This is a genomic window from Kitasatospora sp. NPDC004531 (assembly GCF_053602195.1).
Map to the genome: position 1 here is coordinate 112,935 of NZ_JBSGDD010000005.1, position 45,484 is coordinate 158,418.

Below are 45,484 nucleotides of genomic sequence, written 5' to 3' on the forward strand. Positions count from 1 at the left end.
GATCTCCTGGAGCCGGTGCGGGATCTTCGCCAGCGGGTAGGCGACGGGGGTGGCGAACACGCCCATCTGGGTGATGATCGGCAGCAGGTGGCGGACGTCGCGCAGGTACACCACGGCCACCGACAGGATCAGCGCGATGCCGTAGGTGAAGGCGAACTGGATCAGCAGCAGCGGCAGCGCCCACAGGAAGGTGGCGGCGGGGGCGGTCCAGAACACCAGGAACATCAGGCCGAGCACGCCGACGCCGATCGCCATGTCCACGGTGGCGACCAGCATGGTGGCCAGCGGGAACACCTCGCGCGGGCAGTACACCTTGTTCAGCAGGCTGAGGTTGTTGGCCAGGCTGAGCGCGCCCTGGTTCATGGTGTTGCTGAAGAACTGCCAGACGATCAGGCCGACGTAGGCGAACAGCGTGTACGGGGCCGCGCCGGTCTCGATCTTGACGGCGCGGTGGAACACCAGGGTGAAGATGGCGCACAGCGCGAGCGGGGTGAGCACCGCCCAGGCGAAGCCGAGCACCGCCTGCTTGTACCGGGCGCGCAGGTCGCGTTCGGCCAGGGCGCGCACCAACTCCCGTGCCGCCCACAGCTCGTGGGCGACCTTGACGGGGCGCAGCCGGCGTTTGAAGACCAGTTCGGGCGGTGGCCCGGCCGGGATCGTGACGCCGCCGGGGGCCGGTCGGCCCTCGCGGTCGTCGATGACCTGTGCGCGCTGTCCCCCCACGGACTCCCGCCCTCTCCGGGCGCGGCGCAGCCGCGTCCGGTGTCTGTGTCGACTGTGAGCCGGGCGTCCGGTGCTGTCCGGCCCGCCCGGCGACCACCATGACACAGAGTGTGGGGGCGGCGGGCGGGTTCCGTGAAGATTGCGCCAGCTCAGCCCGGCAGTCGACGGTTTCGGGCCGAACTGGCGTGTTCGCCGCGGGAGTTCGCGGCGTGCGGGCCGGTGCTACTTCGCTTCGGCGACCAGTCGGTCCAGCGCGGCGGGCATGTTGTCGACGCCGTCGGCCCGGGTGGGCGAGGTGCGGCCGCCGCCGTCCACGATCACCGTGGGCAGCTCGTTGACCTGGTTGTCGGTGAACAGCTCGGGCGCCTGCTCGACGGCCCGGTCCACCTCCGGGGAGCGGTAGGCGGCGCGGAACTTGGCGGCGTCGATGCCGTTCGCGGCGGCCCAGTCGGTGGCGCCCTGCTCGGTGGTCAGGTCGGCGTGCTGGTCGCGGACGGCGTGGAACACGGCGGCCTGCCGGCGGTCCACCTCGCCGAGCCGGTCGAGGGTGTAGAACAGCCGCGCGTGGGCGCGCTGCGCGGCCTCGTCCGGGCTGCCGACCCAGATCGCCGGGATGCGGCGCAGTTTGACGTCCGCCGTGTGCCTGGCCGCCCAGTCGGTGAGCGGGGTCTCCAGGGCGGCGGAGTGCGAGCAGTCGTACCAGAAGAACTCGACGGCCTCGTGCGTCCGCGTCGCCTTCGGACCGCCGGCGGCGGGCTGCGGCGCGGCGGCCGCGGCCTGCGGGGGCGGGGCCTGGGGGGCCTGCTGGGCGGGCGTGTTGTGCCTGGCGGGCGCGGACTGCTGGGCGGCGGCCAGGTATTGGCTCGGCGTCAGCGGGTGCCGGCCGGTCGGGCCGTGCGACGCGGTCGGAAACGCGGACACGGCGTGGGCGGCGGCGGCCGGGGCGGCGATCAGGCCTCCGGCGACGGCGATCAGGACGGTGGTTCTCAACAGCGGCTTCACCAGGGCAGCGTGGCAGGCTGCCCGGTCGCGGGCCAGGCGATCCGGTCCCGGTCGGCGGAATTCGCCGGAACGGAGCAGTGCCGCTCGAACTGACGTCGGACGGTGGGGCGTTGGCCGTTTGCGCGGGCCCCCGACGGGCGGGCGGCGCCCCCGCCCACCCGCCCGCCGGTTCCGGGTCACCGCCCGCGGCTCACTTGCCGACGGTGCGCAACTGGGCCTTGGCGTCGGCCTCGGAGACCTGCGGGACGCCGATCCGGACCTGCGGGGAGCCCTCCTCCTTCTCCGGGCAGTAGCGGGCGTCCTTGACCGGCATGGGCAGGGTGAGCACGCCCTCGTTGCGGACCATCACCAGCAGCGAGCCGGTGGTGCAGGAGGCGTTGGGCGCGACGGGCGGCGAGGCGAGCCAGCTGACCGCCTGGTAGACCGGCACGCCGGGGTGCAGCACGGTGCCGCCGGCCTTGTCGGCGGCGAAGCTGCCGTTGCCGAGGACGCCGCTGACCAGCTTCTCGAACTGCTGGGTGTGGTCGGTGCGCAGGTCGGCCTTGCCGTAGACCACGCACTCCGTGCCGCTGGTGTTGGTGAGCTTGACGATGCCGGTGATGCGCGGGTCGGCGCTCCGGTCGAGGGTCAGCTCGGCCTTGACGTCGCTCTCCTTCTCGGAGCCGCCGCAGGCCTTGACGTCGCCGGCGGGCTTGGCGGGCGCGGACGACTTGCCACCGCCGGACGCGCCGGACGACGCGCCGGCGGAGGCGTCGGTGGACGGCGCGGCCGCCAGGGCGCTCGCGGCGGAGCTGCCGGCGGGCGCCGGACCGGCGGCGGTGTCGGAGTCACAGGCCGTCAGGGCGAGGACGGAGCAGACGAGTATCGCCAGGGCGGCGGGCTTGCGGAGGTTCAACGGAGGCTCCTGCGGGGGCGGGTGGCACGGCCCGCCGGTCGGCGGGCATGCGTCACCACGCGTCCGGTTGTCGGACGGTTCCTCGGCTACGTGTCCGGTACGTCGCTGTTACACGCCAGGAGAGGCCGCCGACAGCCGAAGCCCTTTCGGCGCCAGGTCGGTTCGGGTGCCGACGGCGCGACGCGTGTAACGCCGCTCCCCTCGACCCGGGCCGGTTCGACGCCCCGGCCGCCGCACGCTCACCCGTAAGACCACCATAAGGAAAGGCTGTCCTTAGTAAGGTTAGGATCACCTTATGAATCACCTGCTGCTGGCCGCGGAGGCGGCCGGATACACCATGCCCCCGACCTGGCGGGTCCTCACCAAGGCCGGCTACTTCCTGGGCCTGAGCGGCGCCATCGGCACCACCGTCACCTACCTCGCCTCCGTACGGCCCGCGCTCCGGGCCGAGAGCACCACCGCCGAGGACGCCGCCGCGCTGCGCGGACGCGCGGCCCGCTACCTGGCCTGGGCGGGCGTCGTCCTGCTGGTCACCGGGTACTTCCAGCTGGTGGCGCGGGTCGCCAGGGCCGGCAAGGGCATGCCGTTCGGCGACGCGATGGCCCCCGGCCGGATAGCGGACTTCCTCGACGCCCCCGCGGCCAAGGGCGCCTGGATCGCCCAGGGCACGCTCTACCAGCTGCAGAACCTGGTGCTCGTCGCCACCGCCGCCGCCCTGATCGCGCTGTTCGTCCCGGCGGTCCGCCGCCACCTCGACCGCGTCGTCCTCGCGGCGCTGCCCGCGTCCCTCGCCATCACGCTGGTCGCCGGCATCCCCGCCACCGCGCCCACCGACCTCGACCGCCGGCTCGACCCGGTGTTCAGCCAGCTCCACATCGTCTCCGGCACCGTCTGGCTCGGCGGCCTGGCCCTGCTGGTCGCCCTCGCGGCCACCCGCGACCGCCTCGGCGCGGGCGCCGGCCTGCTGTGGGCCGACATCTGGCGCCGCTTCAGCCTGGTCGCGATGGTGTGCGTCGGCGCGGTCACCGTCTCCGGGCTCTGGATCGGCTGGAAGCACGTCGGCGCCGTCTCCCAGCTGTGGACCACCGGCTACGGCATCGCCCTGCTGATCAAGCTCCTGCTGGTCCTCGGCCTGGTCACGGCCGGGGCGTTCAACCAGTTCTGGCTGATGCCGAGGATCGTCCGGGCCCGCCGCGCCGACGACACCTCCTCGCTGCTGCACCTCACCCTGCGCCACTTCCCGAAGGTGGTCTGGGGCGAAGTCGCCCTCGGCGCGGCCGTCCTGATCGTCCTGCCCTTCATCACCGGCTCCGCACGCGCCGAGGCCGGCAGCCCCAAGGCCGTCTCCGACACCACCGTCTTCGCCGCCGGCGCCGCGATGACGGCCGCCCTCGCGGTCTCGCTCTACGCCACGACGAAGGCCTCCGACGCCCTGGCCCGCCGCACGGCCGCCACCGCTCACTGACCGGGCCCGGCGCGCGCCGGGCGGCGTCGGCGTGGCGCAGCAGGTGCCGGCGACGAGGGCGGGCACAGCCGGCGTCGGGCCGGCGGGCGCAGCTGTCGCAGGGCTCCTCCCGGCGGCCCTACGGTGTGCAGTCGATCGTGGCCCGGAGGTCGGCGGGGACGACGATGCCGTGCACCGATCCGTCCGCGAGGGCGATCACCTGCAGGCCGTCGTCGCTCAGCGGGTAGCCCACCCGGAACTTGCCGTCGACAAGTGACGCGGGCGGTGGCGGCCAGTCCAGCGACAGCACGCCGTAGCGGTAGACCAGCGAGGTCCCGTCCGGGCGTACCCGCTGCGCGGACTGCGGCTTGATCCGCCATCCTTGGCCGCCCGCCAGGGTGATGACGAAGTCGGCCTCGTAGGTGTGGCCGTTCAGCCCGCAGGGTCCGTCGACGCGGATCGCGGAGACGTGCGGTGCGGCGAAGGACGGCGGTGCGCTCGGCGTCGGTGCGCTCGGCGTCGGTGGGACCGTGCGGGTCGACGCCGGTGCAGTGGGTCGCGAAGGGCTGACGGCCGGGGCCGGCGACGTGGCCGACGGCGGGGTGGCGGCCTCGCCGGGCGGCGGTTCGGCGGTCGGCGCAGTTGTCCCGGGGCCGGCGGCCGTCGCGGCCGTAACGTCCGTCCCGGCCGCCGTGCAGCCGCTCGCCGGCAAGGCCGCCGCCAGCGCGGCCCCGGCCGTCGGAATCCTGCGTCGCACCCGTCCGTCCCCCGATCCCGTCCCGTCCCCGCCCCGAGCGGGGAAGGGCCCACCGTAGGACCCGGAGGCGAGCGGCGGGCCAACAGCGGGCCGACGACGGACCAGCGTCCTGAGTCGCGAACAAGAATCCGGCCGGCCGTGCCGAACTCGGGCTGGAATGCGCCCAGTTGACCGGCGGCGCCGGCATGCCGCCGCTCACCGGGACCGCTTCGCCGCCCTCGGACCGCTGCCGGGATTCGACGCGCGCACCGGCGACGTCGACGTGGCGCACCGCGGGGACGAAGGCACCGGCCGACGGATCACGTGCTCCGGCTGGCGGGCCGCCCCCGGTGGGCGATGTCGCGCAGGAGGTGCTGCCAGTGGGTGGTGACGGTGGCGAGGTCGAAGTGGGTGAGGGCGTGGGTGCGGGCGGCGGTGGCGTAGGGGGTGCGGTCGGTGGTGAGGAGGGTGTGGAGGGCTTCGGCGGTGGCGGTGGGGTTGTCGGGGGGTGTGAGGAGTCCGGTCTCGCCGTGGCGGACGACGTCGGAGACCCAGCCGACGTCGGTGGCGACGGCGGGGAGGGCGGTGAGGGCGGCTTCGATCAGGACGCCGGGGACGCCCTCGGAGTCGCTGGTGAGCAGCAGCAGGTCGGCGGCCCGGTAGAGCGGGGCGGGGTCGGCGAGCGGGCCGAGCAGGTGGGTGCGGGGGCCGGCGGCGGCCGCGAGGCGTTCGCGGAGGGGGCCTTCGCCGGCGAGGGCGAGGTGGACGGTGTCGGGGAGTTCGGCGTGGGCGGCGAGGGCGACGTCGGGGCGCTTCTCGGGGCTGAGGGCGCCGACCCAGGCGATCAGCGGGCCGCCGGCGGGCAGTCCGAGGGCCGCGCGGGCGGCGGCCTTCTCGGCGGGGCCGGCCGCGGGCCGGAACCGTTGTGCCGGGCGGGCGTTGGGCAGCACGTGCAGCCGGCGGGCGGGCAGCCGGAAGCGGGTGCGCAGCAGGTCGACGCCGTGCGGGGAGATCGCGGCGACGGCGGCGGCCCGGTGCAGGAACGCGCCGACTCGCAGGCGGCGGGCGGGAGTCGCCGTCCAGTGCCGGGGGTCGCCGATGTTGACGTAGACGAACGGGGTGCGGGTGCCCAGCAGTCCGAGCGCGCACGCCTGGAGCGTCGACGACCCGTGCGCCACCACCACGTCGGCCCGCCGGGCCGCCCGGCGCAGCGCCCGCAGCGTGTCCGGGTGGTGGCGCGAGGGCCCCAGCACGGCCACCGGCCCGGCGGGATCGGCGGGATCGGCGTCCGGATGCGGATGCAGCGCCACCAGCTCGGACGCCTGTCCCCGGCGCGCCAGTTCGGCATGCAGGTCACGGGCGAGACGCTGGGCGCCCCGGGCGCGCGGATCGGTGATCACATGCAGCACGCGCGGCTCGGCCATGGGCCCGACCCTACCCAGCCGCCCCGGGCCGCCGGGCCCGCTTCGGCCAACTGCCCGCGCGCCCACACCTGCTCGGGGAGCGAGGGCCGTGCCGATGTGCGGCACGGCCCTCGCGGTGGGGTGTGGGGCGCCCCGTTCCCGCCCTCGTCGGTGGATCTGCACGGTGGTAGTGAGCTGTGCGATGTGCTCTGTCACCTGTGCGCGTTGCTGAGCTGCATTGTCGGTGGGGAATTGAACCCCTGCGCTGCTCTTCGCGCGCCGGGGCCGGATGAACCGCCGGCCGCGGTGTGTGCACGCCTCCACGACTACCTGCTTCCCACACCCGGCTTGTGGGTGAGGTCAGTCCTCGATCAGGTCGATCTCCCAGTTGGCGCGCTGGATCATGGTGTCCACCTCGCGGACCTCCTTGGCCAGCAGGTCCGCCCGGGCGCGGAGTTCGGCGACCGGGAGGGCGGAGAACATCCGCAGTTCGGAGCGCAGCTGCCGGACGGCGCCGCGCCCGGAGGCGGCGTCGGCGGCCGTGGTGACGACCGAGTGGCGCAGGCGCAGGACGTCCCGGCGGGCGAGGGCGTCGGTGAGGGTGCCGCCGCCTTCGACGATCGCGGTGGAGTTGGTCCGGTTGATCTGCCGGATCAGCCGCTCCAGTTCGTCCAGCGTCTCCTCGGTCCGGGCCAGGACCTCTGCCGCGTCCTCGGCCGGCTCCTCGCCCTCCTGGTAGCGGGCGCTGCCGACGACCCGGGACCGCAACTGCTCCACCTGCCGCACCGCGGCCGCGCGCTGTGCGAGCGCTTCAGCCAGTTTCACCGCGCCATCACCTCTACATACGAATGATCGTCCGGCAAGTATGCACGTCAGCGCGGTGGCGCAGTGCGCGGGGTGGGGGAACGCGTCAGACCTGCCGCCCCTGGGCGAGGGCGCGCAGGGCCGGGAGGTTGTCGGCCAGGAATGCGTCGACGGTGCGGGCCGGGCGGCCGAGCAGGTCGGGGACGGCGGTGGTGACTTCGGCGAGGGAGCCGGCGGCGGCGGCGCGGAGGAGGTCGGCGAGGTCGGCGGCGAAGGCGAGGGGTGCGCCCCGGCCGGCGAGGGCGGCGGCGAGGGCGTCGGGGGTGAGGGTGACGAGGTCGACGGGGCGGCCGAGGGCGGTGGCGACGCGGTCGGCGAGCTGGGCGTCGGTGAGGGCTTCGGGGCCGGTGAGGACGAAGGTCTCGCCGGGGCGGGCGGGTCCGGTGAGGAGGGCGGCGGCGCAGGCGGCGATGTCGTGGCAGTCGATGTGGGAGATCGGGCCGTCGCCGTAGCGGCTGATCAGCCGGCCGTCGGGGGTGAAGGCGGCGGGCCCGAGCAGGTTCTGCAGGAAGCCGGAGGGCTGGAGCACCGTCCAGGCCAGGCCGGTGGCGGCGAGGCGGCGGTCGAGTTCCCCGTGCGCGCCCTCGGAGAGCAGGCCGCCGGGCGCCGCGTGCCAGACGGAGATCTTGACGACCCGTTCGACGCCGGCCGCGGCGGCCGCGTCGATGACGGCGCCGATCTGGCGGACCATCGGCTGTTCGCCGTCCACGGCCTGCGCGCCGGGGCCGTTGAGGAAGAGCCGGTCGACGCCCTCGAACGCGGCGGTGAGCGAGGCGGGGTCGTCGAAGTCGCCGACCAGGTAGGCGCAGCCCAGCTCGCGGCCCTTCGCCTCGTCGCGCACCAGGGCCTTGAACTCGGCCTTGCGGTCGGCGAGTTGGCGGACCAGGTGGCGTCCGATGGAGCCGGTGGCGCCCGTCACCAGGATCATGGCATGTCCCTTCCCCCGGACGCCCCGATAAACTGAGGCATCCTCGAATTCGTCTAAGTCGAGGATGCCTCGACTTAACTCGGAACACAAGCGGGAGTTGCCGTGCCGGAGCCCACCGAACCCACCGGACCCACCGGGCCCGCCCGCCGCCGCCCGCGCGCCGACGCGCTGCGCAACCGGGAGCGGCTGCTCACCGAGGCCGACGCCGCGTTCCGCGAGGAGGGCACCGGCGCCTCGCTGGAGGGGATCGCCCGGCGGGCGGGCGTCGCGATCGGCACCCTGTACGGGCACTTCCCGACCCGCGCCGCGCTGATCGCCGCGCTGCTGGAGGAGCGCAACGCCGCGCTGTTCGCCCGCGGCGCGGAGCTGGCCGCCGACCCCGACCCGGCCCGGGCGCTGGCCGAGTGGGTCCGCGCGGTGGTCCGGCACGCCGCCGCCTACCAGGGGCTGGCCGAGCAACTGTCGGGCGGCGCGGCCGAGTTGAACGAGTCCTGCGCCGAACTGACCGCGCTGGGCGACCGGTTCACGGACCGCGCCCGGGCGGCCGGGGCGCTGCGCGGGGACACCACCGGCGCCGACCTGTTCACGCTGATGAACGCCGCCGCCTGGAGCCGCGAGCACGACACCCCGGAGCAGGCCGAGCGGCTGCTCGACCTCGCCCTGGCCGGCATGCTGACCGCCGTGCCCGGGCGGGCCGCCGGGTAGCCGCCACCGGCGGGGTTTCCTCCGGTTTCGCGGACGCGGGGGCGGTCCGGCTGGGATGCTGAGCGCCGGTCAGGGGGTGGACTGGGCAGGGGGTGGCTGCGGTGCGCGTGGTGTACGTGATCGACAGTGTGAGCCGGGTCGGCGGGGCGGAGCAGGGCCTGGTGGCGATGGCGCCGCTGCTGGTGCGGGCGGGTGTGGAGCTGCAGGTGGCGTTCCTGAAGGAGTCGCCGGGCGGCTTCCAGGCCGAGCTGCGGGCGGCGGGCGCCGAGCCGGTGCCGGTGCTGCGGGGTTCGCGTCCGGCACGGCTGGCGGCGCTGCGCGCGGAGTTCCGCCGCCGCCGGCCGGATCTGGTGCACACCACGCTGTACGAGTCGGACGTGCTGGGCCGCTCGGCGGCGCTCGCGGCGCGGGTGCCGGTGGTGTCGAGCCTGGTCAACTCCGCGTACGGGCCGGAGCACCTGCGGGCGCGCGGCCTGAGCCCGTGGAAGGTGCGGGCAGCGCAGGGCGTGGACGCGCTGACCGCGCAGGGCGTGCGCCGCTTCCACGCGCTGACCGAGCACGTCGCGGACGCGATGGCGGCCCGCCTGCTGGTGCCGCGCCGCCGGATCGACGTGGTGCCGCGCGGCCGCGACCCGCTGCTGCTGGGCTCGGCGACCCCGCAGCGGCGGGCGGCGGTGCGGGCTGAGCTCGGGCTCGCCGAGGACGTGCCGGTGGTGCTGGCGGCGGCCCGGCAGCAGTACCAGAAGGGCCTGGACGTGCTGCTGGCGGCCTGGCCCGGGGTGCGCGCGGCGAGCACGGCCGCGGTGCTGCTGCTGGCGGGCAGCCGGGGCGCCGAGACGTCCCGGCTGGAGCAGCTGGCCGCCCGCACCGAGGGGGTGCGCTTCCTCGGGCCGAGGGACGACGTGTTCGACCTGATGGCGGCGGCGGACGTGTGCGCGGTGCCCTCGCGCTGGGAGGGGCTGGGCAGCGCGGCGATGGAGGCGATGGGCGTCGGCGTGCCGCTGGTGTGCGCGGACGTCCCGGCGCTGCGCGAGACCGTCGGCTCGGAGGACTACGCGCTGCTGGTGCCCCCGGAGCGGCCGGGCGAGCTGGCGGCGGCGCTGCTGCGGGCGCTGGACGGCCCCGGCGAGGCGCTGGTGCGGGCGAAGGCGGCCCGGGCACGTTTTCTGACCAGGTTCACCCTTCAGCAGGTGTCCGCGCGGATGGTCGAGTTCTACGAGCGCGCGCTGGCCTGAGGCCGCAAGGGCCCTTCGCGTCCGGAGCGTTGTGAAGGTTCAGTGACGGCTCGTCACGTTGTGTACGGGCGTCCAGAATACGTCCACAGCTTGGTACCGGAATCGCCAAAGTGCTTGCGCCGCAGGTCCGGCGCGGGAAGCATCGATCGTCAGGGGCATGGTCTGGGGGGACCGTCCAACTGTCGAGGCCGCGGCCCGCCGAGAGGCGTGTGGGCGCGGGCGTCGGGGACGAGGCGAGGGGAACCAACCGGTGGAACCGGCAAATCTGTTCACCGTGCTGCGGCGGTACTGGCGGCTGCTGGCCGGCTGCACCGTCGCCGCGCTGATCGTGGGGTTCGTGCTGACACCGGCCGGTGACGCGGTGGACAACGGCAAGTGGCAGTGCAAGGTGGCGATCACTCCGGTCGCGGGCGCGGCGGACACCGTCCGGGCCGACCAGGTGCTGTCGTACGCGCAGGGCTCGGCGGTGACCACGGCGGCGGCGCAGAAGCTGCGCATCACGGACGTCGCGGGGCTGTCCGCGCGCCGCACGGTGGCCGCCGCGTCCACCCAGATGCTGGTGTTCACCACCACCGGCCCGACCCAGCAGTCCTGCGCGGACCTGGCGGCGGCGCTGTCCGAGGCCACCATCACCGGCTACAGCCAGGAGTCGAAGAAGAGCGCCGACGAGTCGATCAAGCGGCTGCGCTCCCAGGCGGACGCCCAGCAGCAGCAACTCGACGATCTGCAGAAGCAGTTCAGCCGGGCCAACGCCACCGATCAGGCCAAGCTCCAGCCGCAGCTGTCCACGGCCACGGCGGCGCTCACCAAGACCCTCGGCGCCATCGCCGACCTGCAGAACTACAGCCAGACCGACGCCATCCAGCAGTGGGGGTCGATCGACGCGAAGGAGCTCGGCGGCAACCTGCTGACCTCCCCCACCCGCAGCGTCCGCCTCGCGCTCGCGGTGGTGCTGGGCCTGGCGCTGGGCGTGGTGGCCGCGCTGATGCTGTCCCGGATGGACACCCGGCTGCGCACCCGCGACGGCGTCGAGGAGGCGTTCAACCTGCCGGTGATCGGCGAGATCCCGCGCCTGTCACGGCGGTTGCGGCGGCTGCGCGAGCCGCTGGTGACGGCCCGGCCGGAGGACCCGGCGACCGAGGCGTACCGTTCGCTGCGCTCCACCCTGCTGCTGACCGGGCCGCGCGCGCTGTCGGCGCAGCTCGGGCAGGGCGGCCTGGACCCGGACGACCGGCGGGCCCGGCGGGCCGCCCAGCCCGCGCCGGTGGTGCTGGTGATGTCGGGGCGCTCCGGCGACGGACGGACCACCACGGTGGCGAACCTGGCGGCCACCCTCGCCGAGACCGGACGCCAAGTGCTGCTGCTGGACTGCGACTTCCGCCAGCCGGGCCTGCGCGACCAGTTCGGCGTCGGCGACGGCCCGGGCATGGCGGAGCTGCTCTCCGGCGAGCAGCTGCCCGACCCGGTGGACCTGATCCGCCGCACCAACGTGGCGGGCGTCGCGCTGATCACCGGCGGCAACACCACCGCGTACCCGGCGGCGCTGGTGCTGCGCGCCGGGGAGGTGCTGACGCTGGCCCGCCGGCACGCGGACGTGGTGCTGATCGACTCCTCGCCGCTGCTGCACGCCAACGACGCCTACGACCTGGTGCAGCACGCGGACGCCGTGCTGGTGACGGTGATGGCCGGCAACGTCCGCCCGGAGGAGGCCGACCGGGTCTCCGAGCTGCTGGCCCGCACCGGCGTGCCGGTGGCGGGCGTGGCGCTGCTGGGCGCGGAGGGCACCACCGGGCGCCGCAAGCGCGTGCCGCGCCCGGGCCGGGCCGCCGCGAAGTCCGCGCCCGCCGCGCCGGCCGCGAAGCCGGCCGCGATCGCCGCGAAGCCCGCCGCGCCCCGCCGCGTCGAGCCCCGGCGCGGTGCCGAGCCGCAGCCCCGGGTGGAGCCGCAGCGCCGCCCGGGCGAGCACCAGCGGCCGGCCGATCCGCGCCCCTCCGCGCCGGCCTACGGCGAGGGCCCCGACCGCCGGGACGGCGCGACCAGCTGGGGCCGCCGCCCGGCCGAACTGCCGCCCGAGGAGCCGACCGAGACCACCCTGCAGCTGCGCCTGGGCGAGGAGCGGTGACGGGCGCGCGGGCCCGGGTGCTCTGGCTGGCCAAGGGCCTGGGCCGCGGCGGAGCGGAGCAGCTGCTGCTCAACTGCGCCCGCCACGTGGACCGTTCGCGTTTCGCGGTGGAGGTGGCGTACGTCCTGCCGCACAAGGACGCGCTGGTGCCGGCGCTGGAGGCGGCCGGCCTGCCGGTCCACTGCCTGGGCGGCGCGCCGGGCCGCCGCTGGCCGCTGCGGCTGCGGGCGCTGCTCGCCGAGCGCCGCTACGACCTGGTGCACACCCACATGCCGGTGCCGGCCGTCGCGGCCCGCCTGCTGACGGCCCCCCGGCGCACCGCGCTGGTGCACACCGAGCACAACCTGTGGGAGCGCTACCGGCTGCCGACCCGCTGGGCCAACGCGCTCACCTACCGCCGCAACGACGCGGTGATCGCGGTCTCGCACGCGGTGGCGGCGGGCATCGGGGGCCGCCGCCCCACGGGTTGGCTGACGGTGGTGCACCACGGCCCGGACCTGGGCGACGCCCCGTCCGGCCCGGCCGCCCGCCGCGCCGCCCGGTCCGAACTCGGCCTGCCGCAGGACGCGTTGGTGATCGGCACGGTCGGCAACCTGACGCCGAAGAAGGACCAGGCCGCCCTGCTCGCCGCGTTCGCGCTGCTGCGCCGCACCCACCCGGACGCCCGGCTGGTGCTGGTCGGCTCGGGCCCGCTGGAGGCCGAGCTGCGCCGGACGGCGGGCGACGGCGTGCTGTTCGCGGGCTCGCGGGCGGACGTGCCGGCGCTGCTGCCGGGCCTCGACGTGTTCTGCCTGAGCTCCCGCCAGGAGGGCCTGCCGGTGGCGCTGATGGAGGCGATGACCAGCGGCCTGCCCTCGGTGGTGACCAGGGTGGGCGGCATGCCGGAGGTGCTGGACGACGGCGTCGAGGGCCGCCTGGTGCCGCCCGGCGACCCGTCCGAACTGGCCACCGCACTGGGCGGGTTGGCGGCGGACCGGGGGCTGCGGGAGCGGATGGGCGTGGCCGCCCGGGAGCGGTCGAAGTCCTTCGACGTGGCGGGCGCGCAGCGCGCGGTCGAGCGGGTGTACGCACGCGTGCTGGCACGCTGAGTCCGGAGGGGACGAGCACGACGTGAGCGGTGAACCGACGTACCGCGCTCTGGAGCCGGCGGACGTGCCGGCGGTCCTGGAGCTGCTGACGGCTTCGCTGGCGGGCGGCCCGACGGGGCGGCGCAGCGCCGAGTTCTTCGACTGGAAGCACCGGGCGAACCCGTTCGGCGCGAGCCCGGGCCTGCTGGCGGTGGCGCCGGACGGCCGGCCGGTGGGGGTGCGGCTGTTCCTGCGCTGGTCGTGGCGCGGCGCGGGCGGCCGGACGGTCCGGGCGGTGCGGCCGGTGGACACCGCGACGCACCCGGACTTCCAGGGGCGCGGGATCTTCCGGCGGCTCACCCTCGACCTGCTCCACCAGGTCGAGGACGAGGCCGAGTTGGTGTTCAACACGCCGAACGGCAACAGCCTGCCGGGGTATCGGAAAATGGGCTGGCGGGAGCTCGGCCGGGTGCCGGTGGCGCTGCGGGTGGCCCGGCCCATGGCGTTCGCCCGGGGCGCGCGGGCGGCGCTGGCCCGCCGCCCGGGCCCGTCGGGGCCGCCGCGCTGCGAACTGCCCACCGCCGCCGACTGGTTCGCCTTCCCGGACCCGCGGCTGCCGGAGCTGCTGGCGGAGCGGGCGCTGGCGGACGCGGCCGAGACGCGGCTGCACACGGTGCGCACCGCCGGGTACCTGGCCTGGCGGTACGGGGCCGCGCCGGGCCTGGACTACCGGGTGGTGACGGTGGAACGCGGCGGCGAGCTGGTCGGGTTGGCGTTCGGCCGGCCGCGGCGGCGCGGCCCGCTGGCCGAGTTCACGCTCGCCGAGCTGATCGTCCGCCCGGGCGACCGGGCGGCGGCGGCGGGGCTGCTGCGCGCGGCCGCCGCGGCCGGCTGCGACCACGCCGCCACCCACCTGTCGCCGGGCACCGAGGCCGCGGCGGCGGGCCTGCGGGCGGGCTGCGTGCGCGCGCCGCGCACCGGCATGGTGCTGGCCGCCCGGACCCCGTCCGGCCCGCTGCCCGCCGAACGCTCCCTCGCCGACTGGCGGTTCAGCCTCGGCGACCTGGAGGTCTTCTGATGGCCGCGACCCGTCGGGCCGCCCGCCCGACGGCCCGCCCGCTCGCCCCGCGGCTGCGCGAGGCGGTCCGGCGCGGCCGGCTGACGGCGCTGGCCTGGGCGCTGGTGATGGGCTACGTGACGGTGTTCGTGCTGGCGATGGTGCACACCTCGTACGACACCTGGGGTGCGCTGCTGGTCGCGCCGGCGCTGATGGCGATCGGCACGCCGATCCTGGCCCGGGTGGCGGCGGGCAACCCGGAGCGGGGCGTGTTCAAGCTGCTGATCGTGGCGATGGCCGCCAAGCTGTTCTGCGCGTTCCCGCGCTACCTGATGGCGTTCGTGCTGTACGGCGGCGCGGCGGACGCCAAGATGTACGACCAGAAGGGCTCGGAGCTCGCCCGGTACCTGACCACCACGGACCTGCTCGGCGGCCTGCACTACGACCTGGGCATGAAGGTCGCGGGCACCGGCTTCGTCATCATCGTCACCGGCGTGGTCTACGCGGTCACCGGGCCGACCCTGGTCGGCGGGTTCCTGGTGTTCTCCTGGCTGGGCTTCTGGGGGCTGCTGTTCTTCTGGCGGGCGCTGCAGATCGCCTTCCCGGAGGCCGACGCGCGGCGCTACGCGAAGCTGGTGTTCTTCCTGCCCTCGCTGCTGTTCTGGCCGTCCAGCATCGGCAAGGACGCCTGGATGATGTTCTGCCTGGGCCTGACCACGTACGGCGTGGCGCGGCTGCTGGACCGCCGCTTCGGCGCGTTCGCGTGCATCGCGCTGGGCTCGCTGGGCACCGCGATGGTCCGCCCGCACGTGACGGTGCTGGCGGGCGCGGGGCTGACGGTGGCGTACGTGCTGCGCAAGCGGCCGCGGCAGGTGTCGGCGCTGGGGCCGCTGCGCACGGTGCTGACGGTGGCGGTGCTGGGCGTCGGCGTGATGCTGATGCTCCAGCAGGTGTCGACGTTCTTCGGCACCAGCGGCACCGGCGGGGACGCCGTCAACCAGGTGCTGTCGGAGACCTCGCGGCGCACCTCCCAGGGCTCCTCGGTGATCAACCAGGCGACGGCGGAGGATCCGGCGCCCGCGTTCAGCCTGAACCCGGCGCGGCTGCCGGTGTCGGTGATCAGCGTGCTGTTCCGGCCGTTCCCGTTCGAGGCGTCCAACGTCCAGAACCTGATCCAGTCGGTGGAGTGCTTCGCGCTGCTGGTGATGTTCGTCCGGGCCTGGCCGCAACTGGCCCGGATTCCCAAGCTGTTCGTCCAGCGCTCCTACGTCGCGTTCACGGTGGTGTACACCCTGCTGTTCTGCTGGGCGTTCTCCACCATCAACAACATGGGCATCCTGTCCCGCGAACGGGTGCAGGTGCTGCCGCTGGTCCTGGTGCTCCTGGCGATCCCCCGGCCGGCCTCCGCCGGCCGGGTGGCCCGCCGCCGGCGCCCGCCGGTGTGGCGGGTGCAGCCCGGCCAGTGGGGCGGCGGCCCAGGGCCCGAACCTCCGGTCGCCGTCGGCGCGCCGGACACCGTGTCACGAACCCAGGGGGGATCGACCACATGACGACCGACCAGCAGCTGCCCGCCGTCCTCGACGGCGCGCCCGCCTTCCCCGACGGCCTGCCGCTCACCCGGGTCCGGGTGCCCGACCGCGAACGGCTGCTCGGCCGGCTCGCCGAGGTGCTCGACTCGGGGATGCTCACCAACGGGCCCACCGTCCGCGAACTGGAGGAGCGGGCGGCCGAGTTGCTGGGCGTGCCGCACGTGGTGGCGGTGTCGAACTGCACGGCCGGCCTGATGCTGGTGCTGCAGGCCGCCGGGGTGGACGGCCGCCGCCCGGTGCTGATGCCCGGCTTCACCTTCTCCGCCACCGCGCACGCCGCGCACTGGGCCGGCGGCGTCCCGCTGTTCGCCGAGGCCCGCGAGCAGGACATCACCCTCGACCCGGCGGACGCCGAGGCCCGCCTGAAGGCCGCCGACTCCCCCGCCGCGCTGATGGCCACCCACGTGTACGGCACGCCCTGCCAGGTCGAGGAGCTGCAGCGGCTCGCCGACGCGACGGGGCTGCCGCTGGTGTACGACGCCGCGCACGGCCTCGGCTCGGCCCGGCGCGGCGTTCCGATCGGCAACTTCGGCCTGGCCGAGGTGTTCTCGATGAGCCCCACCAAGGTCGCGGTGGCCGGCGAGGGCGGCCTGGTCGCCACCCGCGACGCGGCGCTCGCCGCGACCCTGCGCACCGCCCGCGACTACGGCAACCCCGGCGACTACGACACGCTGTTCCCCGGCCTGAACGCCCGGATGAGCGAGCTGCACGCCGCCGTCGGCCTGAACTGGCTGGCCGGCCTGCCCGAGCGGGTCGCCCACCGCGGCGCCCTGGTCGCCGAGTTCGCCCGCGCCACCGCCGGCCTGCCCGGCCTGCGCCTGGCCCTGCCGGAGGACGGCGACACCTCCACCTTCAAGGACCTCACGCTGATCCTCGACGCCGACGCCTTCGGCCTGAGCAGCCGCCAACTGGCCGCCGCGCTGCGGGCCGAGGGCATCGACACCCGCCGTTACTTCCACCCGCCCGTCCACCGGCAGCGCGCCTACGCGCACCTCGGGCAGGCCGAGGAGCTGCCGCGCACCGACCGGCTCGCCGACTCGGTGCTGACCGTCCCGCTGTGGTCGCACATGAACGCCGTCACCGTCCGCCGGGTCGCGGACGCGGTGGTGCGTGTCCGGTCCTTCGCGCCGCGGGTGCGCGAGGCGCTGGGCAACGGCTGAGCGAGCCTCGGACGGCGGTTCGGCGGCTCGCCGGAACGGGTGAACTCGGTTGGACCACAGGGAGGTTGGGACGACAGGATGACCGGCATGTTCAAGGGATTCCGCACCTTCCTGCTGCGCGGCAACGTGGTCGACCTCGCGGTCGGCATCGTCATCGGCGCCGCGTTCACCGCCGTCGTCACCGGTTTCGTCGCCGCCTTCCTGACCCCGCTGGTCGGCGTCGCCTCCGGCGCGGTCGGCGACTTCAGCAAGGAGGCGTTCACCGTCGCCGACGTCACCTTCCCGTACGGCGCCTTCCTCCAGGCGCTGATCAGCTTCGTGCTGGTCGCCGCCGTCATCTACTTCGCCGTCGTGCTGCCGGTCTCCAAGCTGCAGAACCGGTTCAACCCGGTCAAGGACGCGCCGGTCGCCAAGACCGACTGCCCCGAGTGCCTCAGCACGGTGCCGGCCGCCGCCACCCGCTGCGCGCACTGCACCAGCGAACTGGCCGGCCGCCCGGGCTTCCCCGCCCAGGCCAAGGCCGCCACCACCGCGGCCCGCTGACCCACCGCTCCGGCCCGGACGGCACACCTGCCGCCCGGGCCTGCGGGCATGCGGGCAGCCGGGCGGGCTTAACAGAACCTTCACGGACGCTTTCGCCGGGCGCAGCTGACCCTTTTGTCCCCTTCCGGGCGGCGGATCGCGCACGGACCATACGTCGCGGATGGCCGAAATGACTCCACCCATTCGCCCAACTACCGCCATGATTGTCCGATTTGAGCCCGCGAAGAGTCTGTAAACAGTTGAACTCCGGGCCGTCCCGCTCTCCTCAGCAGGCATGTTGTGGGCTTACGGTATGCCCCATGACCTCGCCCCGCTCCTACGACGGAGTCGGCTACCCCTCTCCGTCCTTCGGCTCCGGCACGCCCATCTACGACAGCCTCGTCGCAGAACGCGGCATCCCGCAGATCGCACCCATCAACGTGCCGCCCGCCAACGCGGCCCCCACCTGGTCGGCGGCCTTCGGCAGCTCGCTCGACGGGTTCGGCACCGGCTTCGACGCGCCGCCCGCGTCGAACCTGCCCGCCCTGCCCCCGGCCCGCCTCGCCCTCGGCCCCGGCCCGAGCAGCAGCCCCGTGCCCGCGCCGCACATCCCGGCGCAGCCGGGCTACGCGGCCGCGCCGGTGCCGCCGCAGCCGCAGCCGTTCATGCCCGGACAGCGCCCGGCCGCGCCGTCCTACCCGCAGCCCGCGCAGGCGTACCCGGCGGCCGCCGCGAACTCCTTCGCCTCCGCGCCGCAGGGCTTCGCGCCGAACCTGGCCCCCGCCCCGAACCTGGCCCCCGCGCCCCAGCAGTTCGGCGGCGGCCAGCAGTTCGGCTCGCAGCAGTTCGGCGGCGGGCAGCAGTTCGGGGCCCAGCCGGCCGCGCAGCAGCAGGGCTTCGCCGACCAGTCCTTCGGCGGCAACACGCTGCGGCCCGCCCAGCCCAACCCGCCGCAGCAGTACCCCCAGTACCGCCAGTACCCCCAGGCAGGCTGACCCGGAACGACTGCAACACCCCTCCCCACAGGGGCAAGGTCTCTATGAGTTCCACCGGTTCCCCGCGCCCCCACCAGGGCGCGGGGAATCGTGCGTTGGGCCGCCCGGACCGCGCCGACCGCGCCGTTCGGCCTCTGGCAGGATGGCGGCCATGCCGCACCTTCTCTCCCTCCACCTGTACCCCGTCAAGTCCATGTACCGCCTCAGCCCGTCCGCCGCGGACGTGCAGCCCTGGGGCCTGGCCGGTGACCGTCGCTGGATGCTGGTGGACGCGGAAGGCGTCGCCCTCACCCAGCGGGACGAGCCGTCGATCGGCCAGTTCCGCCCGCTCCCGTCCGCCGACGGCGCCACCCTCACGCTGACCGCCCCGGACGGCGCCGCCCACACCCTGCCGGTGCCGACCACGGCCGGCGGCGCGCCCGAGGCGACCGTCTCGGTCTTCGGCACCGCCTTCCCGGCCGCCGTCGCGGGGCCGGAGACCAGCGCCTGGCTGGCCGAGCACCTGCCCGCGAAGCTCGGCGCGGTGCGCCTGGCGCACCTGGACCGCCCCGGGGCCAGCCGGCCGATCAACCCGAAGTACGCGGACCCCGACGAGACGGTGTCGATGGCGGACGGCTACCCGCTGCTGCTCACCACCAGCGCCTCGCTGGCCGAGCTGAACGCGCGGATCGCCGAGGACCACCCGGACGACGAACGCAAAGGCGCGGCGCTGCCGATGGAGCGCTTCCGGCCGAACCTGGTGGTGGCCGGCACCGAGCCGTGGGCGGAGGACGGCTGGCGGCGGATCCGGGTCGGCGGCCTGGAGTTCCGGGTGGTCAAGCCGTGCGGCCGCTGCGTGGTGACCACCACCGACCAGGAGACCGGCGAGCGGCGCGGCCCCGAGCCGCTGCGGGCGCTGGGCCGCCACCACCGGTTCGGGCAGAAGCTGGTGTTCGGCCAGAACCTGATCCCGGTCCGCGCGGTGCCGGACGCCGAGGTGCTGGGGACGCTGACGGTCGGCGACGAGGTCGAGGTGCTGGAGGCGGTCGAGCCCCCGCTGCCGGACCGCCGCTGACGCCCCGCTCGCCGGACGCGTCCGCGCGCACGCCCCCGGCCGGGGCGCGGACGTCGCCGCACACGCCCCGGCCGGCCACCCGGAACCACCCCCCGGCTCGTTCGTTGAACCGGGCGACGGTCCGGTCCGCCCCTCGCGCTACGGTGGGGGTGATCGCGCAGCGTCTCGCACGCACGCGTCTCGCACGCACTCGACGAAGGCGGGGATGACAGATCGTCATGGGTGAGCTCAGGGTCCGGGTCACGCAGGACAGCGCCTCCCGGTGGCGGCGGCGCAGCGGGGAGTACGCGACGCTCCGCGAGGCCCTGGAGGTGGCCGAGCCGGGTGACACCCTGACGGTCCGGCCCGGGCTGTTCCGCGAGGCGGTGCTGGTCGACAAGCCGGTGACGCTGGTCGCCGAGCAGGGGCCGGGCAGTGTGCGGATCGCGCCGCCGGAGAGCGCGGTGCGCGGCGGCACGGCGCTGACGGTCACGGCGGGCGCGACGATCCGCGGCCTGACCGTGGAGGGCTCGGACCGCAGCACGCCCGCGGTGCTGCTGTCCCGCGCGGACGGCGCGGTGCTGGCGGACTGCCGGATCGAGACCTCCTCCGCGGTGGGCGTGGAGCTCGCCGACGGCACCCGGGCCCGGCTGGTCAACTGCACCGTGGAGAACCCGTCCGGCCTGGGCGTCCGGCTGCGCGCGCAGGCGCAGGCCGAGCTGTCGGAGTGCGAGGTCTCCGGCGCGGGCCAGAGCGGCCTGGCGGTGCTGTCCGGTTCGCGGCTGCGCGCGGAGCGGGTGCGGGTGCACCACACGGGCGGCGCGGGCGTGCTGCTGGCCGACCCGGGGTCGCTGGCGGAGCTGACCGGCTGCGAGGTGTTCGAGGTGCGCGGCTCGGGCGTGCAGGCCGAGGCGCAGGCCATCGGTCGATTGACGGACTGCTCGGTGCACCGGGTCACCGGCAACGGCCTGAGCCTGGACACCGGCGCCGAACTGGAGCTGACCGGCTGCCGGGTGCACGAGGTGCCGGAGAACGCGGCCGACCTGCGCGGCGGCTCCCGGCTGACGCTGCGGCAGGTGACGGTGCACGCGTTCGGCCGGGGCGCGCTGTCGGTGTGGGACGGCGGGACGAAGGTGCTGGCGGAGAGCTGCCGGTTCCACTCCGCGCAGGGCGACTACCCGGCGCTGTGGGTGAGCGACGGCGCGGCCCTGGAACTCGTCGACTGCTCGCTCGACGACCTGCCGGACGCGCTGTTCGTCCTCGACCAGGGCTCCTCCGCGTCGGCCCGCGACTGCTCGTTCACCGCGATCCGCTCCTCCGCGGTCTCCGTCTCGGGCGGGGCGAGCGCCGACCTGTCGGGCTGCCGGATCCAGGGCGCGGGCACCGGCCTGTGGTTCCGCGACCACGGCTCGGGCGGCCTGCTGACGGACTGCGAGATCGCCGACGTCGCCACCGGCGTGATCGTCACCAAGGGCGCGGACCCGGTACTGCGCGAGTGCACGGTGCGCGGCGCGAGCGAGGCCGGGGTGTACGTGTCGGCGCAGGGGCGCGGCGAGTTCGACACCGTGCGGGTGTCGCAGGGCGGCGGCTTCGGCTTCCACGTGATCGACGGCTGCCGGACGAAGCTGGTGCGCTGCCGGGCGGAGCGCAACGCCCGGGCCGGGTTCGAGTTCTCCGAGCCGGGCCCGGTCGCCGAGGGCTGCACCTCGGACGACGTCGCCCCGCCGCCGGCCGCGCCGGTGCCCGCCCCGCGGGCGAACGAGCCCGCGCAGCCGCCGCTGGCCTCCCTCGCCCCCGCCGTCCAGACCACCGCCTCGCCGTCGCCGCCGGCCGCCGCCGTGATCGCGCCGATCCCGGACTGCCGGCCCGCCGAGGAGGCGCTGGCCGAGTTGGACGCCCTGGTGGGCCTGGCGACGGTCAAGCAGGAGGTGCGCACCCTGATCGACATGATCTCGGTCGGCCGGGCCCGCCAGCGGGCCGGCCTGAAGGCCCCGTCGCCGCGCCGGCACCTGGTCTTCACCGGCTCCCCCGGCACCGGCAAGACCACCGTCGCCCGCCTGTACGGGGAGATCCTGGCCGCGCTGGGCGTCCTGCAGCGCGGGCACCTGGTGGAGGTCGCCCGCCTCGACCTGGTCGGCGAGCACATCGGCTCCACCGCGATCCGCACCGCCGCCGCGTTCGACAAGGCGCGCGGCGGGGTGCTGTTCATCGACGAGGCGTACGCGCTGGCCCCCGAGGACGGCGGGCGGGACTTCGGCCGGGAGGCGATCGACACCCTGGTGAAGCTGATGGAGGACCACCGCGACGAGGTGGTGATCATCGTGGCGGGCTACACCGCCGAGATGGAGCGCTTCCTGGCCGCCAACCCGGGCCTGTCCTCCCGGTTCTCCCGCACCGTCACCTTCCCCGACTACACGGCCGACGAGCTCCTCGACATCGCCCGCGCGCAGGCCGCCGAGCACGAGTACCACCTCGACCCGGACACCGAGGCCGCCCTGCACGCGCACTTCGCCGCCCTCGACCGGGGGGTCGGCTTCGGCAACGGCCGCACCGCCCGCCAGGTCTTCGAGAGCATGATCGAACGCCACGCCTCCCGGGTCGCCCAGCTCGCCGACCCGACCACCGAGGAGCTGCAACTGCTGGTCCCGGCCGACCTGCCGGGCTAGCCGCTGCGCCGGGTCCGGTCGGTGTGCCCGGCCCGGCCGGTGGGCCCGGCCGGGTCGGTGTGCCCGGCCGGGTCGGTGTGCTCGGCGAGCGTCGCGGCGAGGCGGTCGCGCAGTGCGCTCTGGGCGGCGATCCGGCGGTTCAGCACGGCGAGGCGGTCGCGGGCGACGGCCAGCGCCCGCTCCGAGGGCGGGCCGCTGGTGACGTCGCCGTCCAGGCACGGCAGGAACACCCGCACGTCGTCCAGGGTGAGGCCGGCGGCCAGCAGGGCGCGGATGTTGCGCACCCGGACGACCGCGCCCGCCGGATAGACCCGGTAGCCGTTGTCGGCGCGGTCCGAACCGATCAGCCCCGCCTGCTCGTAGTGCCGCAGCGCCCGGGCCGTCGTGCCGGTCGCGGCGGCCAGTTCACCGATCCGCATCCGGCCGATCATGCCACCGGCCGCGCGGGGGCGCACCCGCCCGGGCCGCTCCCCCTGGGTCCGGGAGACCTCAGGCCACCACCGCCCCGCCGTCCACCGCCAACACCGCGCCGGTGACGAACGAGGCCGCCGGGTCGGCGAGTCGGACGATCGCCCAGGCCACCTCCGCCGGCCGCCCGAGCCGCCCCGCCGGGGTGTGCGCCAGCTGCCAGGCCCGCAGCTCGGCCAGCCGCTCCGGCGTCAGGTCGCGGACGATCGGGGTGTCGATCGGGCCCGGCGCGACGGCCACCGCCCGGACGCCCTGCGGGGCGAGTTCGACCGCCCAGCTGCGGGTCAGGGTCTCCAGCCCCGCCTTGGTCGCCGCGTACACCGAGCTGCCGGGCCAGCCGCGCTGCCCGATCGCGGTGCTGACGTTGACGACCACGCCCCGGGCGGCGGCCAGCAGCGGCAGGGCGGCGGCGGTGAGCAGCGCGGGCCCGACCAGGTTGGTCGCCACCTGCTCCGCCACTGCCCGCGGCCGCAGTTCGCCGAGCGGCGCGCTGCGCACCACCGCCGCGTTGTTGACCAGCACGTCCAGCCGTCCGTACCGCTCGGCCGCCTCGGCGGCGATCCGCTGCGGGCCGCCGTCGGCCGCGAGGTCCCCCGTCAGCACCTCGACCGCCGGGTGCCCCTCGGCGGTCTCCTCCAGCGCTGCCGCGCCCCGGCCGACGGCCAGCACCCGCGCGCCCTGCTCGGCGAAGGCCCGCGCCGTCGCCCGTCCGATCCCACTGCCCGCCCCGGTGACCAGGACGATCCGCTGCTCGTTCGTCATGCCGCGGATCCTCCGACCCTGCCGCCAACGGCAGGGTCAAGCGCGGGAGTTCAGGCCAGTCGGCCGCCGCCGTCCACGTGCAGCACGGTGCCGGTGACGTACGGGCTGTCCATCGCGTACAGCACGGCCTTGACCAGGTCGTCGGGGGTGCCGACGCGGCGGGCCGGGTTCCGCTCGGCGACGCCGCGCAGGAACTCCGCCTTCCCCGCCCCGAGGCCGTCCCAGGAGCCGGTGTCGACGATGCCCGGGGAGACGGCGTTGACCCGCAGCGGGGCGAGCTCCACGGCGAGGGCCTGCACCAGGAAGGCCAGCGCGCCGTTGGTGGTGGCCATCACGGTGCGGGCGGGCGCGGGGCGCCAGGCGGCGACGCCGGAGAAGAAGGTCAGCGAACCGCCGTCGGCGAACTGCCCCGCCAGGTGCTTGGCGAGCAGCATCGGGCCGATCACCTTGGCGTCGAACGCCCGTCGGATGTCGGCCAGTTGAAGCTCGGACAGCGGGCCGTTGGCGGGCATCGCGGCGGTGGACACCAGGTGGTCGATCCGCCCGGCGCGGCCGGCCAGCGCCTCGATCGACGCCTCGTCCGCCAAGTCGACCGGCACCGCCGTGGCCGGGCCGGTCAGCTCGCCGGCGGTCCACTCCAGCTTGCGCGGGTCGGGCCCGGCGAGCAGCAGCTCGGCCCCGGCGGCGGAGGCGGCGTGGGCGATCAGCCGGCCGGTGCGGGAACCGGCGCCGACCACGAGGACGCGGCGGCCGGCGAGGGACTCGGACATGGGAACTCCTTCGAACTCGGGAACTCCTCCACCCTCGCCCGAGCTGCGGCGATGCGTCCAAGGCTTGTTCTTCACCACAGCCATAAACTGCGTGCATGGCAACGCTCCGGCAGCTCGAATACCTGGTCACCGTGGTCGACACCGGCTCCTTCACCCGGGCCGCCGCACAGCTGCACGTCACCCAGCCCGCCCTGTCGCACCAGGTCCGGGCCCTCGAATCCGCCCTCGGCGGCACCCTCCTCGAACGGCTGCCGCGCGCCGTCCGCCCCACCCCGCTCGGCCGGGCCGTCCTGCCGCACGCCCGCGCCGTCCTCGCCGACGCCCGGCGGCTGCACGCCGCCGCCCGCCGCACCGCCGGGCTCCAGGACGGCGAACTCGAGGTCGCCACCATCCACTCGGTGGCGCTCGGCATCCTCCCGCCGGTGCTGCGCGCCTGGCGCCGCGAGCACCCCGAGGTGCGGATCCGGCTGCGCGAGTACCCGCACGCCGAGCTGCTGCGCGCCGCGATGGCCGCCGGCGGCGCGGACCTCGCCGTCGGGCCGGTGCCCGCCGACTGGGACGGCCCCGTCCGCGAGCTGGGCGTCGAGGAGTTCGCGCTCGTCCTGCCCGCCGACGACCCGCTCGCCGACCCGCCGGACGGCGTCCTCCCGCTGGCCGCGCTCGCCGACCGCGCCTGGGTCCACTACGCCCCCGGGCACGGCCTCGCCGAACTCCTCGACCAGGCCTGCGCCCGGGCCGGCTTCCACCCCCGCCCCGCCGTCCGCACCGAACAGACCGCCGCCGCCCCCATGCTCGCCGCCGCCGGCCTCGGCCCCGCGCTGGTCCCCGCCGCCGTCCTCCCACCCGCCCTCGACGCCGCCGTCCTGCGCCCCCACCCGCCCATCCACCGCCCCCTCGCCGCCTACACCCGCACCCGCCCCGACCGCCTCACCACCGCCTTCACCGAAACCCTCGCCACCCACACCCGCCTCACCGCCGGCCTGTCGGACCTTCCCACTACCGTGTCGCCGCAACGACCGGCCCGAACCGTGGAGCGCCCCGCATGAGCCACCTCGACCACCCCCGCTTCGGACGCCTGGACGCCGGCGCGCGCCACGACACCGACCTCCTCTGGCAGGGCGCCGCGCGACTCGGCGACCGCACCGTCCCCGTCCTCCTCTGGGCCGGCCCGTCCAGCACCCCCACCGCCGAGGACCTCGACGCCCTCGCCGCCAGCCTCGCCGACCTCCCCGCCCTCGACACCACCGCCCGCACCGCCCTGTGCGCCCACCTGCACGAGGACCGCGAGTTCCTCGACTTCCACCTCGAAGAACTCCCCGACAGCGAACCCGTCCGCCACCTCCGCCACGACTCCCCCGCCCAGGAAGTCGTCGCCGCCATGCACCTCACCACCGTCACCCTGTGGCTCCCCGCCCCCTCCGCCCACCCCCCGGTCGTCCTCGACTACACCTTCGACCCCGACCTCAGCGACCAGATCCTCGCCGTCAAACTCACCCACGACGCCACGGTCACCGCCATCGACTGGGAGAGCTGACCTCCCCTCACCCCACGAGCGCGCGCTCGATCCGCGCCCGCTCGCGCACCGCACGCGGGTCGGCGAAGCCCGCGAGCAGGGCCAGCGCGGCGACGCGGTGCGAGCGGGCCGCGTCCGGGTCGCTGTGGTGCAGGGCCCGGGCCAGGCCGGCGAGGGCGAGGGCTTCGTGCCACGGGTCGCCGAGTTCGTGGTGGGCGGCGGCGGCGCGGCGGAAGTGGGCGACCGCCTCCTCGGGGCGGTCGAGGCAAAGGTGGGCGCGGCCGGTGCCGTGCCAGGCGAGCGCTTCGCGGCTGCGGTCGCCCAGGCGGCGGTGCAGAACGGCGGAGCGGTGGTGGGCGTCGAGGGCCTCGGCGTACCGGCCGACGGCGAGTTGGCTGTCGCCGAGGGCGAGCAGCCAGAACGCCTCCAACCGGTCGCTGCGCAGGCTGAGCGCGATCTCGACGGCGTCCTGGGCCGACGTCAGTGCGGCTTCGTACTCGCCCTGTTCGCGCTGGATGTCGCTGAGCAGCCGCAGCGCGTTCCCCTCGCCGCGCCGGTTGTCCGCCGCCCGGTGCGCGGCGAGGGCCTGCTCGGCGGCGGCCCGGGCCGGCTCGGTCCGCCCGGCGTGGTGTTCCGCCCCGGCCAGGTTCGCCAGCACGGTGGCCGCCCAGTGGGTCTCCCCCAGCGCCCGGAACGCGACCAGTGCCCGTTCGAACTCGGCTGCGGCCTCGCTCAGTCGACGCCTCCGCAGGTGGCCTAGGCCGAGCAGGTTGAGCGCGTGCGCCGCGTTGCCGCGGTCGCCCAGCTCGCGGAAGAGGGCGAGGGCTTCCCGGTGGTGCGCCTCGGCCGCGTCGTGCTGGTTGACCCGGGTGAGGGACATGCCGAGGTCGGCGAGCAGCAGGGCCCGCGCGGCGTCGTCCCGCAGTCGTTCGGCCGCCGCGAGACCGAGCCTGCCGACCGGGATCCACTCCCCGCCCGGCGCGGAGGGGGCGGGTGCGTTCCACAGCACGGCGGCCAACTGCCAGGTGTGGCGGTCGAATCCGGCCGTGGCGGCGGCGCGGACGGCGTGCAGGAGGTTGGCCCGGTCGCGTTCGGCCCAGTCCGCGGCGGCGTTGTGGTCGGTGAACGCGAGGGGTTGCACGCCGTCCGCCGGCGGGTCGAGCGGGAGCCGGGCTTCGGCCGGGCTCAGCCACCGCTGGGCGGCGTCGGCGGTGTGCAGGTACCAGTCGAGCAGGCGGCGGAGCGCGGACTCCCGCTGCGCGGGCGTTTCCTCCTGCTGGGCCTGATCGGTGGCGTAGGCGCGCAGCAGGTCGTGGAACTGGTAGCGGTCGGGCGCGGTCTGCTCGACGAGGTGCGCCCCGACCAGGGTGTCGAGCAGTTGCCTGGCCCGGCCGGTGCCCAGTTCGGCGAGCGCGGCGGCGGCGTGCAGCCCGAACTCGGGCCCCGGGTGCAGGCCCAGCCGCCGGAACAGCCGGGCGGCCGCGTCCGGCAGCGCCCGGTAGGACCAGGCGAACACCGTCCGGACGGCGTCGCTCTCCTCCTCGTCGCCGACGCTCAGCGCGTCCCACAGCGCGGATTCGTCCCGCAGGTCGGCGATCAGGTCGTCCAGCCCCAGGTGCGGCAGGCTGGCGGCGCGTTCGGCCGCGATCCGCAGGGCGAGCGGGAGCCGGGCGCACAGCCGGGCGAGTTCGACGAGCTCGGCGGGGTCGTCCGGCGGCCGGTGCTCGGCGGTGACGGCCCGCAGCAGCGCGACGGCCTCGGGTTCGGGGAGGGTGCCCACCGTGAGCCGGCGCGCCCCGTCCCGCACGGCGAGCGGCGACAGCCGGCTCCGGCTCGTGACGAGCACCAGGCACCCCGCGCTGCCGGGCAGCAGCGGGCGCACCTGCCCGACCGCGGCGGCGTTGTCCAGCACCACCAGCATCCGGCGGTCCGCCAGCAGCGACCGGTACAGCGCGGCGGCCGCGTCCTCGTCCGCGGGGACGGATGCCGCGGGCACGCCGAGCGAGACCAGGAACCGGTCCAGCGCCTCCCGCGCGGTGACGGGCCGCCCCGGGTCGTACCCGCGCAGGTTGACGTACAACTGCCCGTCCGGAAACCGCTCCCGCGTCCGGTGCGCCCACCGCAGCGCCAGCGAGGTCTTCCCGGCCCCGGCCGTCCCCGCGATCACGTACACCGGTACGCCCGCACCGGCCAGCGCCGCGTCCAGCTCGCCCAGCTCGTCCGTCCGGTTCACGAACGACCGGACGTCCGCCGGGAGTTGGCGCGGCGTCGGGGTCCGTCGCCCGGCCTCGGGCAGGCCGTGCAGGTGGATGCCCCCGCTCACCGTCCCCGCCTGGACGGCCTGCTGAGCGGCGCCCGACAGTTCGTTGTGCGCGTCGATCGCCTACTCCCCTTCCGCGTGGGGTGCCATCTCCCGGGCGAACCAGGACGCCACGTCCTCTCCCCGGCGGTACAGCGAACGGATGAACCCCTCCCAGACGGCGACGAGTTCGGGATCGGTCCAACGGATCGCGCCGTCCGGCGCACCGGCTTCCGTGTACAGCACCCGGTACAGGGTGCGGCCGCCGAGTACGACGACCTCGGGCAGCGGGCCGGAATCCTCCGCCAGGTCCTCGGCGTGGACGATACGGATCCGCTCGCCGCACTCGGCCCGCATCCGCAGCGAGTACAGCTCCCAGCGCAGGTAGGCGTTGAGCGGCCGCTCGACCACCCGCACCCGGTGGAAGAACGATCCGCGCTCCTCGTCCTCCCGCCCGATCGCCTCCAGCGCCCCGCGCCGCTCCTCCAGCAGCCGCAGCGCGCCCGCCCAGTCGCCGCGGCGCAGCGCGTCCCGGCTGGGGCTGTTCTGCTCCTCGAAGTACTGCCGCCGTTCGAGTTTCCAGGAGTCCCGCCCCCGGATCCGCGCGTCCCGCTCCCGGAAGTCCCGCCGGTACTCCTCCCGCCCGAGCCGGCGCCCGCCGGCCAGGGCCGGGGCACGGCGCTCAGGCATCGGGGATGTCCGGCTTCGCCGCGGTGAGCATCGCGCCCGGGATGACCACCACCCGCTCGTCCTCGCCGATCCGGACGCCCTCGGGCAGGCGGGTGCGGTAGGCGTCGGTCACGTCCGTGCCGATGACGGCGATGTCGCCGTTGGCCAGTTGCCAGATCTCGGGGCACTCGTCGCGGCCGTCGGAGGATCCCAGCTCGGCGGCCGTCCTCCCCAGGCGCCTGGCGAACGGTGCGGGCGGATCGACGTCCCGTGCGCGGCCCATGCGTGCCCCCCGTGTCGACGCGGCAGTGGTGGACAAGCCTATCCGTGATGGTCCGTCATCGGGCAGTGCGCGGGCGGGGGTTCAGTCCGTCGTGTTCGTCGCTTCGCGGGCCGCTTCGCAGTCGCAGGCGCCGTCGTGGCCGGGTTCGAGGCGGCAGAAGAACCAGTAGGGCACGCCCGTGAGGTGGGGTGGGTGGAAGCGGCGGTCGCAGTAGGTCTCGCTCCAGTGGTCGGTGCGGCGCTGCGCCATCGGGTTCGCTCCTCGTGGGGGGTCGGTGGGGGAAGGATGCCGTGAGCGGCAGGGCTACGGCAGCGGCGGGCAGGCCTGGGCCGGGGACGCGAGGAGGACGGTCAGGGCGACGGCGGTGGCGGCGATGCCGGCGACGACGGCGAGGAGGCGGACGAACTCGGGGTCCTCGGGGAGGCGGGTGCGCAGGCCGGTCCAGCGGGTGAGGCGTCCGGCGAGGGCGCCGCCGGCGGCGAGGAGGACGAAGCAGACCGGCAGCAGGACGGAGAGGGCGGCGCGGCTGCCGGGTTCGAGATGGGTGTCGCAGCCCGTCCAGGTGCCCGCGACGATCCTGATCGTGGCCAGGGCGGCACCTGCGGCGAGCAGCGTGCCGAGGCCCGCGGTGGCCGGTCGTCCGAGCAGGTTCATGGCGTCTCCCTTCGGGGCCGCGCCCCGTCTCCCTCCCGGACGCGTGGCGCGGCCGGGAGGTTGCGGCGGCGGGTGGGTCAGAAGACGGCGGTGAACGCCGCCATCCGGCTGGCGTCGAGGTCGGGGCGGAGGCGGCCGCCGCGGGTGAGGGTGGCCATGCCGTGGAGGGTGGACCAGGCGAGTTCGGTGTAGCCGGCCGGGTCGAGGCCGGCGGCGGTGGCGCTGGCGGTGGCGGGGTCGGCGATGGCGGCGAACGCCTCGTGCAGGGCGGCGGGCGCGTCGGGGGTGCCGAAGGGCAGGGGGACGGCCATGGTGAAGATCGCGTCGTAGAGCGCGGGGTTGGCGGCGGCGAACGCCAGGTACGCCCGGGCGACGGCCGCGAACGCGGCTCTCGGTTCGTCGAACCCGGTGGCGGCGGCCCGCAGTTGGACGGCGAGTTCGGCGCAGCCCTGGACCGCGACGGCGGCGACGATGGCGTCCTTGCCGGCGAAGTGGCTGTACAGGACGGGCTGGCTGTACTCGATGCGGTCGGCGAGGCGGCGGGTGGTGACGGCGTCCCAGCCCTCGGCCTCGGCGAGTTCGCGGGCGGCCCGGACGATCAGTTGTTCCCGTTCGGCGCGTTCCCGCGCCCTGCGCTCCTTGATAGCCATGCCCGAAATCCTAGCACCGCTAGACAACTGACGACCCGTCGGTCTAGCGTTGTTCACGTCGCTAGCGCCGCTAACCAGAAGGCGCAGAAGCCCACTTCACCATTCAGGGGGAGAACCATGTCCATCGCCGCGAGCACCGCGCCCACCACCCGCGTCCGCACCCACCTGGCCACCGCGGGCACCGTGCTGATCGGCCTGTTCCCGCTCTGGTTCGGCCTCAGCTACATCTTCTCGCCGGAGTCCACCGCCGCCGGCTTCGGCCTCCCGGCGTGGCCGCAGGGCGACGCGGCGACGTTCCTGATCACCAAGGGCATCCGCGACGTGGTCTCCGGCCTCGTCCCGCTGTCCCTGCTGCTGCTCGGGCACCGCCGCGCCTCGGGCTGGGCGCTGCTGGTCACCACGCTGATCCCGATCGGCGACGGCACCACCATCCTGACCCACCACGGCAGCACCGCCATGGCCTTCGGCGTCCACTACGCGACGGCGGCGTTCATGCTCGTCACCGCCGCCCTGGTGCTCACCGAGAAGCCGGCCCGCAAGGGCTAACGGCCGCCCAGCAGCCCGCGTTCGAGGGCGACGACCACCGCGTGGGTGCGGTCGGCGACGTCGAGCTTGGCGAAGATCCGCAGCAGGTGGGTCTTGACGGTGGCTTCGGCGATGACCAGCCGGCGGCCGATCTCCACGTTGGAGAGGCCGTCGGCGACCGCCCGCAGGACTTCGGTCTCGCGGGCGGTGAGGGCCGCCTGGGCGGGTCGGCGCAGGCGGGCGACCAGGCGTTCGGCGACGCGCGGGGCCAGCACGGTCTGGCCGCGGGCGGCGGAGCGGACGGCGTCCGCGAGCTGCTCGCGGGTGGTGTCCTTGAGCAGGTAGCCGATGGCCCCGGCCTCGACCGCGCGTTCGATGTCCGTGTCGGTGTCGTAGGTGGTGAGGATCAGCACCCGGGTGCGGCGTCCGCGGGCGACGATCTCGGCGGTGGCGCCCGCCCCGTCGAGGACGGGCATCCGCAGGTCGAGCAGCGCCACGTCGGGCTCCAGCCGTTCGACCAGTTCGACGGCGGCGCGACCGTCGCCGGCCTCGCCGACGATCTCGATGCCGGGCTCGGAGGCCAGCAGGGCGATCACCCCGGCGCGCATCACGGTGTGGTCGTCCGCCAGGACGACGCGGAGGGTGTTGTCCGGCATCTCAGACCTTCCCGTCGGCGGGGATCACGGCGAGGACGCGGGTGCCGTCGCCGGGCGAGCTGGTGACGGTCAGTTCGCCGCCGAGTTCGGCGAGCCGCCTGCGCATGCCGTCGAGCCCGAAGCCGTGCGCGTCCTCGACCACGAACCCCCTTCCGTCGTCGGTGAGTTCGAGTTCGATGCCGTGCGCGTGCGGTGCGAGGACGACCGCCACCGTCGAGGCCGCCGCGTGCTTGCGGACGTTGGCCAGCGACTCCTGGGTGCAGCGCAGCAGCGCGATCCGGGCCGGCTGGTCGCAGGCGACGTCCTCGGGCAGCTCGGCGAGGACGGTCAGGCCGGTGTCCTCGGCGAACCGGTCCAGGGTCCGGCGCAGGGTCGCCGCGATCGAGCCGGTCGCGAGACCGCCGGACGGGGCGGCGCCGACCAGCACCCGGGCCTCGGCGAGGTTCTCCCGCGCGGTGCTCTCGATCGACCGCAACTGCTGGGCGCTCAGGCCGGGATCGGTGCGCAGAGCGGCCCGGGCGGCCTCGGCCAGCACCACGATGGACGCGAAGCCCTGGGCGAGGGTGTCGTGGATCTCCCGGGCGAGGCGCTCGCGTTCCTCGGTGGCCCCCTGGAGCCGGTGCGCCTCCATCAACCGGGCCTGTGCGGCGGCGAGTTCGGCGCCCAGGCGGCGGGCCCGCTCGTCGCTGTGCTCGACGATCCGGACCACCGCCAGGCCGAGCAGCACGCTCGCGGTGCAGCCGATAAGGGTGAAGACGATGTTGCCGGTGAAGAGGTCCGGATCGTCGCCGCCGTGCAGGACGATGCCGGCCACGGTGGCCGCGGCGGCGAGCACGGTGAAGGCGATCGCGGAGCGGGAGTCCGCGGCGAACAGCCAGCACAGCGGCAGCGACACGATGAACAGCGCCGCGCCGTCGCCGCGCGCCGCCGCCAGCGCGCCCAGCACGAGCGCGAGCACCGCGAGGAAGGCGTGCGGCCGCAGCACCGGTGAGCCCGGCCGGGCGGCCGCCGCGTAGCCGAGGCCGAGCCCCGCCACCAGCGCCGCCGTCCACCAGAAGGTGCCCGACCCCACCTCGTCCAGCACCGAGACCATCGGCGGGCACAGGCCCAGCACCACCCAGGAGAGCGCGTACCAGCGGTGGAGGGCCCGGGTGCGGAACCGGTCCTCGGGCTGCGGCCGTTGCGTCACGACGGCCACCCTATGCGTCCGGCACGGCAGCGAGCACCGGCTTCCGGGAGGCGCGGGCCGGACGCCGGCGCGGCCAGGCCCGGTCGCCGAGGAGCAGCAGCAGCGAGGGCAGCACCAGCAGCCGCACCACGACGGCGTCCAGCAGCACGGCGGCGGCCAGGCAGAAGCCCATCTGCTTCATCTCGGTCAGGTGCAGCGCGACGAACGCGCCGAACACCGTCACCATGACGACCGCCGCGCTGGTCACCACCTTCGCCGACCGGCCGATGCCCTCCAGCACCGCCTGCCGGGCCGGCATTCCGGCGTCGCGGGCCTCCTGGATCCGGCTGACCACGAACACCTGGTAGTCCATGGACAGCCCGAAGAGGATGACGAACAGGAACAGCGGGACCCGGGAGGCGATCGCGCCGAGCGAGTCGAAGCCCAGCAGGCCCTCCGCCCACGTCCCCTGGAAGACCAGCACCAGCAGGCCGAGCGAGGCCCCGGCGGACAGCAGGTTGAGCAGGACGCCGATCAGCCCGACCACCGCCGAGCGGAACGCCCGGACCGTCATGGCGAAGGTCGCCAGCAGCAGGAACCCGACGACCAGCGGCAGCTTGCCCCGCTCGTGCGCCACGTAGTCGCGGCCCCGGGCGACGTCCCCGCTGACGGCCGTCGCGACGCCGCCCAGCGCGCCGACCGTGGCGGGCAGGTGGTCGTGCCGGAGGCGGTCGAGCGAGCGGACGGCCTCGGCGGAGTTCGCGGCGAACGGGACGGACAGCGCCAGGACGCTGGTGCGGCCGTCGGCGGAGGTCCGCACCTGCGGCGCGGCGGTCCGGGCGAACAGCGGGTCGGCCTGCGCCCGGCGGCCGAGCTCGGCGAGGGCGTCGCGCACCTGCCCGGCCCGCTCCGGGGTGGCCCGGGCGACCACCTGGTGGGTGGTGCGCAGCTCCGGGAAGGCCGCGTTCAGCCGGTCGTAGGTCTGCATGGCCGGGATGCCGCGCGAGAAGGTGTCCTTGCCCGGGTCGACGAGCTTCATGCCGAACGCGGGCGCCGCCAGGGCCAGCATGGCCAGCACCGACAGGCCCAGCGTCAGCGCGGGACGCCGCTGCGCCGGCCGCAGCACCGCCCCCAGCAGCCGGCCCGTCCCGGCGGCCTCCGCCCCCCGCGCCCGACGGCCGCGCGAGGCCCACCGGGCCCGCGCCGGCCTGCCGCTCGCCGCCCGCCGGGCCGCCCGGCGCTCGGCCCGCTGCCCGGTCTTCACCAGCAGCGCGGGCAGCACCGTCAGCGAGCTGGCCACGGCGACCGCCACCACCAGGACCGTGCCGGTGGCGAGCGAGGAGAAGATGACGTCGGCGGCCAGGTACAGCGCCGAGGTGGAGACGATCACCGCCAGCCCGGAGACCACGATCGCCCGGCCCGCCGTCGCCGCCGCCAGCTCCACCAGCGCCTCCGCCGTCAGCCGGCCGCCGGCCCGGGCCCGTTCCTCCCGTTCGCGCTCCAGGTGGAACAGCGTGTAGTCGACGCCGACCGCCAGCCCGACCAGCATGATCATGTTGGTGCCGACGCCCGGGTCGGGCAGCAGGTGGGACGCCAGCATCGACAGGCCCAGCGCGGCCGCGATGGACGACAGCGCCAGCAGCAGCGGCACCCCGGCCATCACCACCGACCCGAACACCACCAGCAGGGTGACCAGCGTGACCGGCAGCGTGATCCGCTCGGACAGCGCCAGGTCCTTCCCGCGCTGGTCGTTGACGCCCTTGCTGATGGACGGGGAGCCGGTCTCCGCCACCACCAGCTCCGGATGGGCGGCGCCCACCTGCGCGGTCGCGGCCAGCAGCGGGACGACGTTCTTGCGGCCGTCCAGCTCGGGCCCGCGCAGCACCACCGCGACCCGGACCACCGTGCCGTCCGCGGAGCGCACCGGCGCCGCGACGCTCTCCACCTCGGGCAACGCCCGGGCCCGCTCGGTGAGTTCGCGCACCACCGGGTCGACGGCCGACGCCTCCAGCGGGCCGGACCGGGCCGAGAGGACGATCTGTTCGGTGGGCCGGGTCTGCAGCCCGGCCTCGGCCGCCATCGTCTCGGCGCGCCCCGCCTCGCCGACCCGGTAGTCCTCGGTGCCGGCCGCCCTGGTCCCGACCGCGAGGCCGACGCCGAGGCACAGGACGACGAAAACGAACCAGCCGCCGATCGCGCGCCACGGGTGACGGGCGCTCCAACGGGCGATTCTCACTGGGAGTTGACTCATACCGGCGATCCTGCTCGGCCGGCCGCACCGCCCGACACGCCCGGCCGGTGGAACCTTCCGTCCACCGACCGGTGGACACCCGCTGCGCGTCCTGGCCGTCGGCCGTCCGCCCGCCCGAACGCCCGCCCCGCCAGCCGTCCGCCCGCCCGAACGCCCGCCCCGTCAGCCGTCCGCCCAGTCGCCGCCCGCGAGGAACGCCTCCAGGGCGGCGCGGTGCGGACCGGGGTCGATGCGCTCGGCGGCGAGCCACCGGGCCGAGTAGTACTTGTCGAGGTAGCGGTCCCCGGGGTCGCAGATCAGCGTGACGACGCTGCCGGTGCGCCCGGCGGCCCGCATCTCGGCAACCAGCTTGAGCGCGCTGTACAGGCCGGTGCCGGTGGAGGCGCCGGCCTTCTTGCCGAGGACGGTCTCCAGCAGGTGGACGGCGGCGATGGACGCCGCGTCGGGCACCCGCATCATCCGGTCGATCGCACCGGGCACGAAGGAGGGTTCCATCCGGGGCCGGCCGATGCCCTCGATCCGCGAGGAGGTGGGGACGGTGGCGCCCGGATCCCGGTTGACCCAGCCGTCGAAGAAGCAGGAGTTCTCCGGGTCGGCGACGCAGATCCGGGTGTCGTGCTGCATGTAGTGCACGTACCGGGCGATGGTCGCGGAGGTGCCGCCGGTGCCGGCGGTGGCGACGATCCAGGCGGGCTCGGGGTGCGGTTCCAGCCGCAGCTGGGCGAAGACCGACTCGGCGATGTTGTTGTTGCCGCGCCAGTCGGTGGCCCGCTCGGCGTAGGTGAACTGGTCCATGTAGTGGCCGCCGGTCTCGGCGGCGAGCCCGGCGGCGGCCTCGTACACCTCGCAGGCGTTGTCGACGAGGTGACATCGGCCGCCGTGGAACTCGATCAGCTCGATCTTGGCGCGGCTGGTGGAGCGGGCCATCACGGCGATGAACGGGACGCCGATCAGCTGCGCGAAGTAGGCCTCGGAGACGGCGGTGGAGCCGCTGGACGCCTCGATGACGGGCCGGCCGGGCCGGATCCAGCCGTTGCACAGGCCGTACAGGAACAGCGAGCGCGCGAGGCGGTGCTTGAGGCTGCCGGTCGGGTGGGTCGACTCGTCCTTGAGGTACAGGTCGATGCCCCACGCGGCGGGCAGCGGGAAGCGCAGCAGGTGGGTGTCGGCGGAGCGGTTGGCGTCGGCCTGGACGCGCCGCACGGCCTCCTTGAGCCAGGCCCGGTACTCGGGGTCGGAACGGTCGACGTCCAGAGTCGAAAGGGTCGGAACGGTCATCGCGCACTCTCCTCGCACCCGCCGGATACCCACCCACTGTAACAGGCGCTCACGATAAGTGACGGTTACGGCGACCCCAGCTTCCGCTTATGGAGGCAGGGGTCGCCGCGACCTGACGGACCGTCAATCAGCAGCCACCGCACGGAGGATGTCCAACCGGGCCGCCCGCGCGGCGGGCCGCAGCCCGGCCAGCGCCCCGGCCGCCAGGCCGACCAGCGCGACGACCGCCAGCCGCCCGGCGGGCAGCGCGAACGACCCGGTGCCGGCGCTGTCGGAGGCCCGGGTGAGCGCCCACCCCAGCAGTGCGCCGAGCGCCAGCCCGCCGGCCGTCCCGAACGCGGCGACCAGCACGGACTCCCAGCGCACCATGGCCCGCAGCTGCGCCCGGCTCTGGCCGACGGCGCGCAGCAGGCCGAGTTCGCGGACGCGTTCGTGGACGGCCAGGGTGAGCGTGTTGGCGATGCCGAGCAGGGCGATCAGCACGGCGAGCGCGAGCAGCGCGTAGACCACGGACAGCATCATGTCGACGCCGGAGGCGGCGCTCGCGGCGTACTCGTCGCGGGTCTGCACCTGCGGGTTGCCGTACCCGTCGGCGACCTGGGCGATCGCGGCCTTCCCGGCGTCCGGGCCCACGCCGGGGCGGAGGGCGACGGCGACCAGGCTGTCGGAGTCCTGGACGCGGTGCGGCTGCCAGGCCTCGCGGCTGATCAGGTAGTCGCCGGTGACGCCGCCGCCCCGGTACAGGGCGCGGACGGTGAAGGTGGCGGGGCCGTCGGCGAAGCGCATCGGCACGGCGGTGCCGAGCTGCCAGCCCCGCGCGGCCGCCTCGGTGCGGGACACCGCGAGCCCGTCGGCCCCGAGCTCGGACAGCGAGCCGTCGATCCGCCCGAGGTCGGTGACCTGCGCCAGCTGCGCGGGGTCGGCGACGTCCAGCTGCTTGCCGCGGCCGTCCACCTGGGCGACGCCCCGGCCGAGTCCGGCGGCGGCGCGGACCTCCGGGAGGGCGGCCAGTGCCGGCGCCAGCTTCGGGGAGACGCCGCTGCCGCCGGCCCCGGCGGCGGGGGCGGTGACGGCGAGGTCGCCGGCGAAGGACCGGGAGACCGCGTCGTCCAGGGTGGCCTGCACGGACGCGCCGAACACGGTGAACAGGGTGACCACGGCGACGCCGACCATCAGCGCGCTGGCGGTGGCGGACGTCCGCCTCGGGTTGCGGGCGGCGTTGCGGCGGGCCAGGGCGCCGGTGACGCCGCGCAGCCGGACCAGCGGCGCGCCGAGCGCCCGGACGGCGACGGCGGCGGCGACCGGCCCCAGCACCACGGTGCCCAGCAGCAGCGCGAGCGCCCCGCCGACGGTGAGCGCCAGCGACGGGCCGCGGGTGGCGCCGAGGACCAGCGCGGGCAGTCCGCCGAGCACCGCGAGCGCGCCGACCGAGGTGCGCAGTACCGCGCCGCGGCCGTTCGCCGCCTCGTCCACGGCGCTCTCGCGCAGGGCGGCGAGCGGCGCGGTGCGGGCGGCACGCAGCGCGGGGGCGAGCGCGGAGCCGGCCGCGACCAGGGTGCCGACCAGCAGCGGCAGGGCGACGGTGGCGGGTTTGATCACGGTGCCGCCGGTGGGCAGGGTGAAGCCGATCGCCGCGAACAGCGCCTTGAGTCCGGCGGCGACGCCGAAGCCGCCGAGCAGGCCGAGCGCGGAGGCCAGCACCCCGAGCGCGAGGGCTTCGCCGAGGGCGGTGCCGAGCACCTGCCGGCGGCCCGCGCCGAGGGCGCGCAGCAGGGCGTTCTCGCGGGTGCGCTGGGCGGTGACGATGGCGAAGGTGTTGTGGATGGTGAAGGTGGCGACCAGCAGCGCGATGCCGGCGAACACCAGCAGCAGCGTGGTGAACAGGCCGAGGAAGCGGCCGGAGACGTCGGCGGTGGACTGCGCGGTGGCGTCGGCGCCGGTCAGCGCCTCCACTCCGGTGGGCAGCAACGGCCGTACCCGGTCGACGAGTTGGCGCTGGCTCAGACTGTCGGAGCGGAGCCGGACGGTGGAGACCTGGCCGGCGCCGCGGGGCGTCAGGTGGGCCTGGGCGTCGGCGAGGGTGAGCGCGGTGAAGGTGCTGGGGCCCATGCCGTCGGCGTCCGCGCCGAAGGTGGCGATGCCGACCACGGTGATCCGCACCGGGTCGGGGGTGCGCAGCACGGTGGTGTCGCCGATGTGCAGCTTGCCGGCCTTGGCGGCGCCCCGGTTGACGACGGCTTCGCCGGGAGCGGCGGGGGCGCGGCCCTCGGCGAGCCGGTAGGGGTTGAGCTTCGGGTCGGTGATCCAGTTGCCGGCCCAGGTGGGCGGGCCCTGGCCGCCGATCGGGGCGCCGTCGGCGCCGATGAGTTGGCCCGCGCCCTGGACGGAGCCTTCGGCGGCGGCGACGCCGGGCACGGCGCGCAGCCGTTCCACCAGCGTGTCGTCGAGCGGGGCGCGGACGCCGCCGGGGACGCCGGGGTCGGCGATGGCGTCGGCGCCGCGGACGACGGCGTCGGTGCCCGCGTTGGCGTCGGCGAACAGGGTGTCGAAGTTGGCGCGCAGGGTGTCGCCGAGCACCATGGTGCCGCTCAGGAAGGCGACGCCGAGGACGATCGACAGCACGGTGCCGACCAGTCGGCGGCGGTGGGCGAGCAGCGAGCGCGCGCCGAGTCGGACGCTCGCGTTCACCGGGCGACCGCCCGGGGGCGGCGGCCGTCGAAGGCCTTCATCCGGTCCAGCACCCGTTCCGCGGTGGGCTGTTGCATGGTGTCGACGAGGCGTCCGTCGGCGAGGAACAGCACGGTGTCGGCGTACGCGGCGGCGGCCGGGTCGTGGGTGACCATGACCACCGACTGGTGCATGGTGTCGACGGCGGAGCGCAGCAGGCCGAGGACTTCGCCGCCGCTGCGGGAGTCCAGGTTGCCGGTGGGCTCGTCGGCGAACACCACCTGCGGGCGGCCGGCGAGGGCGCGGGCGACGGCGACGCGCTGCTGCTGGCCGCCGGAGAGCTGGCTGGGGCGGTGGTGCAGGCGCTCGCCGAGGCCGACCACGTCGATCAGGGTGTCCAGCCAGTCGGTGTCGGGGGCGGCGCCGCCGAGGTCGAGCGGCAGGGTGATGTTCTCCCGCACGGTGAGGGTCGGCACCAGGTTGAACGCCTGGAAGACGAAGCCGATCCGGTCGCGGCGCAGCAGCGTCAGCTCCCGGTCGCCGAGCGCGGACAGTTCGGTGTCGCCGAGCCAGGCCCGGCCGCCGCTGAGGGTGTCCAGCCCGGCGGCGCAGTGCATGAGCGTCGACTTGCCGGAGCCGGAGGGGCCCATCACGGCGGTGAACCGGGCGGCGGCGAACTCGACGCTGACGCCGTCCAGGGCCCGCACCCGGGTGTCCCCCGCGCCGTACTCCTTCACGGCGTCCTCGACCCGGGCGGCGGCGCTCATCGCTTCTCCCCGGGCGCGTCGGTGTCCTCGGTCAGGACGGCGCGGCGCTCGCGGTACTCCTCGGCGTCGATCTCGCCCTGCGCGTAGCGGCGTCCGAGCACCGCCAGCGGTGCGTGCTCGAAGCCGCCGCACCGGCCGCGGCGCCGCCACACCGTCCGGCGCAGCACCAGCACCGCGCACACCGCGATCAGCAGCCAGAAGAACGGGAACGCCAGCACCCAGGGGCCGGGCCAGGGCCCGTCGGCCAGCTCTGCGACCATCGGAAGTCATCTCCTCGCGACTCGGAAGGGGGCCGGGGTCGTTCCCCGGCCCGCCCCTCCACCGTCCCGCCGCCGGGGCCCCCGCCGCGTCCTCCGGCGGGCGGCACCGCCGCTACTCCCGGCGCACTACCCGAGCCAGCCGGGCCGGACCAGGCCGGATTCGTAGGCCAGCACGACGAGTTGGGCGCGGTCGCGGGCGCCGAGTTTGACCATGGTGCGGCTGACGTGGGTCTTCGCGGTGAGCGGGCTGACCACCAGGCGGCGGGCGATGTCCTCGTTGGTGAGGCCGAGCCCGACCAGGGCGAGCACTTCGCGTTCGCGGTCGGTGAGGACGTCCAGGCGGGTGGTGGCGGGTTCCTTGGAGCGGGCGGCGAACTCGCCGATCAGGCGGCGGGTGACGCCCGGGGAGAGCAGGGCGTCGCCGGCGGCGGCGACCCGGACGGCGCGCAGCAGGTCGCCGGGTTCGGTGTCCTTGACCAGGAACCCGGCGGCGCCGGCCCGCAGCGCCTCGAAGACGTACTCGTCGAGTTCGAAGGTGGTCAGCACGACCACGCGCACGGCGGCGAGTTCGGGGTCGGCGCAGATCCGGCGGGTGGCGGCGAGGCCGTCCAGGCGGGGCATCCGGATGTCCATCAGGACCACGTCGGGGCGCAGTTCGGCGGCCCGGGCGACGGCCTGTTCGCCGTCGTCGGCCTCGCCGACCACCTCCAGGTCCGGCTGGGCGTCCAGCAGGGCCCGGAAGCCGGCCCGCACCAGCCGCTGGTCGTCGGCGAGCAGCACCCTGATCATGCGTCGACCTCCTTCGGGGCCAGCGGCAGCCGGGCCCGCACCTGCCAGCCGCCGGCGTCGTCGGGCCCGGCGTCGACGGTGCCGCCGAACGCGGCGGCGCGCTCGCGCATCCCGACGACTCCGCTGCCGCTGCCGCCCGCGTCACCGCCGCCGGGCGGCCCGGGGTCGGCCACCGACAGCTCCAACCGTCCTTCCTGCCAGGCGAGTCGGACGGTGGCGGTGCGGGCGGTGGAGTGCCGCAGCACGTTGGTCAGCGCCTCCTGGACGATCCGGAACGCGGCCAGCCCGAGCCCCGCGCCGAGCGGGGCGGCGCGCCCCTCGGTGCGGACGGTGACGGCCAGCCCGGCGTGGCCGGCCTGCGCGACCAGCTCGTCGAGGCGCTCCAGCCCGGGCGCGGGGGTGCGCGGCGCGGCGGCCCCGGGGGTGCGCAGCGTGCCGAGCACCTGCCGGACTTCGCCGAGCGCCTCCTTGCTGGTCGCCTTGATGGTGGCGAGCGCGTCGCGGGCCTGCTCGGGCCGGGCGTCCAGCAGTTCCAGGGCGACGCCCGCCTGGAGGTGGATCAGCGAGATCGAGTGCGCCAGGATGTCGTGCAACTCCCGTGCCATCCGCAGCCGTTCCTCGTCGCTGCGGCGCGCGCGGGCCTCCTCCTCGGCGGCCCGCACGGCGGCGATCTGCTCGCGCCGGAACCGGGCCAGTTCGGCGCCGACGAACAGCAGCAGCAGCCACGCGGTGACGCCCAGCTCCTGCCAGGGCGCCGCCTCGCGCCCCGGGGCGCGCAGCCAGGACGCCGGCGCGGCGTAGCTCACCAGCAGGTGCAGCAGGTAGAAGCTGCCGGCGCTGATCCAGGCGGCCCTGCGGTGGCCGCGCTGCACGGCGGAGAAGAACGCCACCACCACGGCCACGAAGGCCGGCCCGTACGGGTACCCGGCCCACAGGTAGCCGGCCGTCACCGCCGTCACCGCGGCGACGGTGAACGCGGGGCGGCGCACCCGCAGCACCAGCAGCGCCGGGCCGAGCACCAGCAGCAGGTACCCGAGGGCATCCAGCGGCACCCGTGCGTCCTGGTGCCGGGCGGCGACGGTCGTCCCTGCCACCTGGACGACCGTCGCCACGACGGCCGCCGCGACCGGCCACCCCGCCTTGCCGGCCCGCACCCACACCGGCACCCACGGCCGCCGCACGTCTCCCATACCGGAAGGCTAGCCGCGCCCCGGGCCCGCCCCATCGGCCGCGCGGAGCAGACTCCCGTACTCCCGCCGCAGTACACCCGATCACCCCAAGTGATCATGCGCTCACCCCTGGTACGGTTCGGTGCCACCGTCCACCGCCAGGAGGCCCCGTGCGCGCCACCCTCCGCCGAGCCGTCATCCCCGCCGCCGGCCTCGGCTCCCGGCTGCTGCCGCTGACCAAGGCCATCCCCAAGGAGATGCTGCCGGTCGGCGACCGGCCGGTGATCGAGCACACCGTGCGGGAGTTGATCGACTCCGGCATCACCGACATCACCATCGTGGTCTCCGGCGACAAGTCGCTGATCCAGGACCACTTCCGCCCCAACCCGGCGCTGGTCGCGCAGTTGCGCGCGGGCGGAAAGGACGCGTACGCGGACGCGGTGGAGGACGTCGCGGAGCTGTCCCGGCGCGGCCACATCACCTACCTGTTCCAGCACGGCCCGTACGGCAACGGCACCCCGGTGCTGAACGCCGCCCGCGACTTCGGTGACGAGCCGTTCCTGGTGCTGTGGCCCGACGACGTGTTCGTGGCGCCGGTGCCGCGCGCCCGGCAGCTGATCACCGCGCACGAGCAGACCGGCGCCCCGGTGCTCGCGCTGATGCCGATGGACCCGGCCGAGTCGCACCGCTACGGCGTGCCGGTGGTCAAGGAGGACCTGGGCGACGGCTCGCTGCGCATCACCGGCCTGGTGGAGAAGCCCGACCCGGCCGTCGCGCCGTCGCACTACGCGGCGATCGGCGGCTACGTGCTGACGCCCGGCGTGGTCGACGAACTGCGCGAGCAGCACCGGCGGTTCCGGGCCCACCCGGTCGGCGAGCTGTTCCTCACCGACGCACTCAACGCGTACGCGGCCCGCCGCGCCGTCTACGGCCAGGTCATCGAGGGGCACTGGTACGACACCGGCAACCCGCAGGCCTACCTGCTCGCCCAGTTCGCGCACGCCCTGGCGCACCCCGGCTACGGGCCGCCGCTGCTCGACCTGGCCCGCGCGCAGGCGGGCCCCGACGGCGGCTGAAGCGCCGCCGGGGCCCGGCCGGCCGCCCGTCAGGGGATGCGCACCGCCCGGCCGGTGACCCGCACCCGGCTGTCGCCGGCGAGCAGGTCCACGGCAAGCAGGCCGGGCCGCCCGAGGTCCTCGCCCTGGTGGAGCGTCAGCCGGGCGGTCTCCAGCTGCCGCAGCCGGCGCAGGTACGCGCCGAACGCGGCGGCGGCCGCGCCGGTGGCCGGGTCCTCGACGATGCCGCCGACCGGGAACGGGTCGCGGACGTGGAAGGTGGCCGCGTCCTGCTCCCACACCAGTTGCAGGGTGACCAGGTCGAGGCGGCGCATGAACGCGGCCAGCGCGTCGAACCGGTAGTCCAGGTCGGCCAGTCGGGCCCGGGTGGCAGCGCCGATCACCAGGTGCCGGGCGCCGGCGGAGGCGATCATCGGCGGCAGGTCCGGGTCGAGTTCCCCGGCCTTCCAGCCGAGCGCGTCGAGGGCCTCGGCGAGGTCCTCGGCGGAGATCTCCTCGACGCTCGGCGGAACACTCGTCAACGTGGCCGTGAACTCTCCGGCGTCGGTGCGCCGCACGGCGACCGGCACCGGGCCGGCCTTCGTCTCGAACAGCAGCTCGCCGGGGCCGATCAGCTCGCCCAGCGCGACGGCGGCGGCGATGGTGGCGTGCCCGCAGAACGGCACCTCCAGCAGGGGGCTGAAGTAGCGGACGGTGCGGGCGCGCGGCCGGCCGGGCACGGGGGTGAGGAACGCGGTCTCGGAGTAGCCGAGCCGGGCCGCGAGGTCCAGTTGCTGCCGGTCGGTGAGCCCGGTGGCGTCCAGCACCACGCCCGCGGGGTTGCCGCCGGCGGGGTCGGCGGTGAAGGCGGCGTAGCGCAGCGGTTCGGCGGGATCGGCCGGGGTGTTGTCGGTCATGTGGGGGTGAACGGGCGGCGGCCGACGGCGATTCCCCGCGGCGGCCCCCCGGAACGTACGTGCGGGGATGAACGCTAGACTGCCGCATCCGGCTCTCATAACCGTATCGAGGATAGAAGAAACATGGCTGAGGCCCACCCGAAGGTTGTTGTGGTTGTTCCGACGTACAACGAGCGGGAGAACCTCCCGATCCTGGTAGGTCGGCTGGGCGAGCTCGGCATGCCGAACCTGCACGTGCTGGTAGTGGACGACAACTCCCCCGACGGCACGGGCGACGTCGCGGACAAGCTCGGCGCGGAGTCCGGCGGCACCCTGACCGTGCTGCACCGCACCGAGAAGGACGGCCTGGGCCGGGCCTACATCGCGGGCATGACCAAGGCGCTGGACAACGGCGCCGACATCGTGATCCAGATGGACGCGGACCTGTCGCACCCGCACACCGCGATCCCGGCGATGGTGGAGAAGCTCACCACCACCGACGCCTCGGTCGTGCTGGGTTCCCGCTACGTGCCGGGCGGCTCGACCGCGTCGGAGTGGCCGTGGCACCGCAAGGCGCTGTCGGCGTGGGCGAACTTCTACGTCAACGCGATCCTGCGGCTGAAGGTCAAGGACGCCACCGCGGGCTTCAAGGCCTGGGAGGCGCAGGCGCTGCGCAAGGTCGACCTGCAGTCGGTGCGTTCCAACGGCTACTCGTTCCAGGTCGAGATGAACTACCGCGTGGTCAAGCACGGCATGCGCATCGCGGAGGTGCCGATCCGCTTCGAGGAGCGCGTCGAGGGCATGTCGAAGATGAGCCTGGGCGTGCAGCTGGAGTCGGCCGTCGCTCCGTGGAAGCTCCGCTTCGGCAAGTGACGCCCCGGTAGTGCGTCGTGCGGCGCGGGTCGACGGTTCGTCGGCCCGCGCCGTTCGCGTTCCGGGTCAGTGCTCCAGCACCGCCTGCGGGTCCTCCAGGTAAGGCTCCCAGGCGAGTTCGGCGGCGCCGACCAGCCCGGCGTGGGCGAGCTGCGCGGGGACGATCGGGACGCGTCCGCTGCGGCCCCACAGGCAGCGTTCGGCGACCACGGCGGCCAGCCGGTCGGGGGCGGCGGCGAGCAGGTCGAGGTGCAGGCCGCTGAGCACGATCCGGTCGGGGTTGAGGATGTTGACCAGCCCGGCCAGGCCCAGTCCGAGGCGCTCCACCACGTGTTCGACGGCGTCGGCGGCCTCCGGGTCGCGGGCCAGTGCGCGGGCCTGCCCGAGCAGCGGCCGGCCGGGGTCGGGGCGGCGCTTCGCGGCGGCGAACAGCGCGTCGGGGTCGGTCTCGGCGTTCAGGCAGCCGCGGTTGCCGCAGGGGCAGGGCCGGCCGAGCGGGTCGACGGTGAGGTGGCCGACCTCCAGGGCGAGGCCCGAGCTGCCGGTGTGCAGGCGGCCGTCGAGGACCAGCGCGCCGCCGACGCCGCGGTGTCCGGAGGTGACCAGCAGCAGCTGCCGGGCGTCGCGGCCGGCGCCGTGGCGGTGCTCGGCGAGGGCCGCCAGGTTGGCGTCGTTGGCGACGGCGGTCGGGAGCACGGTGCGGGCGCGCGGCCCGAGGTCCGCGCCGGCCACCCGGGCGGCGAACAGCTCGGCGACGGGGGTGCCGGACGGCCAGTCGAAGTGCAGCGGCGCGAGCGCGGTGCCGTCGGGTTCGGTGACGGGGTTGGGCAGCGCGAGCGCGAAGCCGAGCACCCGGCGGCGGCTCGCCTCGGAACGCTGCTGGCGGCGCTCGGTGTTGACGACACCGCTGTTGGCC

General features: G+C 75.4%; 44 protein-coding genes (1 of these 44 running past the window's edge). 17 read left to right on the plus strand and 27 right to left on the minus strand.

The window, feature by feature from the left end:
* The 3 genes from ACWEMJ_RS04245 to ACWEMJ_RS04255 form a co-directional block, all read right to left on the minus strand.
* On the minus strand, positions 1 to 723 hold the 5' portion of the coding sequence (locus ACWEMJ_RS04245; RefSeq protein ID WP_452135410.1) for an ABC transporter permease. The gene continues 177 nt to the left of window position 1, outside the view; only the first 723 of its 900 coding nucleotides appear in the window; it begins with the start codon at positions 721 to 723; its stop codon lies off the left edge, out of view.
* A 222-nt stretch (positions 724 to 945) separates the two neighbouring features.
* Positions 946 to 1,725, minus strand: a complete 780-nt coding sequence (locus ACWEMJ_RS04250; RefSeq protein ID WP_452135411.1) for a thiol:disulfide interchange protein DsbA/DsbL — start codon at positions 1,723 to 1,725, stop codon at positions 946 to 948.
* Positions 1,726 to 1,915: 190 nt separating this feature from the next.
* A complete protein-coding gene (locus tag ACWEMJ_RS04255; protein ID WP_452135412.1) occupies positions 1,916 to 2,620 on the minus strand; it encodes a hypothetical protein in 705 nt (234 codons plus the stop codon).
* 295 nt (positions 2,621 to 2,915) lie between these two features.
* Here ACWEMJ_RS04255 and ACWEMJ_RS04260 point away from each other — a divergent pair, with 295 nt between their 5' ends.
* Positions 2,916 to 4,085, plus strand: a complete 1,170-nt coding sequence (locus tag ACWEMJ_RS04260; RefSeq protein ID WP_452135413.1) for a CopD family protein — start codon at positions 2,916 to 2,918, stop codon at positions 4,083 to 4,085.
* Positions 4,086 to 4,203: 118 nt separating this feature from the next.
* Here the strand turns inward: ACWEMJ_RS04260 and ACWEMJ_RS04265 are convergent, their stop codons facing one another.
* The 4 genes from ACWEMJ_RS04265 to ACWEMJ_RS04280 all read right to left on the minus strand — a co-directional run bounded on the left by ACWEMJ_RS04265 (position 4,204) and on the right by ACWEMJ_RS04280 (position 7,995).
* Positions 4,204 to 4,821 (minus strand): hypothetical protein, encoded by a 618-nt coding sequence (locus tag ACWEMJ_RS04265; RefSeq protein WP_452135414.1) that lies wholly within the window; start codon positions 4,819 to 4,821, stop codon positions 4,204 to 4,206.
* A gap of 299 nt (positions 4,822 to 5,120) precedes the next feature.
* Positions 5,121 to 6,224: a glycosyltransferase gene (locus tag ACWEMJ_RS04270; protein ID WP_452135415.1), complete on the minus strand. Its 1,104-nt coding sequence runs from the start codon at positions 6,222 to 6,224 to the stop codon at positions 5,121 to 5,123.
* Between the two features lie 339 nt (positions 6,225 to 6,563).
* Positions 6,564 to 7,028 (minus strand): DIP1984 family protein, encoded by a 465-nt coding sequence (locus ACWEMJ_RS04275; protein ID WP_452135416.1) that lies wholly within the window; start codon positions 7,026 to 7,028, stop codon positions 6,564 to 6,566.
* Between the two features lie 85 nt (positions 7,029 to 7,113).
* Complete coding sequence (locus ACWEMJ_RS04280) at positions 7,114 to 7,995, minus strand: NAD(P)H-binding protein (protein ID WP_452135417.1); 882 nt, start codon at positions 7,993 to 7,995, stop codon at positions 7,114 to 7,116.
* Between the two features lie 102 nt (positions 7,996 to 8,097).
* Between ACWEMJ_RS04280 and ACWEMJ_RS04285 the strand changes: the two genes are divergently transcribed.
* The 11 genes from ACWEMJ_RS04285 (at position 8,098) to ACWEMJ_RS04335 (ending at position 22,146) form a co-directional block, all read left to right on the plus strand.
* Positions 8,098 to 8,700, plus strand: a complete 603-nt coding sequence (locus ACWEMJ_RS04285) for a TetR/AcrR family transcriptional regulator (RefSeq protein ID WP_452135418.1) — start codon at positions 8,098 to 8,100, stop codon at positions 8,698 to 8,700.
* Between the two features lie 92 nt (positions 8,701 to 8,792).
* The gene (locus ACWEMJ_RS04290) at positions 8,793 to 9,935 is read left to right on the plus strand and encodes a glycosyltransferase family 4 protein (RefSeq protein ID WP_452135419.1); all 1,143 of its coding nucleotides are present in this window, start codon (positions 8,793 to 8,795) and stop codon (positions 9,933 to 9,935) included.
* Between the two features lie 250 nt (positions 9,936 to 10,185).
* Positions 10,186 to 12,057 (plus strand): CpsD/CapB family tyrosine-protein kinase, encoded by a 1,872-nt coding sequence (locus ACWEMJ_RS04295; RefSeq protein WP_452135420.1) that lies wholly within the window; start codon positions 10,186 to 10,188, stop codon positions 12,055 to 12,057.
* A complete protein-coding gene (locus tag ACWEMJ_RS04300) occupies positions 12,054 to 13,145 on the plus strand; it encodes a glycosyltransferase (protein WP_452135421.1) in 1,092 nt (363 codons plus the stop codon). Before ACWEMJ_RS04295 ends, ACWEMJ_RS04300 begins: the two co-directional genes overlap by 4 nt.
* Before the next feature lie 22 nt (positions 13,146 to 13,167).
* Positions 13,168 to 14,202 carry a GNAT family N-acetyltransferase gene (locus ACWEMJ_RS04305; RefSeq protein WP_452135422.1) on the plus strand — a complete coding sequence of 345 codons (1,035 nt, stop codon included), beginning with the start codon at positions 13,168 to 13,170 and terminating at the stop codon, positions 14,200 to 14,202.
* Positions 14,202 to 15,731: a hypothetical protein gene (locus tag ACWEMJ_RS04310; protein WP_452135423.1), complete on the plus strand. Its 1,530-nt coding sequence runs from the start codon at positions 14,202 to 14,204 to the stop codon at positions 15,729 to 15,731. The genes ACWEMJ_RS04305 and ACWEMJ_RS04310 overlap by 1 nt, the downstream gene beginning before the upstream one ends.
* Positions 15,728 to 16,930: a DegT/DnrJ/EryC1/StrS family aminotransferase gene (locus ACWEMJ_RS04315; protein WP_452135424.1), complete on the plus strand. Its 1,203-nt coding sequence runs from the start codon at positions 15,728 to 15,730 to the stop codon at positions 16,928 to 16,930. Before ACWEMJ_RS04310 ends, ACWEMJ_RS04315 begins: the two co-directional genes overlap by 4 nt.
* An 87-nt stretch (positions 16,931 to 17,017) precedes the next feature.
* Positions 17,018 to 17,473, plus strand: coding sequence for a large conductance mechanosensitive channel protein MscL (gene mscL / locus ACWEMJ_RS04320; protein WP_452135425.1), 456 nt, complete (start codon positions 17,018 to 17,020; stop codon positions 17,471 to 17,473).
* A gap of 299 nt (positions 17,474 to 17,772) precedes the next feature.
* Positions 17,773 to 18,447 carry a DUF6643 family protein gene (locus ACWEMJ_RS04325; protein WP_452135426.1) on the plus strand — a complete coding sequence of 225 codons (675 nt, stop codon included), beginning with the start codon at positions 17,773 to 17,775 and terminating at the stop codon, positions 18,445 to 18,447.
* Positions 18,448 to 18,598: 151 nt separating this feature from the next.
* Positions 18,599 to 19,501 (plus strand): MOSC domain-containing protein, encoded by a 903-nt coding sequence (locus ACWEMJ_RS04330; protein WP_452135427.1) that lies wholly within the window; start codon positions 18,599 to 18,601, stop codon positions 19,499 to 19,501.
* A 218-nt stretch (positions 19,502 to 19,719) separates the two neighbouring features.
* Positions 19,720 to 22,146: a right-handed parallel beta-helix repeat-containing protein gene (locus ACWEMJ_RS04335; protein ID WP_452135428.1), complete on the plus strand. Its 2,427-nt coding sequence runs from the start codon at positions 19,720 to 19,722 to the stop codon at positions 22,144 to 22,146.
* On the opposite strand, the gene ACWEMJ_RS04340 is transcribed toward ACWEMJ_RS04335, so the two are convergent.
* From ACWEMJ_RS04340 to ACWEMJ_RS04350, 3 genes are all read right to left on the minus strand, one after another.
* Positions 22,143 to 22,565: a MerR family transcriptional regulator gene (locus tag ACWEMJ_RS04340; protein WP_452135429.1), complete on the minus strand. Its 423-nt coding sequence runs from the start codon at positions 22,563 to 22,565 to the stop codon at positions 22,143 to 22,145. The genes ACWEMJ_RS04335 and ACWEMJ_RS04340 overlap by 4 nt on opposite strands.
* A 70-nt stretch (positions 22,566 to 22,635) precedes the next feature.
* Positions 22,636 to 23,376 carry an SDR family NAD(P)-dependent oxidoreductase gene (locus ACWEMJ_RS04345; RefSeq protein WP_452135430.1) on the minus strand — a complete coding sequence of 247 codons (741 nt, stop codon included), beginning with the start codon at positions 23,374 to 23,376 and terminating at the stop codon, positions 22,636 to 22,638.
* A 50-nt stretch (positions 23,377 to 23,426) separates the two neighbouring features.
* Positions 23,427 to 24,146, minus strand: coding sequence for an SDR family oxidoreductase (locus ACWEMJ_RS04350; RefSeq protein ID WP_452135431.1), 720 nt, complete (start codon positions 24,144 to 24,146; stop codon positions 23,427 to 23,429).
* Between the two features lie 95 nt (positions 24,147 to 24,241).
* Between ACWEMJ_RS04350 and ACWEMJ_RS04355 the strand changes: the two genes are divergently transcribed.
* Together ACWEMJ_RS04355 and ACWEMJ_RS04360 are read left to right on the plus strand one after the other, a co-directional pair.
* Complete coding sequence (locus tag ACWEMJ_RS04355) at positions 24,242 to 25,192, plus strand: LysR family transcriptional regulator (RefSeq protein WP_452135432.1); 951 nt, start codon at positions 24,242 to 24,244, stop codon at positions 25,190 to 25,192.
* Positions 25,189 to 25,680 carry a DUF2004 domain-containing protein gene (locus ACWEMJ_RS04360; protein WP_452135433.1) on the plus strand — a complete coding sequence of 164 codons (492 nt, stop codon included), beginning with the start codon at positions 25,189 to 25,191 and terminating at the stop codon, positions 25,678 to 25,680. Before ACWEMJ_RS04355 ends, ACWEMJ_RS04360 begins: the two co-directional genes overlap by 4 nt.
* A 7-nt stretch (positions 25,681 to 25,687) precedes the next feature.
* Here ACWEMJ_RS04360 and ACWEMJ_RS04365 read toward each other — a convergent pair whose 3' ends face one another.
* The 6 genes from ACWEMJ_RS04365 to ACWEMJ_RS04390 all read right to left on the minus strand — a co-directional run bounded on the left by ACWEMJ_RS04365 (position 25,688) and on the right by ACWEMJ_RS04390 (position 30,214).
* Positions 25,688 to 27,982: an ATP-binding protein gene (locus ACWEMJ_RS04365; RefSeq protein WP_452135434.1), complete on the minus strand. Its 2,295-nt coding sequence runs from the start codon at positions 27,980 to 27,982 to the stop codon at positions 25,688 to 25,690.
* A 60-nt stretch (positions 27,983 to 28,042) separates the two neighbouring features.
* Positions 28,043 to 28,648: a DUF6879 family protein gene (locus tag ACWEMJ_RS04370; RefSeq protein ID WP_452135435.1), complete on the minus strand. Its 606-nt coding sequence runs from the start codon at positions 28,646 to 28,648 to the stop codon at positions 28,043 to 28,045.
* Positions 28,641 to 28,910: a hypothetical protein gene (locus ACWEMJ_RS04375; RefSeq protein WP_452135436.1), complete on the minus strand. Its 270-nt coding sequence runs from the start codon at positions 28,908 to 28,910 to the stop codon at positions 28,641 to 28,643. The genes ACWEMJ_RS04370 and ACWEMJ_RS04375 overlap by 8 nt, the downstream gene beginning before the upstream one ends.
* 81 nt (positions 28,911 to 28,991) lie before the next feature.
* Entirely contained in the window at positions 28,992 to 29,159 is a 168-nt protein-coding gene (locus tag ACWEMJ_RS04380) for a hypothetical protein (protein WP_452135437.1), read from the minus strand.
* A gap of 54 nt (positions 29,160 to 29,213) precedes the next feature.
* The gene (locus ACWEMJ_RS04385) at positions 29,214 to 29,564 is read right to left on the minus strand and encodes a hypothetical protein (RefSeq protein WP_452135438.1); all 351 of its coding nucleotides are present in this window, start codon (positions 29,562 to 29,564) and stop codon (positions 29,214 to 29,216) included.
* Between the two features lie 77 nt (positions 29,565 to 29,641).
* Positions 29,642 to 30,214, minus strand: coding sequence for a TetR/AcrR family transcriptional regulator (locus tag ACWEMJ_RS04390; RefSeq protein WP_452135439.1), 573 nt, complete (start codon positions 30,212 to 30,214; stop codon positions 29,642 to 29,644).
* A 117-nt stretch (positions 30,215 to 30,331) separates the two neighbouring features.
* Here ACWEMJ_RS04390 and ACWEMJ_RS04395 point away from each other — a divergent pair, with 117 nt between their 5' ends.
* Positions 30,332 to 30,760 carry a DUF4267 domain-containing protein gene (locus ACWEMJ_RS04395; RefSeq protein ID WP_452135440.1) on the plus strand — a complete coding sequence of 143 codons (429 nt, stop codon included), beginning with the start codon at positions 30,332 to 30,334 and terminating at the stop codon, positions 30,758 to 30,760.
* Here ACWEMJ_RS04395 and ACWEMJ_RS04400 read toward each other — a convergent pair.
* The 9 genes from ACWEMJ_RS04400 to ACWEMJ_RS04440 all read right to left on the minus strand — a co-directional run bounded on the left by ACWEMJ_RS04400 (position 30,757) and on the right by ACWEMJ_RS04440 (position 41,765).
* On the minus strand, positions 30,757 to 31,395 hold the full coding sequence (locus ACWEMJ_RS04400) for a response regulator (protein ID WP_452135441.1): 639 nt from the start codon (positions 31,393 to 31,395) through the stop codon (positions 30,757 to 30,759). The genes ACWEMJ_RS04395 and ACWEMJ_RS04400 overlap by 4 nt on opposite strands.
* Before the next feature lies 1 nt (position 31,396).
* Positions 31,397 to 32,584, minus strand: coding sequence for a sensor histidine kinase (locus ACWEMJ_RS04405; protein WP_452135442.1), 1,188 nt, complete (start codon positions 32,582 to 32,584; stop codon positions 31,397 to 31,399).
* A gap of 10 nt (positions 32,585 to 32,594) precedes the next feature.
* Positions 32,595 to 34,814 carry an MMPL family transporter gene (locus ACWEMJ_RS04410; protein WP_452135443.1) on the minus strand — a complete coding sequence of 740 codons (2,220 nt, stop codon included), beginning with the start codon at positions 34,812 to 34,814 and terminating at the stop codon, positions 32,595 to 32,597.
* Positions 34,815 to 34,976: 162 nt separating this feature from the next.
* A complete protein-coding gene (locus tag ACWEMJ_RS04415; protein ID WP_452135444.1) occupies positions 34,977 to 36,092 on the minus strand; it encodes a PLP-dependent cysteine synthase family protein in 1,116 nt (371 codons plus the stop codon).
* A 123-nt stretch (positions 36,093 to 36,215) separates the two neighbouring features.
* Positions 36,216 to 38,780: an FtsX-like permease family protein gene (locus ACWEMJ_RS04420; protein WP_452135445.1), complete on the minus strand. Its 2,565-nt coding sequence runs from the start codon at positions 38,778 to 38,780 to the stop codon at positions 36,216 to 36,218.
* Positions 38,777 to 39,526: an ABC transporter ATP-binding protein gene (locus ACWEMJ_RS04425; protein ID WP_452135446.1), complete on the minus strand. Its 750-nt coding sequence runs from the start codon at positions 39,524 to 39,526 to the stop codon at positions 38,777 to 38,779. The genes ACWEMJ_RS04420 and ACWEMJ_RS04425 overlap by 4 nt, the downstream gene beginning before the upstream one ends.
* On the minus strand, positions 39,523 to 39,786 hold the full coding sequence (locus ACWEMJ_RS04430) for an SHOCT domain-containing protein (protein ID WP_452135447.1): 264 nt from the start codon (positions 39,784 to 39,786) through the stop codon (positions 39,523 to 39,525). The genes ACWEMJ_RS04425 and ACWEMJ_RS04430 overlap by 4 nt, the downstream gene beginning before the upstream one ends.
* 126 nt (positions 39,787 to 39,912) lie before the next feature.
* Positions 39,913 to 40,575 (minus strand): response regulator, encoded by a 663-nt coding sequence (locus ACWEMJ_RS04435; RefSeq protein ID WP_452135448.1) that lies wholly within the window; start codon positions 40,573 to 40,575, stop codon positions 39,913 to 39,915.
* Complete coding sequence (locus ACWEMJ_RS04440; RefSeq protein WP_452135449.1) at positions 40,572 to 41,765, minus strand: sensor histidine kinase; 1,194 nt, start codon at positions 41,763 to 41,765, stop codon at positions 40,572 to 40,574. The genes ACWEMJ_RS04435 and ACWEMJ_RS04440 overlap by 4 nt, the downstream gene beginning before the upstream one ends.
* A 149-nt stretch (positions 41,766 to 41,914) precedes the next feature.
* Here ACWEMJ_RS04440 and ACWEMJ_RS04445 point away from each other — a divergent pair, with 149 nt between their 5' ends.
* On the plus strand, positions 41,915 to 42,820 hold the full coding sequence (locus ACWEMJ_RS04445; RefSeq protein WP_452135450.1) for a UTP--glucose-1-phosphate uridylyltransferase: 906 nt from the start codon (positions 41,915 to 41,917) through the stop codon (positions 42,818 to 42,820).
* 29 nt (positions 42,821 to 42,849) lie between these two features.
* On the opposite strand, the gene ACWEMJ_RS04450 is transcribed toward ACWEMJ_RS04445, so the two are convergent.
* A complete protein-coding gene (locus tag ACWEMJ_RS04450) occupies positions 42,850 to 43,716 on the minus strand; it encodes a PhzF family phenazine biosynthesis protein (protein WP_452135451.1) in 867 nt (288 codons plus the stop codon).
* Positions 43,717 to 43,839: 123 nt separating this feature from the next.
* On the opposite strand from ACWEMJ_RS04450, the gene ACWEMJ_RS04455 reads away from it, so the two are divergent.
* Positions 43,840 to 44,568: a polyprenol monophosphomannose synthase gene (locus ACWEMJ_RS04455; RefSeq protein WP_452135452.1), complete on the plus strand. Its 729-nt coding sequence runs from the start codon at positions 43,840 to 43,842 to the stop codon at positions 44,566 to 44,568.
* A 66-nt stretch (positions 44,569 to 44,634) separates the two neighbouring features.
* On the opposite strand, the gene ACWEMJ_RS04460 is transcribed toward ACWEMJ_RS04455, so the two are convergent.
* A partial coding sequence (locus ACWEMJ_RS04460; protein WP_452135453.1) for an ROK family protein occupies positions 44,635 to 45,484 on the minus strand: 850 nt, incomplete at its 5' end.

What these genes read in the sequence shown, in the direction of transcription:
- ACWEMJ_RS04260 (WP_452135413.1), top strand. Translation starts at nt 2,916, where the DNA reads ATGAATCACCTGCTGCTGGCCGCGGAGGCGGCCGGATACACCATGCCC.
- ACWEMJ_RS04270 (WP_452135415.1), bottom strand. Translation starts at nt 6,224, where the DNA reads ATGGCCGAGCCGCGCGTGCTGCATGTGATCACCGATCCGCGCGCCCGG.
- ACWEMJ_RS04280 (WP_452135417.1), bottom strand. Translation starts at nt 7,995, where the DNA reads ATGATCCTGGTGACGGGCGCCACCGGCTCCATCGGACGCCACCTGGTC.
- ACWEMJ_RS04310 (WP_452135423.1), top strand. Translation starts at nt 14,202, where the DNA reads ATGGCCGCGACCCGTCGGGCCGCCCGCCCGACGGCCCGCCCGCTCGCC.
- ACWEMJ_RS04315 (WP_452135424.1), top strand. Translation starts at nt 15,728, where the DNA reads ATGACGACCGACCAGCAGCTGCCCGCCGTCCTCGACGGCGCGCCCGCC.
- mscL (WP_452135425.1), top strand. Translation starts at nt 17,018, where the DNA reads ATGTTCAAGGGATTCCGCACCTTCCTGCTGCGCGGCAACGTGGTCGAC.
- ACWEMJ_RS04325 (WP_452135426.1), top strand. Translation starts at nt 17,773, where the DNA reads ATGACCTCGCCCCGCTCCTACGACGGAGTCGGCTACCCCTCTCCGTCC.
- ACWEMJ_RS04330 (WP_452135427.1), top strand. Translation starts at nt 18,599, where the DNA reads ATGCCGCACCTTCTCTCCCTCCACCTGTACCCCGTCAAGTCCATGTAC.
- ACWEMJ_RS04335 (WP_452135428.1), top strand. Translation starts at nt 19,720, where the DNA reads ATGGGTGAGCTCAGGGTCCGGGTCACGCAGGACAGCGCCTCCCGGTGG.
- ACWEMJ_RS04340 (WP_452135429.1), bottom strand. Translation starts at nt 22,565, where the DNA reads ATGCGGATCGGTGAACTGGCCGCCGCGACCGGCACGACGGCCCGGGCG.
- ACWEMJ_RS04345 (WP_452135430.1), bottom strand. Translation starts at nt 23,376, where the DNA reads ATGACGAACGAGCAGCGGATCGTCCTGGTCACCGGGGCGGGCAGTGGG.
- ACWEMJ_RS04350 (WP_452135431.1), bottom strand. Translation starts at nt 24,146, where the DNA reads ATGTCCGAGTCCCTCGCCGGCCGCCGCGTCCTCGTGGTCGGCGCCGGT.
- ACWEMJ_RS04355 (WP_452135432.1), top strand. Translation starts at nt 24,242, where the DNA reads ATGGCAACGCTCCGGCAGCTCGAATACCTGGTCACCGTGGTCGACACC.
- ACWEMJ_RS04360 (WP_452135433.1), top strand. Translation starts at nt 25,189, where the DNA reads ATGAGCCACCTCGACCACCCCCGCTTCGGACGCCTGGACGCCGGCGCG.
- ACWEMJ_RS04370 (WP_452135435.1), bottom strand. Translation starts at nt 28,648, where the DNA reads ATGCCTGAGCGCCGTGCCCCGGCCCTGGCCGGCGGGCGCCGGCTCGGG.
- ACWEMJ_RS04375 (WP_452135436.1), bottom strand. Translation starts at nt 28,910, where the DNA reads ATGGGCCGCGCACGGGACGTCGATCCGCCCGCACCGTTCGCCAGGCGC.
- ACWEMJ_RS04380 (WP_452135437.1), bottom strand. Translation starts at nt 29,159, where the DNA reads ATGGCGCAGCGCCGCACCGACCACTGGAGCGAGACCTACTGCGACCGC.
- ACWEMJ_RS04385 (WP_452135438.1), bottom strand. Translation starts at nt 29,564, where the DNA reads ATGAACCTGCTCGGACGACCGGCCACCGCGGGCCTCGGCACGCTGCTC.
- ACWEMJ_RS04390 (WP_452135439.1), bottom strand. Translation starts at nt 30,214, where the DNA reads ATGGCTATCAAGGAGCGCAGGGCGCGGGAACGCGCCGAACGGGAACAA.
- ACWEMJ_RS04395 (WP_452135440.1), top strand. Translation starts at nt 30,332, where the DNA reads ATGTCCATCGCCGCGAGCACCGCGCCCACCACCCGCGTCCGCACCCAC.
- ACWEMJ_RS04400 (WP_452135441.1), bottom strand. Translation starts at nt 31,395, where the DNA reads ATGCCGGACAACACCCTCCGCGTCGTCCTGGCGGACGACCACACCGTG.
- ACWEMJ_RS04410 (WP_452135443.1), bottom strand. Translation starts at nt 34,814, where the DNA reads ATGAGTCAACTCCCAGTGAGAATCGCCCGTTGGAGCGCCCGTCACCCG.
- ACWEMJ_RS04415 (WP_452135444.1), bottom strand. Translation starts at nt 36,092, where the DNA reads ATGACCGTTCCGACCCTTTCGACTCTGGACGTCGACCGTTCCGACCCC.
- ACWEMJ_RS04425 (WP_452135446.1), bottom strand. Translation starts at nt 39,526, where the DNA reads ATGAGCGCCGCCGCCCGGGTCGAGGACGCCGTGAAGGAGTACGGCGCG.
- ACWEMJ_RS04430 (WP_452135447.1), bottom strand. Translation starts at nt 39,786, where the DNA reads ATGGTCGCAGAGCTGGCCGACGGGCCCTGGCCCGGCCCCTGGGTGCTG.
- ACWEMJ_RS04435 (WP_452135448.1), bottom strand. Translation starts at nt 40,575, where the DNA reads ATGATCAGGGTGCTGCTCGCCGACGACCAGCGGCTGGTGCGGGCCGGC.
- ACWEMJ_RS04440 (WP_452135449.1), bottom strand. Translation starts at nt 41,765, where the DNA reads ATGGGAGACGTGCGGCGGCCGTGGGTGCCGGTGTGGGTGCGGGCCGGC.
- ACWEMJ_RS04450 (WP_452135451.1), bottom strand. Translation starts at nt 43,716, where the DNA reads ATGACCGACAACACCCCGGCCGATCCCGCCGAACCGCTGCGCTACGCC.
- ACWEMJ_RS04455 (WP_452135452.1), top strand. Translation starts at nt 43,840, where the DNA reads ATGGCTGAGGCCCACCCGAAGGTTGTTGTGGTTGTTCCGACGTACAAC.